This window comes from Muricoccus vinaceus (assembly GCF_042433125.1).
Taxonomy (GTDB): domain Bacteria; phylum Pseudomonadota; class Alphaproteobacteria; order Acetobacterales; family Acetobacteraceae; genus Roseomonas; species Roseomonas vinacea.
This window is the reverse complement of record NZ_JBHLVZ010000081.1, coordinates 1-55,880: the sequence shown is the minus strand read 5'-3', so window position 1 is coordinate 55,880 and position 55,880 is coordinate 1. Positions and strand designations below refer to the sequence as shown.

Sequence of the window (55,880 nt, the reverse complement as noted above, 5' to 3'; positions counted from 1 at the left end):
CGCGCGATCGCGGCCGTAGCGGCGGTAGATGAACTGGATCACCTCCTCGCGGCGCTCGTGCTCGAAGTCGACGTCGATGTCGGGCGGCTCAGCCCGCTCCACCGAAAGGAAGCGTTCAAACAGGAGGTCGTGCTTGGAGGGATCCACCGCGGTGATGCCGAGCACGTAGCAGACGGAGGAGTTAGCGGCGGAGCCGCGGCCCTGACAGAGGATGTCCTGGTCTCGGGCAAAGCGCACCACCTCGTCCACCGTCAGGAAGTAGGGCGCGTAGTCCAGCCGCTCGATTAGCCGCAGCTCGTGCTCAATGCGGCCCTGGATGTCGTCGGGCACGCCGCGCGGGAAACGGCGGGCGCATGCTTCGGCGACGCGGCCCTCCAGCGTCTGTTGCGGCGTGCGGCCGGGCTCCATGATCTCGTCCGGGTACTCGTGGCGCAGCTGGGACAGCGAGAAGCCCCTGCAGGCCTCGAGGACACGGAGGGTGTTGAGCAGGGCGGCCGGGGCGCGGCGGAACAGCCGGGCCATCTCGGCTGGGTCTTTGAAGTGCCGCTCAGCATTGGGCTCGGCATCGCGGCCCAGCCGGTCCACCGGCCGGCCGAGGCGGATCGCCGTTAGCACGTCAGCCAGGCGACGACGGGAGGCGACGTGGTAGCGCACGTCATTGGTCGCCAGCAGATCAACACGGGCGAGGGCGGTCATCTCGGCCAGGGCTTCCAGCCGTTCCTCGTCGATGTCGTCGAAACGGATCGTCGCCGTGCAGAGCAGCGGCAGCGCCAACCGAGAGCGCAGCGCCGTGGCGTCGGCCCGTAGGCGATCGCCAAAGGCGGCGTCCGGGCGCACGGGGGATACGGCCGCCATGCACCAGCCCTCCGCATGTCCGATCATCTCGTCATGAGTGAGGCTGCACTCGCCCTTGGGCGAGCGCATGCGGCCCAGCGAAAGCAGTCGGGTCAGGCGGCCGAAGGACGCCCGGTCGGTCGGCCACACCAAGTACTCGGCACTGTCCTGTAGCTGCAGGCGGCAGCCCACAACGTAGGGGATGCCGGCCTCCTTGGCAGCAACGTGGCCGCGCACAGCACCGGCAAGGCTGTTGGTATCGCAGATGCCCACCCCGGCATGGCCGAGCGCTGCAGCGGCCACCACCAGCTCGCCGGGATGCGAAGCGCCGTCCAGCAAGGTGAAGTTCGAGCGGCAGCCGAGTTCTGCGTAGGCAAGGAACACAGGGCGATCAGCCCATGACGCCGTGCAGGAACCAGCGTGCCGGGGCGTTGGGACGGTCGATCCCGAGTCGGCACACCCACAGCCGGCCGCCCTCCTCGGTCTGCACCCGAAAGTAATCCCGGCGCGGACGGTCGTGCTTGTCGCCCCACCATTCCGGTTCCAGCCGCTCGGGGCCGGCGGCGTGCAACACCCGCAGCACGCGGCCGTCCAGACGCAGCCGGGCAGGGGGGCCCTCCGGCACCTCGGCCACCACGCCGAGTTCCTTCGGTTGACGCAGGAGGCGCACCGGCCGCCGCCGCTCCTCCCAGGCGTCCGGCACCTCGGGATTTGTGTAGGGATCGACCATGGCCACGCTATCCTCGGGCCAATGGCTTCCGGTCGGCGCCACACGCCACATCACGGCGTGCTGGCCGAGACGGTCGATCAGCTTCGACAGCATCCGCTCTTGCTCGCCGGCCAGGGCGTCCCCGCCCAGGCCGCTCAGTTGGCCGGCCTGAAGTGCGTTGGTCTCGGTTGCACGCAGGATCATGCGCTCGAAGCCGAGGTCGGGCTCCAAGGTGCCAAGCCGCTCGGCGAAGAGCCGGCGCAGGTGAGCGGCGTCACGCGAGGGACTGCCGACACCGATGACCACCTCCTGCACCTCGCCGTCCACGCGGAAGGCGAGCAGGCTGAGGCGTCGGGCACCGCTGCCCGACCCACCGAGCGTAGCGCACAGCTCCTCCAGCAGGGCGTCCACGGCACGGTCGATGGCCGGGCGCGTCACGATCGGCTCGAGGAAAGAGCGGATCGCCAGCAGGGCAGGGGGTGGCTGGACCAGCTTCAGTGGCCGCGCCCTCGCGCCTGAGGCGAAATCCAGCGCATCGAGTAGTGGGCGACCGAAGCGGCGTGCCAGGGGCGCCCGCGGCTGGCGCAGCACATCGCCCAGCGTTAGCAGGCCGAGCCTGGCGAGACCGGTTGCGATCTCGCCAGGAAGCCGCAGCGAAGCAAGCGGCAGTGCGCCGATTGCCTCTAGGTCGCCGCCGACGGGAACAACAACGCCGTTGTGCCCGCTCCGGACCATGGCTGCTGCAGCATCGGCGCTGCCCGCCATCCCGACTCGCGCCCGATAGGCGGCCCGGCGGAAACAGCGCTCCACCTCCGCGAGCATGGCCATCTCACCGCCGAACAGGTCGGTGCAGCCGGACACGTCGAGGACCAGCCCATCTGGGGCATCCAGGGCCACAAGCGGTGTGAAACGCAGGGCCCAGTGCCCGAGCCGCTGCAGCAGCTCGGCCTCACTGCCTGGGTCAGCGGGCCGCAACACGAGATTCGGCAGCATGGCCTGAGCGTCGGCCATGGCCTGCCCTGCGTGCAGATGCGGGGCGTCGACGCAAACCAGCGCGCGGCGGTTACCCACAGTCTGCCACGTCGCCACTGCCTCGCTTGCGAGGTCGGGCTCGCGCCGTCGGAGCGCGTCCACCGCCAGCCACGGAAGATGCACGGAAATGAAGCGCCGGGCGTTACCCGAGTCACCCCGCACTGTGTGGACGCCCCGGACGCTTGCGCATCAACACGAAGCCGGCCCGCTCGAGATGCTGAGCCAGGTGCTGCGCCGCCAAGCCCGCGACCATCTCCCCACCGTGCGGCCGTGGCCGCCCGCGCTCGTCGTAGCGCAGCGCGTAGGACAGTGCGTCGGCCACCTCCTCTGGGCGGGCTGGGCTTAGCGAGTTCTCGTTGGATTCGTTCGGAAAATGGTCGGCCATGCCGCCACCCTATCGGGCGAATCGCGAACAAAACAAGAACTGATTCCCAGCTCACGCGACCGCGAACCTGCAGGAGGAGGCTCCATTACTCGGGAATGCCCTACCCACAAGGCTTTGCATGACCGGGTGAATCTTGCGTGGCAGTGAAGAAATCAGCCCAGCAGCCGGCCGAAGCTTCCCTGCGGCACCTGGCTTCTGCGAGTCGCCTTGCCCAGCCGTCCAGCTATGTCGGCGAGGCCATGCAGGGTCTTGTCGAGCCGTAGTTCGCCCTTGAGGTGCTGCTCCACCGTCTTTTGAAGATAGCCGGTCGGACTACGAGGATGCGATCGCAGCTTCCATGGCGGCGCTACGTGGCCTGGGCACTCAGCGGGCCTGGGAGCGCATGATGGTCGAGGTGCCCCATGCGGGCCTGATTGAGCGACTCGTGGACCACGACCTGCTAGCTACAGGCGGCAGTCTCAACGACGTCGATGCCGGGTCCGACACACACCACACAGTCACTTTTAGGGGCCGCCGTTACGTCCGGGACCCCCGCGTGTGGGCGGAGGTCCTGCTGCGCGCCGGAGGGTTCTGCGAACGCTGCGGCGCCGAGGGTTCGTGACCGAGGCCAGGACGTTACCTCGGGGCCCACCACATTCTGGCGTTCTCTCAAGACGGTCAGGACCGGAGGACCAATGTCATGGCACTGTGCGCGGACCTAAGGCTCTGAACATCGCGATGGCGGCCAAAGTGGCCGCCCTGGAAGGGGCGAGGCAGTCGTAATTGCGGAGGCACTTTAGAGCTCGATCCCCTCCTCTGCTTCTTCCCTGCACCCTTGATTGGTCCGAGTCGGTGCCAGGACCGTCCTTTCAGCAGCCCTTTCTCCCGATGCCGTTCCTGCCTCATGACCTGGACGTCCGTTCCAGGACCAGCATGGGGAACCAGCCCGCGTTAGGGTTGTCCCCAGCGGAAGGTCTAAGATTCGTCTAATAATATGAGTCTAAAGGGAAATTCTGCGTTTCGATTCAGTGGCCTAGGTGGGGGTTCTGCTCCCGCTTTTACGCGTAATGCCCCTGCCTCTACGGAAAGTGCCCCTGGGATTCACTTAGGGCCTCCTGTTGTCCCCAGAGCTGGGGATAACTTCTCCGGGTGACGGGAATCACGGGAGCATTTTTTGGGCTCTCAGGTCCATTCTTCGTGTCTATGCTCCTCTTCCACGGGAATCGCGGGAGCATTCCAGCGGCGAGCGGAATCGCAGGGGCATTTTGGGGCAATGAGCGAGAGCGGGCCGAAATTCCTGTCCGAGGTGGAGCGAAAGCGCCTTGCCCGGCTTGAGCGGACGAAGCAGAACGCCAGGGGGCGTCGTGCCCCCGCCGTGATGCCCTCCCGGCTGGCTCGGACGAGTGCATTCGCCGCCCGTGTCCATGGTTTGGACACCGACAGCAACTTCCGTCGGACCTACATCGTCCCCCCGCACAGCGTGGTCGAAGTGGCCGGGCGCGAGCTGGGAACCCGGCATCGGGATGCGCTCGTTGCGCTTTTCCGGCTGCGCGCAAAGCGCGTCGAGGCCCGCACCGAGACTGGGCAGAAGATCGTCGTCTGCCAGACCGAGACGACGTGGCGGGAGCTGCTGGCTGCCAGTGGCCTGACCATCCACGTGACGAACCTCCTGACCGCCCTTCGCGTGCTCCAGGAGCTACAGCGCGTAACGATCAGGGTCTTCCGTGGATCGCATGAAGAATATCTGCGTGCCGAGGCCCGGGGGATGCTCGCCGGAGCCGGTTGGTCGGATGCCCTAATAGGTCGAATCGAGTGGGATGGTGCCCAGCTCGATAGCAAGTTGACGGTGTCGTATGGTGAATGGGTCCGTCGGACACTTGAGGAACGGCATCTCGTCGCAGTAGATGCTGACGTTTACTTCAAATTGAAGTCCGATTACGCGCGATGCTGGTGGCCCTACATTGACAGCCAGCCTGCCCATAGCTGGATCAACGTGGAACTGCTGGCCTCACTGGCCGGGCGTGACTACCGCGCCGAGGAGACAAAGAAACGGGTCAAGTTGCGAGAGGAGGTCCGGCAGGCGCTTGCCGACATGCAGCAGGCAGGCGGGCTGACGTCGTGGGTGGAGGAGGTCGTAGGGTCCGGCCGGGCGAAGACATACAGATACCGATACGTTCGGGCCGGCAGTCCCCAGGCCGAGCTGCCGATCTGAGCCTCGCCATCAGGCAGCGTTGACCGTGTCCACCAGGTTGATCTCGGCTCGGGTCCGCTTCAGGTTCGCCTCGGCCGACCGGACCCGTCCCAGAATCAAGGATGATCGGCCCGGAATCCAGGATGGCAATCAGAGACTATCGCGATCTCGGCCGAGCAACAACCAACAGCATGCACGCGACCCATTACTCGTGATAACGCCTCGGGGGGTAGGTAACGGTCAGACGAGCCAACGGTCGAGGTAGGGGCTAACCAGCTTCCTCGCTCAACCATGGGTTCAGGAGAGTGACACCGGTCGCCAGGAAATCCCGCGTGTTCCGGGTGACGATCGTAAAGCCGTGCACCAGACCGGTTGCCGCGATCAACGCATCGCGTTCGGCTTTGGGATCCGGCACATGTAGCCGCGCGCAGCGTTGCGCCACGCGGTCGTCGATCGGCAGGATCCGTGGCTGGAACGCCGGCAGGACCTGCTCGTCCAGCCAGCGTCGCAGCATTGCTCCCTGGTCGGGATCGCGGTGCTCAACCTGCAGAACGCCGAGTTCAAGCTCAAGCAACGTAATGGCCGAGAGGAACAGGCTCGCGGTCTCCACGCCGTCGGCCCAACGCGATACGGCAGGATGGGCCTTTCCCGACCGGACCTTGCGCAATTCCGAGACGACATTGGTGTCGAGGAGGAACATCAAGCCAGATCGGCAGGCTGCAAGCCGAGGCGGATCGGCGCGGGGTCGAAGTCGATGTCCTCGTCGCCGGGCATCGCCAGCAGGTCGGCGATCCCGGTAGGGGTTCCGCGGAGGCGCTGGTAATCCTCGAAGCTCAGCAGAACATGCGCCGGTCGACCTCGGTCGGTGATGACGACAGGTCCGTGACCCGCGGCTTTCTTGGCCCGCCCGGTGTCCTGGTTGAACTCCCGACTGGTGAGGGTCGTGATGACCATAGCAAACCCCGCGCGAATGTAGAAACGTTTATACTGTGTGGTTCCCCTGCATCCGCGTCAACAACCAAGCTTCGACCAACCCCCTGCGCTTTCGTCGTGAACACGCCTGTCGAGGCCCTTGAAGGTCGGTGAGATTTTCTGGAACCCACGGGAATAAGCGGCCGCGAGCGGTGTCTTACCGGCATCAACTCCGATGCGAGGCACCCTGCCGATGCTCTATCCCCGCCGCCGCTCCCTTGGTCTTCTGGCCATGGGTGCCCTCGTCCTGGGAACGGGCTGCGCCACCCTGCCCAGTCCCGCCCAGGCCGGCCCTGCCGCGGACATGGCCCAGCGCCGCATCGCGGCTATCGCGGCGGGTGACACCGCGGCCGTGATGGGCAGCTACGCCGACAACGCCGTGCTGGAGTGGGTCGGTGGCCCGCTCGATGGTCGCTATGCCGGCCAGGCCGCCATCGGCGGAGTCTGGGGCAAGTTCATCGCGGCGCAGGGGCCCATGCAGACCCGGATCGGTCAGGTGCTCGAGAGTGCCAACCCGCGCGGGCAGACGGTGGTCGCCGACGTGGCTTTCGCTGGCCGCATGACCGTCAAGGTACGTTACGTCATGACCTACCGCGAGGGCCGGCTGGTGAGCGAGACTTGGCAGGTCGATCCGAACCTGCCGGGCTGATCCGGGCCATGTTCGGGCGAGGCAGGGCGGCCGATACGGCCGACACGATCGAGCGCCACATCCCGGCGCTGCGACGCTTCGCCTGGGCCCTGCTGCGGGACGGCACGGCGGCCGATGACCTCGTGCAGGACTGCCTGGAGCGAGCCCTATCCCGTTGGCACCTGCGCCGGGCGGAAGGCGACTTGCGGGCCTGGCTCTTCACCATCCTGCACAACCTGTTCCTCAATGGCCGTCGCGGCGCAGGACGCCGCGGCGAGGTCGTGCCCGTGGAGGGGGATACCGGGGAGGCGTTCGCCGACGAGGCCGCCGGAACCGCAGCGGAGAGCCTGCTCGTCTGGCGCGATGCCCTGGCCGGGCTGGCCGCCCTGCCGGAGGAACAGCGCGTTGTGCTGCTCCTCGTGGGCGTTGAAGACTTCTCCTACGAGGAGACGGCCCGGCTGCTCGGCGTGCCGCTGGGCACGGTGATGTCGCGGCTGAGCCGGGGACGGGCGCGGCTGCATCGGCTGATTGAGGGCGAGGACGCGCCCGCGCGTCCGGCCCTGCGGAGGGTGAAGTGACGCATGATCCGACCCCGATTGGGTCTTTCCCGGTCACCGAGGACGACCTGCAGGCCTGGATCGACGGGCGGCTGCCCTCCGGGCGGCTGCGCGACATCGAGGCCTGGCTAGAAGCCAACCCCGAGGCGGCGGCGCGCTGCCGTGCCATGGCAGCCGAGCGCGAGGCCCTGCGCGCGGCGCTCCGGCCTTCCCACGACGCGCCGATCCCGGCCCGGCTACGGGTGGCGCATATTCAGGCCCGGCAGGACCGCGCGCGGGCCCAGGGCTGGCGCCGAACCGCCGTCGTCCTTGCCTGGGTAGTGCTCGGCGCTGGGCTGGGCTGGGCCGGGCACGGCCTCGTCCCCGCCGGTGCGCCGCGCCCGGTGGTGGCGCAAGCCGGGCCTCGTCCCATGGTGGCCGAGGCGATCGCTGCCCACCTGGTTTTCGTGGCCGACGCGCGGCGTCCGGTGGAGGTGGCGGCGCAGCAGGAGGATCTGCTGCTGCGCTGGCTTTCCAACCGCCTGTCGCGTCCCGTCTCCGCACCCAACCTGGCAGCCCAAGGCTACCGCCTGATGGGCGGCCGACTGCTGCCCGGTGCTGGCGGCGACCCTGCCGCCCAGCTCATGTACGAGGCCGCCGCCGGGGCGAGGCTGACCCTCTACCTGCGCGCTGACCGCGCTGAGGAGGGCGAGACCGCCTTCCGCTTCACCGACGACGCCGCCGGCGGCGTTTCCGGCTTCTGGTGGGTGGATCGCGGCTTCGGTTACGCCGTGCTCGCCCAGGGGATCGACCGCCCGGCGCTGCTGGGATTGGCCGAGGCCGTCCACCGCCAGGTCCTGACCACCCCGGCTGCCCCGAACGGGCGTCCGGCACCGAGCCTCTGATATGAACGGGAACCCCGCCATGACCACTCGCCTCGCGCGTCCACGCGCCCTGCTGCTTGCCGCCGGCTTCCTGCTTGCCGCGGCGCTGCCGGCCCTCGCCGCCGGCTTCGACGGGAGTATCAAGAATAACTCCCTCGCCCTCAGCCCCGACGAGGGAACGGCCGTCGTCTCCTACAGCGACGACCCGGTGGTGATCGTCTACGACATGGCCGCAGGGCGGGTGCGGCAGCGGCTGGAGGGCTTTACCACGCCGCGCAACATCGTCTTCTCGCCCGACGGCGCCCGTTTCTACGTGTCGGACAGCGGAACCGGGCGCGTAAACGTCTTCGAGACCGCCACGCTGCGGCAGGTCGACACCCTTGCGGCCGGTGCCGGCGCCTTCGGCACGACCCTCTCGCGCGACGGCGCGCGCCTCTACGTCAACAATCAGGCTGCCAGCACCGTCTCCGTCTTTGATACGCGCAGCGGGCGGGCGGAGGCGGTGGTGACCGGTCTCGCCCAGCCGCGCCAGGGCGTGCGCCTTTCGCCGGACGGCGGGACGCTCTTCGTCACCAACTTTCTCGGCGACAAGATCACCCTGATCGACACCGCGACGAACCGGATCACAGGCGAGATCACCGGCTTCGACAAGCTGCGCGCCATCTCCGTCACCGCCGACGGCGGCACGATCTACGCTGCCAACAGCGGGCGGAACACCGTGTCCGTGGTGGATGTGGCCGCCCGGCGGATCGCCGCGGAGGTGCCGGTGGGCCGCGACCCTTACGGCGCCGCCCTGACGCCGGACGGGCGCTACGTCTACTCGGGCAACCTCCAGGACAACTCGCTCTCCGTCATCGATACCGGCACCCGGGCGGTGGTGGCAACGGTGACAGGGCTGCAGGAGCCGCGCCAAGCGATTGTCTTCTCGCGCGATGGGGCGCGCGCCTACGTGCTGAACCGTGACCTCGGCATCGCCGTGGTGGACCGCGCTGGCAATCGGGTGGCGCGCACCCTGTCGCCGGGCGGCTGATGCGGACGCACTGCGGGCGGCCCGGCGGCCAACTGGCCGCCCGGGCCGCCTCCACGTCAGACCGGCAGGTCGTGCGCGTGGACGTGGTGGGCGGCGTTCCGCTCCAGAACGTCGAGGGCACGCCGCTCCAGTTCCGGCGATCGGGTACGGACCCAGAGCAGCTGCCCGCCCTCGACTGTCTGCTGCGCCTGGTCCGTCGCGCGGCGGCGGGCCAGCATCACGGCCAACAGGGTGCCCAGCACCGCGCCGACCCCGCCCGTGGCGGCGGCGACACCGGCGGCCGCCAGGGTGGTGGCGCCCGCTGCCGCCGCAACCCCACCCCCGCTCATCGCCGGGATGATCGCGAAGCCGCCGATCAGCGATCCCTCCGCGTTGCCCAGCGCCTCGGTGCAGAAATGGTCCGTGCGCGGCGCCGCGGGATCGTCCGCCAGCTCGACGGACGTCTTGCCCGAGGCGGCTCCAGCCTCGGCCAGCAGGCTCAGCTCGCATCGCGCGAAGCCCGAGGTCAGCAGTTCGTCAACAGCCCGCTCCAGCGCGGGGTAGGTGTCGAACAGACCGACCACCTCGCGGATCGTGCGGGGCTCAGCAGGCGCTTCGATAGTCATGGAATCCTCCGTTCCTCGGCCTGCCTAAGCTCGGGGTCGGGTGCCGCCGTGACCAACACCGTGCCCCGATCAGTTCCATCGCGATGCGTGATGATCCCACGGGTGGAGCGTTGTTCAGCCAAAGCGATCACTCCGATCGCCATCATGACTTGGACCGTCGATCCAGGAATACGCACCTTGGTCACCGGGTTCTCGATGCGAAGGGCAGGGGAGAAGTAAGGATGACAACCAGCAGAAGGCACCTGCTCGGTGGCGCGGCCGCCCTTGCCGCGGCATGGGTCAGCGGTGCCCGAGCGGCCGAGGTGGATCTGAACCTGCCCGGCGGCGGAGGGGTACGGCCCCTGATCACGGACTACCCGCAGAAGGGCGCGATGATCCTGCAGCGGACCCGCCCGCCGCTGCTGGAAACGCCCTTCGAAGTGTTCGACGAGGGCACCTTCACCCCGAACAACCGCTTCTACGTGCGCTGGCACTGGGCGGTGATCCCGACCGAGGTGGACGTGAACGCTTTCCGCCTGGAGGTGAAGGGCCACGTCAACGCGCCGCTCTCCCTGACGTTACGGGAGCTGTACAACCTGCCGCGGGTGGAACTGGCGGCGGTCAACCAGTGCTCGGGCAATTCCCGCGGCCTGTTCCAGCCGCGCGTGCCCGGCGCCCAGTGGGGCAATGGCGCCATGGGCAACGCCAAGTGGGTGGGTGTGCGCCTGCGCGACGTTCTGGACCGTGCCGGCGTCCGGGCGGGCGCCACGGTCGTGCGCTTTGGGGCGCTCGACCAGCCGGTGGTACAGGAGGGTCCGGACTTCATGAAGTCCCTCGCCCTGGACCACGCCCGCGACGGCGAGGTGATGATCGCCTACCTCATGAACGGCGAGCCGATGACGCTCAACCACGGCTTCCCGATCCGCCTCATCGTGCCCGGCTGGTTCTCGACCTACTGGGTCAAGGCGCTCAACAGCATCGAGGTGCTCGACGGACCCGACGAGAACTACTGGATGAAGACCGCCTACCGCATCCCCGACACCCCCGGGGCCAACGTGCGCCCGGGCCAAACCGGCTTCGGGACGGTGCCGATCAACCGCATGGTACCGCGCTCCTTCGTCACCAACCTCCGGGACGGCGCGGGCCTGCCGATGGGGGCGCCCGCGCCGCTGCGCGGCATCGCCTTCGGCGGCTCGACCGGCGTGCGAGCGGTGGACGTGTCCACCGACGGCGGTGCCTCCTGGCAGCCCGCAACCCTCGGCCCAGACGAGGGCAAGTACGGCTTTCGCCGCTGGGAGGCGGGCTTCACGCCCACAGCACGCGGCGAGGCGCGGATCATGGTGCGCTGCACGAACAACGACGGTTTGGCCCAGCCGGCCGAGCCCAACTGGAACGGCGGTGGCTACATGCGCAACGGCATCGAGACCACCTCGGTTCGGATCGGCTGAGGAGCAGGGGCATGTCCTTCCAGAACTTCTGCTACGGCATAGTGGCGGTCGCGGGGATTTCCCTCGCTCTCTTCGGCAAGTCACCGCCGGCGCCGCCCGCTCCCTACCCGCCCACGCCCGAAGCCCTGCGCTTCGCCGCGGCCGAGGCGGCCTATCCCTTCCACAACGCCAGCATCGAGCTGCCGGCGGGGGATCGACAATTCCAGGGGCCGGGATCGGAGGTGGCGAACGCCAACTGCCTATCCTGCCACTCCGCCGGGATGGTGCTGAACCAGCCCCCCCTCAGCCGGGCCGTGTGGGAGGAGGAGGTCCGCAAGATGCGCACCGCCTACCATGCTCCCGTCGCGGAGGCCGACGTGGAACCGATCGCCGAGTACCTCGCGTCGCTGCCGCGACCCTGAACGGCGGGGCACGAGGGGGATGGAGGCGTCGCGGTGCCCATGTTGATCCTGGCCGTCGTTCCGGAGCCCGGCACGGCGCGCGCCTGTCTTGAGCACGCCGCACTCGCCCGGGCTGCGGTCGACGATGCGCGCCTCGTCGTGCTGCACCCCAACGCGGACCCTGAGCGGCTCATCGCGGCGGCCGAGGAAGTGGCCATCCAGGAGCTGCGTGAGGCACGGGAGGGTTCGGCCGTGTCGCGCGCGGCGGCCGTGCGCACCGTTTTTGACGAATGGGTCGCCGCATCGCCCGGGGGCGGGGAGGCGGAGTGGCGCGAGCGACCGGGCGCCATCGGGGAGGTCGTTGCTGCCGCGGCGGCTGGGGCGGCGCTGGTCGTACTGGCGCGCCCGCGCAACCTCGATGGTCAGGATGCCCTGCACGAGGCCGTTTTCCACGCCGGCCCGCCGCTGCTGCTGGTGCCCGACGCTCCTCCTCCGGCCGCCCTAGCGCACCTTGCCCTGGCGTGGGAGCCGGAGGACGCGGCGAGGCGCGCCCTCGCCGCCGCCCTGCCCTGGCTGCGGCGCGCGACCGAGGTGACAGTGCTGGTCGCCGGCGGGGAGAGCAACCGGCCGGATGCGTCGGAGGCGGCGGAGCGGCTCGGTGAGGCCGGCGTCGGGGCAAACGTCCTGCCGTTGGAGGGCGGCGGGCCGGTCGGCGCTGCGCTGCTCGGCGCCTGCGGCCGCATCGGGGCCGACGCGCTGGTGATGGGCAGCTACGACCGTCCCGCTGTATTGGAATGGCTGTTCGGTGGCGCGACGCGGGATGTGCTGCGCGACGCGACCCTGCCGGTTTTCCTGCATCGATGAAGGAAAGCGCGATAGAACGGGTCAGCTGGCCTGGCGCCTGGCAAGGGGCGCTGTCAGCGATGCTGGGGTATCTGGCGGTGTTCCTCGGCGCCGGGATCGGTGGCGCGCTATGCCACGCGGTGAGGCCTAGCTTGCGGGCCGCGAACGCCGTGGCCGATCGGGCGGGCGAGACCCAGACCTTTCAATCAGAGGCAGAGCCGAACCGGCCGCCACCAAGGGAGCCAAGTCCATGATGAACCGACGTGCGCTGGTCCGCGGCACGGGTACCGCCCTGATGGCCGCCGCGGCGGGCATCCCGCCCGCGCGAGCGCAATACGCGCGAGCCACCCCCGACATGATCGTGCATCGCGGCTACCCGCTCAACGCGGAGCCGCGAGGGAGCGCGCTGCGGGCCGCCTTCATCACGCCGGAGCGGGACTTCTACATCCGCTCCCACGGCACGATCCCCGATCTGCGGGCGGAGGACTACAGGCTTCGCCTCGGTGGCCAGGGCCTGCCGACCCAGGAACTGTCCCTGAACGACCTGCGCTCCCGCTTTCCGCAGCGGCGCGTCACGGCGGTGCTGCAGTGCGCCGGAAACCGGCGCGCCGACATGGGCTTGGTCAAGCACGTCTCCGGCGACGCCTGGCAGGCCGGGGCGATCAGCAACGCCGAGTGGGGTGGGGTGAGCCTGGGCGACGTGCTGCGCGCGGCCGGCGCCCGGGAGAGGGCCGACCTGCACGTCGCGTTCGACTCCCATGACGAGATCGAGGAGGAGGGCGAGCGCTTCCGCTACGGGGCGTCCATTCCCCTGGCCAAAGCGATGTCGCCGGAAACCCTGCTCGCCTTCACCATGAACGGCGAGCCGCTGACGGCGCGGCACGGGTTCCCCCTGCGGGTGGTGACGCCGGGCTACGCGGGTGTGCGCAGCCCGAAGTGGCTGGCCGCAATCACCGTGCAGGACAGGCCGTCCGACAACCACATCCAGGCCAACCTCTACATGATGCTCCCGCCGGATATGACCAAGCTGACCGAGGATCTGAGCAGGGGCGTGGTCATCAACGACATGCCGCTCACCTCCGCTATCCTGGAGCCCTCGGCCGGTGCGCGCCTGCCGGCCGGCGACGCACGGGTCCGGGGCTACGCCATCGCGACCGGGCAGCCGATCGCCAGGGTCGAGGTTTCCGCCGATGGCGGGCGGCAGTGGATGCAGGCCACCGTCGAGCAGCACGCGGACGCGCCCTGGAGCTGGACCTTCTGGAACGCGGCCCTGAACCTGCCGCGGGGGGAGCACGAGCTGGTCGTGCGGGCGGTGGACGGTGCCGGCCGGGTCCAGCCCGCCACGGCCGAGGAGATCTGGAACTTCCCGGGCTACCTTTGCACCGCATGGCACCGCATTTCCGTGACCGTGGGCTGAGGTCGGTGATGCCGATGCCAACGAGGTCCGGAGGCTCCATGAACAAGCTGCTGATCGCCGCCATCGCCTTGGCGATGGGGATGGCGCCCCCCGTATCGGCCCAGTCCGTCGGGGAACGGACCGGCCTGAATGCGCTGGTCGGAGTAAGCTCGTCCACCGACGACTTCGTACGCGAGGCCGCGATCGGCGACATGTTTGAGACGGGATCGAGCGAGCTCGCCGCCATCCGCGGCGATGTGCCGATCCGCGCCTTCGCCGCCCGCATGAACGAGGCGCACCAGAAGTCGTCGGCGGAACTCACGCTGCTGGTGCGGCGGCACGCGGGCGGAACGACGATCCCACCAACGATGGATGGCAGCCGGCAGGCGATGCTGGCGCGGTTGCGCGGCCTTACGGGCGACGAGTTCAACCGGCAGTACCGGGAGGATCAGCTAACCGCCCACAGAGATGCGATCTCGCTGTTCCAACGCTATGCCGAGAGCGGCGACAACCCGCAGCTCCGGGCCTGGGCACGGAACCTGTTGCCGGTGCTGCGGGAACATCTCCGGATGGCGGAAGCGCTCGGGCACTGACGGGCCCGCCGGAGGCGCTGGATCTGTTGGTGACGCGCCCATCCATCCGCGGGAGCGATCGGTTCGAACGCGATGCTGCGTTGGAGCCGATCGATCCATTCCGCCATCTTCCGGGCAACACAAGGATCATGTCCGTGAAGATCACGCCGATACCACAGCCCCGGGCGGCTATTGTCCCTGCGGCCAACTCTCCTTTTCCAATACGGGTTTTGCCGGGCGTGGCACTCTGCGTCGCGGTCACCCTCGCCGCCCTGGCCCTGGAGCACGCCGAGGCCGCCCTCTTCGGCCGTGCCTGGCTGGAGGCGCTGGTGCTGGCGATCCTGATCGGCACCGCTGTTCGCACCGCTTGGCCACCCGGGGCGCGTTGGAGGCCGGGCATCGAGTTCTCGGCCAAGACCCTGCTCGAGGTGGCCGTGGTCCTGCTCGGCGCCAGCGTCAGCGCTGCCACCGTGCTCGCGATCGGACCGTGGATGCTGCTCGGCATCGCCGGCGTCGTCGCCGTCGCCATCCTCGCCAGCTACGGCATCGGGCGCCTGCTCGGCCTGCCCGTGCGTATGGCGCTGCTGGTGGCCTGCGGCAACTCCATCTGCGGCAACTCGGCGATCGCGGCCGTGGCGCCCGTGATCGGGGCAGACGGCGACGACGTGGCGGCCTCCATTGCCTTCACCGCCGTGCTCGGCGTGATGGCCGTGCTCGGGCTGCCGCTGCTCGCGCCGCTGCTGGGACTGACGGGCCATCAGTATGGCGTGCTCGCGGGGCTGACCGTCTACGCCGTGCCGCAGGTGTTGGCCGCCACCGCGCCGATCGCAGCAATTGCCGTACAGGTCGGCACCCTGGTCAAGCTGGTGCGCGTGCTGATGCTCGGGCCGGTGGTGCTCACCCTGTCGCTGCTGGCGCCCCGGCTGCGGGAGGAGACGGACGAGCCCGCCCCGCACGTCACGGCGGGCGATCGCCCCAAAGCCGGCCGCCTGCCGCTACATCGGCTGCTGCCCTGGTTCATCCTCGGTTTCCTCGCGATGATCGCGCTGCGCTCGCTCGGTGCCATCCCGGACGCGCTGCTGCCGCCGCTGGCGACCGCTGCCACCGCGCTGACGGTGGTCTCGATGGCCGCCCTCGGTCTGGGCGTGGACGTGCGGGTGGTGGCACGCGCCGGCGGGCCGGTGACGGCCGCGGTGGTGCTGTCGCTGGTCGTGCTCGGCGCGATCAGCCTCGGCCTGATCCGCCTGCTCGGCGTGGCGTGACGGGGCGACCCGGTGCCTCAGCGCGGGTTCGGGGCATGGATCAGGTCGAGCAGCGCCCCAGCGGCTCGGCTGCGGCGCCGCTCCCGGTGCCACACGGCGCGGAACGCCCGCTGCGGCATCGGCAGCGCCACGTGGTGCAGCAGCCCGGCCTCGATCGAGGGGGCCGCGACGGAGGCGGAGATCACCGTGGCGCCCATGCCCGCCTCCACCGCTGCCCGCACTGCCTCGTTCGATGGTAGTTCCAGGGCGACGTCCAGCGCCGCTGGGTCCAGCCCCGCCTCGCGCAGCGACGCCTCGAAGGCGGAACGGGTGCCGGAACCCGGTTCGCGCAGCACCCAATCTCCGGCCCCGGCCTCAGCCAGGGCCGTTACCGTATCGGGCGGTGCCTCCACCCAGGGGTGATCCGGGCCGACCACCAGCAAGAGCTGGTCGGTGGCGACCGTGAGGCCTTCCAGTTCGGGGTCGTCGAGCGCGCCCTCCACGAAGCCGATCTCGGCCGTGCCGCCGCGCACGGCGGCCGCTACCTGGGCCGTGTTGCCGATCGACAGGCGTACGGTGACGCCGGGATAGACCCGCCGGAAGCCGACGAGGTGGCGTGGCAGCCAGTAGCCGGAAACAGTCTGGCTCGCCATGACCGGGAGGGTGCCGCGTACTAAGCCACCCAGTTCGGCCAGGGCGAGCTCCGCCGCCTCGATACGGGCCAGCACGGCACGCGCCTCCGGCAGGAAGGCGTGCCCCTCTTCTGTCAGCTCGATCCCCCGCCCGACCCGGTGGAACAGCGGTACGCCGTGGCGCTGTTCCAGGGCGGCGATCGCAGCGCTGGCGGCCGATTGTGCCAAGTGCAGCGCTTCCGCCGCGCGCGTCACGTGCTGACGCTCAGCGACCGCGACGAAGACGCGCAACTGTTCGGGGGTCACGGGACCGCTTTCCTTGGGGGATGCATCATTCGATCAGGAAGGGGTTGCGCGCGCGGGGATTGCTGCGCCGGGCGGGAAAGGCCGCGGCTAGGTAGTCCACGATCACCACCCACAGGTCCGGCTTCAGCGGCGGTTCTGCTTCTCCACCGTCCAGCCCATCAGCGTGTCCCAACGCTCCCGCGACAGGCCGGAACGGCGGATGGTCGCGGTGGAGTGGCGGGCGGTGCAGCACGCTAAGGTGTCCTCGCGCCCGTGACCGGGCGGGAGCGCGTCCTCGGTTTCGGCCGAGGTCTGCACGGCCGACAGGCGGGCATTTTCAGCTGCCACCAAGGCCGCGCGCGCCTGCTCGGCCTGCTGTGTCTCCGCGCAGGCCAGGGCCATGGGAGCGGGCGGGTAGGGCTCTCGGGGCTCGTGAGGATCCCACCAGCCGGCCTTCTGGCTGACCAGGGGGTGGGAGCAGAACGCCCGCGTGGTCATGTTGCACAGCACATCTCGTGAGCCGCGGGAATGCGGCTCACGAGGAAGGGCGCCTTGGCAAGACGAACGGGCGATAACGGCAAGTCCGCTTACCTGGCACGATGCCGAGAAGCGGACATACAACGAAGGACCCGGCTCACCTGCTCCGCTCCGGAGCCCCATCTTTCATACCGCCTAGATGTTCTTGACCTCGGGAGAGCAGCCCCTTAACTCTGAACCCTAAGGCAATGGACTCTGCCTGACCACTCCGGTCGAACCGCCCCGCCTTATGCGACGGCTGATGATTCCTACTTCACACCACTTGTGAGGGGGAATCCGTCCAGTTGCTGTCCCAAGCTCCATCCAACTCTGCTGCCGTCGTGGCGTCTCGTCCGCGCGGCCTCATCCCCGGATTCCTTGCATGACACCCAGCGCCTTCCTGGGCGAACGGCTGCGCCATTCTGGCTTGGCCGCGAAATGGCTCGCCATCATCCTGCCGGTAGCCGCCACCGTAGGGACACTCTGTGCCGCCTTCCTCTGGGCCCTGGACCGGGTCACAGAAATCCGCTTCGATAACCCGGCCCTCCTCTTTGCGCTGCCGCTAGCCGGGGTCGCCGTCGGCCTCGTCTACCACTGGGTCGGACGGCCCGCGGAAGGCGGCAACAACCTGATCGTCGAGCAGATCCACCAGCCCGGCGGCGGTGTGCCACTGCGCATGGCACCGCTGATCCTGGTCTCCACGATCGTCAGTCACCTCTTCGGCGCCTCCGTCGGCCGTGAGGGTACGGCCGTGCAGGTGGGCGGTAGCATCGCGGGCGGTGTTGCCAAAGCGCTCTTCCTGAAGCCCGACGAGGTCCGCATTCTACTGATGGTGGGCATCGCCGCGGGCTTCGGCGCCGTCTTCGGCACGCCCATCGCGGGCGCGGTCTTCGCCCTCGAGGTGCTGACCGTCGGGCGGGTCGAATACACCGCGCTCGTCCCGGCAGTTCTGGCGGCTATCGTGGCCGACTACACCTGCCATGCCTGGGGCGTGACACATATCGCGTATCACCTCGGCTTTGCCGGGTACGCGGAGGCGGGCGTCACGGCCTTCCACATCGATCCCGTCCTGCTGGCTAAGGTGGCCGTCGCGGGCGTCGCCTTCGGCCTGTGCAGCCTGCTCTTCTCCGAACTGGCGCACCGGGTTGGCGGCTTGGCAAAGCGGCTGTGCCCGGTCGCCTGGCTACGGCCCGCCATCGGCGGTGTGCTGATCATCGCGCTCGTCTACGCGACCGGTAGCCGCGACTACCTCGGCCTTGGCGTCATCTCGCCCGAGCCGGGCGGGGCCTCGATCGTGAACTTCTTCGGCCCAGCCCACTACGACTGGGCCTGGGCGTGGAAGATCGCCTTCACCGTCCTGGCACTGGCCACGGGGTTCAAGGGTGGCGAGGTGACGCCGCTCTTCTTCATCGGAGCGGCGCTGGGCAATGCCTTGTCGGCCCCGCTTAACGCGCCGGTGGACCTGATGGCGGCGCTCGGCTTCGTCGCGCTGTTCGCGGGCGCGGCCAACACGCCGCTGGCCTGCACCCTGATGGGGATCGAGCTCTTCGGTGCCGCCAACACCGCCTACATCGCGACCGCCTGCTTCGTTGCCTACCTCTGCTCCGGCCATTCCGGCATCTACCTGTCGCAGCGGATCGGCGTGCCGAAGACACGCATCCCGCGCCTGCCGCCGAATGCCTCCCTCCGGCACGCCCGTGATCTCCACCCCGTGCTCTGGAAGTGGCGGAGTCCGTCCGCGGGTGCCGCGGCCGACGGTACGAAACTTACGCCTGCCATCTCCAGAACAGCCCAGGACGACACCCCTATGCACACAGCGCACGACCTGACCTCCAAGGAGATCGGGATGATCCGGATCTACATGAAACCCCGCGAGAAGTACCGGCGGCACGCCGGGATCAGGGGAGCGCTATCGTCCAGGCCGCTGTTCCGGGAACTGGTGCTGCGGGCGAAGCAGGCGGGGCTGGTGAACGCCACGGCGCATCACACCCACTTTGGCTTCAGCAACCACGGCGCAGTGCAGGAACCTATGGCCGAGATCAGCAACCCAGAACTCACCATGTGCGTCGAGATGATTGGCCCGCGCGACACCCTGGAGCGATTTTGCCGCGACCATGGTGCCGTGCTCGAGAATAAGGTGATCGTCTACAAGCACCTCGAGCATTGGCAGGTCAGCGGGGGGGCCGGAGGTGCGGTCCGCCTACAAGAGGAGGCCGTCGCGAACCCTGGTGAACTCCTGGCACCGCAGTAACGGCGGACAGGGCAAAGAAGCGGTGACAAACCCAGCCGGCTCGCCTTCCCGTGATCCGTGTTCGGCTTGTTGTCACCCCATCGGCAACCTGGCTCCCCATGGATGGGAATGGAGTTCTCCAGAAGTGCTTGAGGGGGCTGACGCCTCCTACCTCGTGATTGCGCGGCGGGGGGACGCTCGGCTCCCGATGGTCCGGCGCAGGACAGGCTTCTTTCAAACGTCCCTTCCGCGCCCAAGAGGCGAGGGAGACGGCATACTCGTGGAGTGGACCGCCCCGATGCCGGCAGGAGTTCGTCGGTGAGCGCGGTGACCTATCTCTGGATTGCCCTGGGTGGGGCGCTCGGCAGCGTCGAGCGCGCCTGGTTGGGGTTCGCCCTCGCGCGCGTCACCGGGCCGGAGTTCCCCTGGGGCACCATCCTGATCAACATGGTGGGCTCCTTCGTCATCGGTTTCTTCGGCATGCTGACCGCGACCTCGGGTGGGCGCTTCGCCTTGCCTGCTGACATACGCGCCTTCGTCATGGTCGGTGTCTGTGGCGGCTTCACTACCTTCTCTTCCTTCTCGCTCCAGACCCTGGAACTTGCCCGCGACGGGCGGCCAGGGCAGGCACTGGCCAACATCGGCTTCTCTCTCGCCCTCTGCCTCGCCGCGGTCGCTGCTGGGCACTATGCCGCCGCCAGCCTCAACCAGGGCCATGTAGTGGAGGAGGCCATGCTCGCCCGCCCGTCCACCGCAGGTGGTGTGGCGCTCGCGGTGCTAGACCGGCCAGAAGCGGCCCCGCGCGTTCTCTCGGCGGCGGCAGATTTTCTGCGGCTCGGCGGAGGTGGCCGGGTGAATGCGCTGGCGCTCACGCCGGAACCGGGCGCAGATCTGCTGCCGACCGAGGAGGTGATGACGGAGGAGCAGCGGGAGGCAGCGCCCGTGCAGGTGCGCGGCCGAGCCAGGGCGCTGCGGGCCGCCTTCGACCGGTGGGCGGGGCTTTCTCAAGGTCTCGGGGCCGAGTGGACTGAGGTGGAGGGCGATCCGGCTGCCGCCGTAGCAGAGCATGGGTCACATGCGGACATCGTCGTAATTCGGCGGCCTAGCGACCGGGGCGATACCGCCGTCCAGGAGGCCTTGCATGCGGCGCTGTTCAAGGCAGGGTGTCCGGTGCTGGTGCTGCCGCCAGAGGGAAGCAGGAAGGTCGTCACCGAACCGATTGTGGCGATCGCCTGGCGCGACGACGCGCATGACCGGAAGGCGCTCCAGTCCGCCCTGCCCCTGCTGCGGCGGGCCAGCCGGGTGGTGGCGCTGTGCGGCGGCGACAGCAAGGCGCCGCTGCCCCCGCCACCCGCCTTGCTATCGGCGCACAGTATCCGTGCGGAGGTGGCGCGTGTCGCCCCCGGCGGTGATTTGATGGGCGCGGCGCTCCTGATTGAGACGCGGCGGATCGGCGCCAACCTCCTGGTGATGGGCGCCTTCGCGCATAGCGAGTTCCAGGAGCGGCTGCTGGGCGGCGTCACAGCGCAGGTTCTCGCCACGGCCGATCTACCCGTCCTGTTGCAGCACTAGGGGCGCCATGCCCGGCTGACGGTCACCCGAGTTTTTCTAGAGCCCAACACCTCTTCGCAAGCCGGACAAGGCCATCACGGCTCCATCCAGGAGCCCGAAAAGGAAGACCAAATATGAGAGCCTGCATCACGCATGTGGATGCCATGGAGATCCTGGATTCCCGCGGCAACCCCACAGTCCGCGTCCAAATCGCCTTGGAGGACGGCACGACGGCGGACGCCTCGGTGCCGTCAGGCGCCTCTACTGGCGAGCACGAGGCGGTGGAGCTTCGCGACACAGAACCAGCCCGATACGGCGGCAAAGGCGTGCAGCGAGCCGTCGCGAACGTGGTTGAGACCATCGCGCCCGTGCTGATGGGACGAGACCCTGCGCAGCAGGCCGAGATCGACCGGCTGCTCATCGACCTCGACGGCACGCCAGGAAAATCGCGGCTGGGCGCCAACGCGATCCTGGGGGTGTCCATGGCCGTGGCGCGGGCTGCCGCTCAGGCATTCCGGCTGCCACTCTACGCCTATCTCGGTGGTCCGGGCGCTCGCCGCCTGCCGGTGCCGATGATAAACGTCATCAATGGCGGCAAGCATGCCGACAACGCGCTCGACTTCCAGGAGTTCATGCTAGTGCCGCATGGCGCGCCCAGCTTCCGCGAGGCGCTACGCTACGGCGCCGAGACCTACCACGCCCTGAAAGCCGTCCTGAAGCGCCGCGGGCTCTCAACCGCCGTGGGTGACGAGGGCGGCTTCGCACCCGACCTATCGGACAACGAGGCGGCGTGCGCGCTCATCGTCGAAGCAATCGAGGCCGCCGGGCTGAAGCCGGGCGCGCAGGTCGCCATTGCCCTCGACCCGGCCGCCAGCAGCTTCGGCACCGCGAGCGGCGGCTACGACCTCGCCAAATCGGGCGGGGGGCACAAGTCCAGCCAGGAGATGACCGCGCTCTACCAGCACTGGATCACGGCTTACCCCATCGTCTCCCTCGAAGATGGGCTAGGCGAGAACGATTGGGCGGGCTTCGCCACGCAAACAGCCGCGCTGGGCGACCGGGTGCAGATTGTCGGCGACGACCTCTACGTCACCAACACCGCCTTCATAGCGCGCGGCATTACCGAACGGGCGACCAACGCAGTCCTCATCAAGCCGAACCAGATAGGGACCGTTACCGAGACCATGGAGGCGGTTGCGCTCTGCCGTGAGGCAGGCTGGCGCTTCGTCGTCTCGCACCGCTCGGGCGAGACCGAGGACAGCTTCATCGCTGACCTCGCCGTTGCTCTCGGCGGTGGTCAGATCAAGACCGGCGCGCCCTGCCGCGGCGAGCGTGTGGCCAAGTACAACCGCCTCTTGGAGATCGAGCGGGAGCTCGGACCCGACGCCGTCTATGCCAGCCCGTTTGGCGCGAGTCGGACGGCGCCGCCTCGAACCGCCCCTGGTGCGGCACCATCTTCCGGGCAGGTTTGCCCTGGTGACGGAGAGGGGCGGTGACGGAGGCAGCCATGGATGGCGTGGTCCTCGCCCTGCTGGAGCGGCCCGGGACGGCACCCGGCCTCCTCGCCGCTGCTGGGCACCTCGCTGCCCTGATGGGTGGCGCGGGTGTCGAGCCGCTGGTGGTTCGCACGCCGCCGGAGGCCACCATCCTGCCCAGCGAGGAGGTGCTCACGGCCGAGCACGCAGCGCGCATCCGAAGCGCCGAGCAGCAACGGGCGGCCAGCTTGCGGGTGGCTTTCGACCATTGGGCTGCGAGGTCGCGGGCGGAGGACGCCTGGACGAGCTTCGAGGCGGTGGAAGGTGTCGTCGGCGAGGTCCTGCGGGAGCGCGGGCGCCGGGCCGACGCCCTGGTCCTGGAACGGCCTTCGGAGGACGGTGGCCTGCTGGCGCGCCAGGACGTCCACACCGCCCTGATGGACACCGACCGCCCCGTCTTGGTCGTGCCGCCGGGGCACGCGGCCCCCTTCGGCCGCTGCGTGGCCATCGCCTGGCGCGACGACCTGCAGGCGACGCGCGCCGTGCTCTCCGCGCTGCGCCTGCAGGCGCCGGAGCGCATCCTCGTGCTCGCGGGGCAGCGCGAGGGCGCGCGGCGTCCGGTCATACCGGACATCCTCCGCGAGCATGGCGCCGAGGCGGAGCTGCAAGTCCTGCCGGTCCGCCGGGTCGTTTTCGGGGAAGCGCTGCTGGCCCGCGCGCATAAGCACGGCGCCGACCTGCTGGTCATGGGCGCCTACCAGCACAGTCCGCTGCGCGAGTTCGTCCTGGGTGGCGTGACACGCTTCATGCTGGCGCATGCCGACCTGCCGCTCCTGATGCGGCACTGAGAGGGAGGAAACCATGACCGCGGGCATCTTGGTCGTGCTGTACCGACCCGAGGCGGCGCCGCGCCTGCTGGCCGCCGCGGCGCGCCTTGCAGAACTTGTGGGTAGCGCCCGCGTTCGTGGTCTTGCCGTTGAGGATACGCTGAACCTGACCGCGCTCATGAGCGACGCCAGTATAGCCCGGAAGAGCGCAGCGCCGGTAGCGGCGCATGTAACCACTGGGGCGGCCACGGCCTCTTCTGGTCAGCGCAGCACGAGCAAGGCAAGCACTACCACCCCGAGCGCGATCCGATACCAACCGAAGGGCGTAAAGCCGATTTGGCCAACGACGGCCAGCACCCACCGCACCACGAGCAGTGCCACCACGAAGGCCGCGGTGAAGCCTGCCCCGATGAGGCCGATCCCGGACGCGTCCAGTTCCGTAGACGCCTTCCACAAGCTGTAGGCGGTGGCCGCAAGCATCGTCGGAATGGCGAGCAGGAAGCTGAACTCCGCCGCCGTGCGCCGCTCCATCCCGACCAGCAGCGCGATGATGATGGTCGCGGCCGAACGCGAGGTGCCGGGGGCCATCGCCAGCACCTGGCCGAAGCCGACCAGCAGCGCGGCTCCCGGTCCCATGGCGGCCACCGTGTGGATCCACGGCTCGGGCCGTGCACGTTCGATCGCAATGATAGCAGCGCCGCCGAGGATCAGGGCGACGGCCACGACCCAGGGCCCGAACAGCAGTCGGGTTATCGGCCCGTGGAGCGTCCCGCCGATCGCCGCGGCCGGGAGGAAGGCGAGCAGGAGGTTCGCCGCGTAGCGACGCTCCGGCCCCGGCCGCCACATGCGGACGGCGATGTCCGCCAGCATGGCCCGGTAGAGCCAGACGACGGCGAGGATCGCGCCGACCTGAATGGAGATCTCGAAGGCCTTGCCGGACGGGCCCCGGAATCCGACCGCCTCGCCGAGCAGGATGAGGTGGCCCGTGGAGGAGACGGGCAGGAACTCGGTCAGGCCCTCGACAGCGCCCAGGAGCAGGGCGGCGGGCAGCTCGATCAGGTCCATCGACGATACTCTCTGGTGCCGACCGTAGGCGGGCGTTGCCGGTCAGGCTGTGTGTGCCCTGTCCTCATCCGCTTGACCGGCGGAGCCAGTAGGCGGCAACCCAGCACAGGGCCGCCCAACCGGCGCCGAGCGCCCAGCCGGCCGCGACGTCGGTCGGCCAGTGCAGGCCCAGGTACACGCGGCTCAGACCGACGAGCAGCGCCAAGCCCACCGCAAGGGAAGGGATGTAGGTCTTGAGTCGCGGATTCGGCTGCGTCCGCGCGAGCAGGGCGCCGACGGTCAGGTAGACCGCGGCCGCCATCGTGGCGTGTCCGCTCGGAAAACCCGTCGTGAAAACGCGCGCGGCGTGCGGTACGAGGTCGGGGCGCGGGCGGTCGTACCAGTGTTTGGCCAGGGACTCGAGCAGGAGCGCCCCTCCGGCTGATGCCGCGAGTACCGCGGCCTCTGCCCGCCGCCTTGCCGTGGTCAGGAACAGCACCGCCGCCAGCACGAGCAAGGCAAGCACGCCGTTCGAGCCGAGCGCGGTGAAGTCGCGCGCCGTCTCCTCCAGCCAGGGAGGGCCGAGCGGGTCCGATCTGTCGAGAGGATTCCGTAACGCCAGCATCACCCACTCGTCGAGGGCCCGCGTGTCACCCTCCGCGACCTCTCCGGCAATGCCCAGGAAGGCCCAGACCGCCCCGGCGGCGGCACCCAAGAGGATGAGCGGAAGCAACTCCCGCCGCTCCGCCACTTGCTCCTTACCGAGGCGTGGACGGCTTCTTAATCCGGAGTGCGCCGGTCGCCCCGCGCGCGGGGGCGCCACCGGGGTGTCGGTCACGCCTGATGTCGCCCAAACGGGATGACGTGGTCTCCTGAAGCACGGCTCCCGGAAGCAGGACACTCGTTTCGATCCATGGTGGGGGCGAGAAGGTCGGAATGGCCGTCCGATGCGCAATCATCCCAGAACTCCACGCCATCAAGGGCGTCGGGGCCGGCGGGGGGTGCGCAGGCGGGCGCCGTCGATCCGATAGCGACGAGGCCAGCGACCGGACCGTTCAGCGCGCTAGCGAGTGCCCGAAGGCCCTCCGCCAGCCGCGTGCCTGCCTGCTTCCACGTTGGGCGGTGCGGCGGCGGTGCGGACGCACCTTCGTCCCGCTTCACGTCCCAGCTCATCGTCGCGCCGCGCGCAGCACGCTCGCCAGCAGCGCGACGACGCAGCCGACGGCGAGCAGGGCGCCCGCGACCGCCGGCGCTGGGTGAGCAACGAGCACGAGGCCGCCGACCGCAGCGCACCAGAGCACCAGCAGCCCCGCGAGCGCGCCATCGTCCACGAAGAGGCCGACGAGTTCGTCCCAGGCGGTCCGCAGCGCGCTCATGCCACGGCCTCCCGCCGACGCGTTGCCAGCCTGATGCCGAGCAGGGCCGCCGCGAGGAGAACCGCGCCAAGGGCGAGCAGCGCCAGGTCATGGCCCGGCCATTCGATGCCCAGTCCTTCGCCCGTCCAGTAGATTCCAAATGCCGAAATCACAACGCCGACCGCGAACTTGAGCGTGTTTTCCGGCACGCGCGAGAGCGGCTTGTGCACGATGAGTGCGACGACTGTGACGAGAACCGCCGCGGCGAGCGCGCCGGCGGCAGCGGCCGGCAGCAGGCCCGGCCCGCCGGCGGAGACGGCGAGGACGAGGAAGGCGACCTCGACGCCCTCCAGCAGCACGGCCTTGAAGGCGGTTACCGTCGCGATCGGGTCCACGCTCCAGCGTGCGGAGGCCTGCGTCATCCTCAGGTTCGCCGTCTCCGAGCGGAAGGCCTTCTCCTCGTCGTGCAGCGCGATGACGCCCGCGGAGCGGAGGATCGCCTTGCGGAGCCAGCGCATGCCGAACAGCAAAAGCAACAGCCCGACGACGAGCTGAAGAACACGCTCGGGCAGGAGGGAGAGGGCGGGACCGAGGGCGAGCACGAGGACGAGCAGCGCAGCCAGACCGGCGAAGAGTCCCACGAAGGCAGAGCGCCAGCCGCGGACCGTGCCGACGGCGAGGAGGATGGTCGCGGCCTCGACGCACTCGACGAGGGAGGCGAGGAAGGCGGAGCCGACCGTGGGGGCGAGCTGGGCGAGGTTCATCGCACGGCCCTCCGCCCGAAGGCCGCCTGGAAGGGGGCACCGCACGCCACCTCCTCCGGCGTCAGGCCAATATCGTCGAGAAGGCGGGGATCCATCGCTGCAAGGCGCGCGCGGTCCTCCGCCCAGCGCAGCGCCTGACAGAAGGGCGTCTCGCCGCAGGGTCCGCCAGGTCGCCCCCAGTGTCGCCCCGGCTCCTGCCGTTCGACGGTGATACGGTAGCCAGGAAGGACGAGTTCCATGGGAGTTCTCCTTCAGCCGACGTCGAGGCGGGAGCCGCCAGATAGGGCGGCGCGAAAGTCGTTGAGGCGGTCGAGCGCGGCGGGCGCGGCCGGACCCGCGCACGCCGCCAAGCCGAGGACGATTGCCTCGAGCACGACCAGCGTCGCGCCGTGCAGGGCGACGCGGCGGGCGCGCCCGCGCCGGGCGGCGACGACGTGGCGGGCACGGCGGGCGAGTGGCCCCCCCGGTTCGTCGGTGACAAGGACCGTGGGCATCCCGAGCGCGTCGGCCTCGGCGAGCGCGACGGTCGCCTCGTGATAGGGCCGCCCGTAGGCGAGCATAAGCAGCGCGTCGCCCCGGGCGAGGCCGAGCAGTCCATCGGCGAGGCCGATCCCAGTCGCGTCCAGCACGGAGGTGGCTCGCCCTCCACGCGTCAGCATGGTCGCGGCGTAGCGGGCGAGCGGCGCGGAGGGGCCAATGCCGAAGACGTGGACGCGTGCTGCCGGGTGCAGCGCCTCCACCGCAGCGGCAATCGCGGCTCGCGCGGTAGGGGCGGCGAGGGCCTCCAGTGCCTCGCGATGGGCGTCGAGCACCGCGGCGACGGCGCGGCCGGGGTCCTCGCCCGTCTCGGCAAGGGTGCGGCGGAGGTCCCCGGCGACCCCGGGCCGCCCGGCCAAGTGATCGGCCAAGGCCCGCTTGAGGTCGGGCAGTCCCGCGAAGCCGAGGGCCTGGACGACGCGGATCACCGTCGCATCTGAGGTCCGGCAGGCAGCGGCGAGGGCAGCGGCCGAGGCGGCGAGGGCGTCGGCCGGGTGGTCCGCGATCCAACGGGCGACGCGGCGGGCGGCCGGCGGCTGGTCGGGAGCGCCGGCGAGCAGGCGGGCGAGCGGGTCTGGGGTGATGTCGGCGGTTTGGCTCACTGATGCAGCGTTCCGGTCCGGTGCTGCCGCCGATAGTAGTATTCACTACCTTTAGAGCGCAAGTGTAGTGTTCGACTCCTGGCCTACCCTCAGTGCGCCGCGAATACTGGCAGCAGCGCCTGCTTCAGAACGTGCCGTGTTGCGCCGCCGAAGATCCACTCGGCTACTGCCGGACGGCCGTAAGCCCCATGATGAGAGCTTCCGCCCCAGGCGCAGAGCAGGGCGGCACCGGCTCCGTGCTCGTGCTTGACAACAGCCTCCGCAGCAGCTCCCAATCTCGTCGGAAGACGACCACGCTGCTCTTGCCGCTGCCGCAGATCGTCTCCTCTTCCATACCGCAGGGCAGTTCAAAGGAGCTGACCTCGATCACCGCCGCACCATCCGCATGGATGCTCCCTGACGCATGTTCGCGCACCTCTCCCTACCCGTCCTGATGGCTACATTTGCCGTCGCCGCCGGCGTGATCTGGTGGGCAGGCATCAAGCTGTCCGACACGACAGACGTGCTGGCGCACCGCCTTGGCCTCGGCGATGCCTTGGGCGGGATCATTCTGCTCGCGATCGCCACCAACCTGCCGGAGATCGCGATCACCGCCTCCGCAGCCTGGCGCGACGACCTCGGCGTCGCGATCGCCAACATCCTTGGCGGCATTGCCATCCAGACCGTTGTGCTCGTCACCCTCGATGCCTTCGGCACCCGGGGCCATCGGCCGCTGACCTACCAAGCGGCAAGCCTGTCACTGGTGCTGGAGGGAGTGCTGGTGGTGGCCGTGCTGATCGTCGCGGTCATGGGCACGCGGCTGCCGCCCGACCTAATTGCCGCCCGACTGGCACCCGGCGGGGTGCTGATCGCGCTGCTCTGGGTCGCTGGCGTGTGGCTGATCGGCCGTGCCGGCAAGGGCCTGCCCTGGCACGAGGGCGGCACCGCGCCAGACGGTCAGGCGGAGCCGAAGGGGCACGCCCGGGCAAAAAAGGCGGGAGGGGCGGACGAGAAGTCGGTTAGTACCACCCGCGCCGCGATCGTCTTCACCGTCTCGGCGCTCGCCACCCTCGTCTGCGGCGTGGTCCTGGAAGCCAGCGGCAACGCCATCGCGCAGCACATCGGCATGACTGGCGTGCTGTTCGGCGCCACAGTCTTGGCTGCCGCCACCTCGCTGCCCGAGTTCTCGACCGGCCTCGCCTCGATGAAGCTTGGGGATAGCAAGCTGGCCGTCAGCGACATCTTCGGCGGCAACGCCTTCCTGCCCGTGCTATTCCTGCTGGCGACGCTGATCTCTGGCAAGGCGGCGCTGCCACAGGCGCAGGATACGGATGTCTACCTCGCAGGTCTGGGCATCCTGCTGACCTGCGTCTACATCTACGGCCTGATCTTCCGGCCCAAGGCCAAGCCACTTGGCATGGGGGTGGACTCCCTATTGGTCCTCCTCCTCTACGCTCTCGGCGTCGCCGGGCTCTTTGTTATAGCCCAGGCACAGCCGCAGTGAGCGAGGGCACCTCTGAGGGGGTGCCCGCTGCCTCAGTTCCGCGTGGTGGGATCTTCTCTAAAAGGGTAGCCAAGTTTTGAGCATCACTGCCCTTATTGGGCTGACCGGCCACGTCACCTGGTGGCAGGAATGCGTCCGCGCCCTGGTGATCTTCGCCTACGGCCTGGCCCTGGTCCGCATCGCTGGGCGCCGCGTGTTCGGGAAGTGGTCGGCGCTCGACATCATCGTCTCGGTAATCGTCGGCTCGAATTTGAGCCGGGCCCTGACCGGAAGCGCCCCACTGGACGGCACCCTGGCCGCCACCACCCTGCTGATGGCACTACACTGGGTGCTCGCCCATGCCGCCGCGCGCGCGACCTGGTTCTCGGCGCTCGTCGAGGGCAAGCCGGTCCAGCTCGCGCAGGATGGAGAGACGAAGAGGGGCGCTCTGCTCCGCGACTCCATCAGCCAATCCGACCTGGAGGAGGCACTCCGCCAGTCAGGTGTCGAGCACATCGCCGAGACGCGGCTGATCGTGCTCGAGCCGAGCGGCAAGATCACAGTCCTGAAAGGCCAGCACGAGAGATGACTGAGACCATCAAGCAGATCACCCTCTGGCTCGCCACGGGCACCGAGGCGATCGCCGGGGTGCTGATCGCCATCGCTGTGATCGAGGCGGCGATTCGGGCCACAGCGGTGGTGCTGCGTTACTCCAAGACGACCGATCCCAGCCGCTCGCATGAAGCCAAAGAGGAGGTCCGCCTGCGGCTGGGCCGCTGGTTGGCGCTTGCGTTGGAATTCGAGCTGGGAGCCGACATTCTCCGAACGGCAATTGCGCCGACTTGGTCGGAGATTGGCCAGCTCGCTGCCATTGCTGCGGTCCGCACGGCACTCAACTACTTCCTGCAGAAGGAAATCGATAAGGCAGCGGTACGTCGCACTACGCCGCCCAGCCTAGTAGGTAGCTGACCCGGAAAGGTCGGGATGCATCGCCTGATCCTACAAGGCGACGAGGGCACGGGCAGCTTCGCTGAGTGATGGCGCTTCCAGGTCGGGCTTTCGCATGACCGAAGAGAACGGCCGCTCGGCGGAAACGTAGGCCGTGGTCAGACCGGCCGCCTTGGCACCGTTAATGTCCCAAGAATGCACAGCGATTAGTGCCAGCTTCTCTGCCTCAACCTTCGCGACTCTCGCTGCCCGATCATAGACCTCGCGCCTGGGCTTGAAGAGCTTCACCTCCTCCACCGACACGACGTGCTCCACGAGATCGGCCACTCCTGCGCCTTTCAGAAGCGATCGCGTCGCAGAACCCGCTCCGTTGCTCAGGGCCATGACCTTCAACCCGGCCTGCGCGATGGTCTCGAACGCTTCTCGTGCATCAGTGCGTGCTGGCAGATGTTTCATCTGCTCCATCAAGTCAGATTTTCCACTCTTTGACGCGACCAAGTGCTGCTCGGCTAGTACCTGATCGAGCGCAGCTTCGAGCACGTTCGTGAACGGCTCGAAGTCACCTGCGGCCGACAGCGCGAAAGCATCTCGCAGGCCAGTGGCAAACCATCCCTCCAATCCGGCAGGGGGCAGGCCGAGAGCCACGATAGCCGGCCGCAGTGGTTCGAGCGGGAACACTGTTCCGACGATGTCGAACGCGACCACGTCGGGGCGCTGCGGCTTGTTCCATCCGAACATGCGTTCTTCTCCCTCGCTAGATACTGAGGAAGTAAACGCTTCGAGGACGCGATGAGCACGCTGCCGATGATGTTTTCCACAATGTCATGGCTGCCGCGACAGCATACGTTGCACTTGCGATGCGCCCCAGACTTCCATGCCATGCGGTGTGCGCACGCCACGCGCGGTCAGTGCCGTGGCGATTTGCCGCAGCGACGTGGCGCCTGCTCGGCGCGCGGCGGTGATGTAGGGCAGCACGTCCGCTGCCCGCTTAGCTGCATCGCGCTTCCAAGCTGCGGACGCTATGGCGGCCACCTCGCCGTCGCCGGCCCGCAGCCGTGGGTTTCCTAACTTCACACCGCGCGTCTTCGCCGCGGGCAGGGCTGCGCGCGTGCGCGCGCTGATGGCGCGGGCTTCCTCCTCGGCCACCAGCGCCATGATGCCGATGGTGAGCCGGTTGGCGTGCGGCATGTCTACGGCTACGAACTCCACGCCGGCCTTCTCGAGCCCGAGCAGGAAGTGCGCGTCGCGCGCCAGACGGTCGAGCTTGGCGATCAGCAGCACGGCACGGCGCGCCCGACTCTCGGCCATCGCCGCCGCGAGCTGCGGCCGGTCGCCGCGCTTGCCGCTTTCCACCTCCTCGAACGTTGCGCACACGACTCCCCCGGTGCCCGCCGCGTGACGCGCAACGGCTGCTCGCTGGGCGTCGAGCCCCAGACCCGACCAGCCCTGCCGCTCGGTGCTGATCCGGTAGTAGGCGATGAAGCGGACGGGGGAGGGGGCTGGAGGGGTCATCGGGACCCTCAAAATACCCTCTCAGGCCCCTTTGTCGCGATTCCAAATGGACCTGTGATGGACTGGCATTCGTAGGGAGAACAAGTGTTTAGCAACGTCGCATCCCATATTCGAACCCAATGTGACTGCCCCAGGCTAGCTCATCACTTACGATAACCCCTCTTATCGTAAGTCCGGTGTTTGTGAGCCTTGTTCAGGCGCCGCCGGGGCGTCAAACTGCCGCCGAAGGGCCCCGACTGGGGGGGGCGAACGGGAAGGTGGCGGCGTCCGGCGGCGTGACCGTCGATCCCCAAGCCGCCCTGACGCGAAGAAAGAGTGTGGGGAAATCAGGACCATGAGCGCACTGCCTGCCCCCGTACCTCCCAACGACGGCGCTGCCGGCGACGTGGCGGCCCAGTGGGTGGCCGAGCCCACCGAGCAGGGCCTCGCTGCCCTGCTGGCGACCGAGGAGTACCTGAAGCTCTCCTTCGCGCCCGCCACCCAGCGCGCCTACAGCACGGACTGGAAGGACTTCATGGCCTTCTGCGCCGCCATGGGCTTCGTCTCCATGCCGGCCACCCCGAAGACCGTCGGCGCCTACCTCGTGCACCTGTCCAGAACCCGCTCGCCCGCGACCGTCCGGCGACGCCTGGCGGCCATTCGGCTGGCGCACCGCCTAGCCCGGGTCGCGGTACCCACCGACGATCCCGAGGTGCAGACCACCCTGCGCGGCGCGCACCGCCGGCACGGCCGTCCCACCCAGCAGGCCGCCGCCATCCGCCTGACCGATCTTCGTCGGCTGCTGGCAACCTGCGAGGACAGCACGGTGGGGCAGCGCGACCGCGCCCTGCTGCTGCTCGGCTTTGCCGGCGCCCTGCGGCGCTCGGAGATCGTCGCGCTCGACGTCACCGACGTCGTGCACAAGCCCGACGGCCTCCGCCTGCGCATCCGCCGCTCCAAGACCGACCAGGAGGCCGAAGGCGCCGAGGTCGGCATTCCCCGCGGCAAGCATCCCGCCACCTGTCCGATCCGCGCCCTCGAGGCCTGGCTCGCCACGCTGAAGCACCGCACCGGGCCGCTGTTCCGCGCCGTGCACCAGAGCGGCGCCATCGGGCGCGACCGCCTGAACGCGGCCTCGGTGCGCTTCGTGCTGCTGTCCCGGGCCGGCAAGGCGGGGCTGCCGGTGGAGGGGGCGAGCCGCCTCACCGCGCACGGCCTGCGCGCCGGCTTCATCACCGAGGCCTACGACCGCGGCCTGCGCGACCGCGACATCATGGGGCACAGCCGGCACCGCGACGTGAAGACGATGCACGGCTACGTCCGTCTCGCCCGCCTCCTCACCGACAGCCCGGCGGGCCAGGTCGGGCTGTGACGGCCTTCCGCTTTCCCTGGGACGAGGCGCCAGTCCGGCCGTCCCGCCCCCGGGAGGCGAAGCCGAGCGTCCCCAGGCGGCCACGCGGGCGTCCGAAGGAAGCTTCGACCAACCATCCCGGGGCGGATGCGCCGGCGGCCACGCCGAAGGCCCCGGTGCGGCAGGAGACGGCGTCCACGACCGGGGACGTGGCCGTTCATCACACGGAATGGCTGCCGTTCCGGCTGACCGTCCGTGGGCCGGCCGAGGACGTCGCGGCCTTCGCCGCCGCCGCGGCGGGGCCGGGCGTCCCGCCCTGGCAGGTCGACTTCGCGGCGATGGAGGAGGACGTGTTCCATCGCCTAGCCTCCCTCTATCCCCGCACCGGGCGGCTGTCGCTGGAGGGCTGCCGGGTCTTCGCGGCCCAGCTGCGCGAGCGCACCGAGGATCGGCACCGGCAGGTCCTGGTGGCGGCCGAGGAGAGCCGGGCCCGGCCGCTGGACCTGCACGCGCTGCTTCCTGTGCCAGCGGCCGTCCTGGCCCTCGGCCCGGACCATCCCGACGCCCGGCATTGGCTTCGAACCCACTGGGGCACCGAGGAGCTGCGCCGGGTGGAAAGGCTCTCCGGTTCAGCAGGGCGGCGACCGAAGGGGCAGGCGGAGGTGGGGTTCGGGTTCTTCGCGGCCGATGCAGGGCCTGCCTCGGCGGTGCGTCGGCTGGCCAGGGCTTGGCCCGGCCTGCAGCTGGACCTACGGCCGGCCGTCGGCACCTCAGGATGAAGGCGGCCGGGTGGGATGGCCCCACCTCCGCCCCGGTGATCCAGCTCGACGGCTACGAGGGGCCGATCGACTTTCTGCTGGACCTGGCGCGCTCTCAGAAGGTGGACCTCGGCCGCCTGTCGATCGTAGCCCTGGTAGATCAGTATGTCGCCGCGGTGGAGGCGCCGGGGGCGAGGGCGACGCTGGCGGAGCGGGGCGACTGGCTGATCGCCGCCAGTTGGCTCGTGCTGCTCAAGTCGAAGCTTCTGGTCCAGGCCGAGGACGAGCCAGAGGTGCCGGAAGCGGAGCGCCTGCGCGAGGGCCTGGTCCGCGCCGAGCAGCGCCGGCAGGCGCGGGCGCTGGCGGGGTGGCTGGAGCGGCGGCCGCAGCTGGGACAGGAGGTCTTTGCCCGCGGGGCTCCGGAGGCGACGCCCTCTTCGAGCCCTGGAGAGAACGGCGACCTGCTGGATCTGCTGTTGGCGTGCTTCGACCTGATGGACATGCCGCCACGGGCGACGCGGGAGGTGGCACCGTCCTATGCGCCACCCGCGCTGGACGTCTGGACCTTGGCCGAGGCGCTGGAACGGCTTCGGGCGCGACTATCGGAGCAGCCGCAGGGGGGTGACCTCGGGTCATTTCTTCCCGACGCCGGCAGAGAAGCCGTGTCGGTCCTGCGCCGGAGGTCGGGGGTCGCCGGCACCTTCCTAGCGGCGCTGGAGTTGACCAAGCAAGGCGTCTCCGCCCTTGAGCAGGACGCGGCCTTCGCCTCCATCCGTCTAAGGGCGTCCGGGCAAGGGGTCGAGCGTGCGGCCTGACAGGTGCGGCAATGAGGCTCGCCCTCGTCCCCACTCCTCGTTCGCGTCGCCTGCCACCATGAGGGCGGCTCATCAGAGGAGCGTCGCATGTCCCCGTTCTCCGTTATGGAAGCCGTCCCGGTGGTCGGGCCGGCTTCTGGCCGTCTTTGGTCCAGTCGGACTGCCCCTACCGGTCGGCTTGGCCCTGCTGGCGCTCGTGCTGGTGCGTCAATCACGCAGGCTGTTCGTCCAGCGCGATGGCAATGCGGCCACGGCATTGTAGCAACGTTGCCCGGTCGGCCTCCACCGCCGCAGCCTGCCCATTCAGTGTGGCGGCCTGCTGTGCCAATGCGCTTTCCGCTGGACCGAAGACTGCCTCCACGATCCCGCCGCACTGCTGCTCCAGTGCCCAAGCCATCCGGGCCGCCGCGCCTCTAACGGCTTGGTCCAGGTCGAGCCGGCGTTCCTTCGCCCGCTCGAACTCCCGTTGCCCGTCGCGGTGTGCGGCATAGGCGCCATGGAGGCCGGTCACCGTCTGGATCGCCGGGCCGATGAAAGGTACGACCCGGCCGAAGAAGGCCGGCCCCAGCCCCTTGAACACCGCCGGGAATGCCTGCTTGGCGGCCATGAGGCCACCTACCAGCATGTCGCGGTCGAGCTTGCCCAGCGCCGGGGCCAGCAGCCGCGTCACGTCGGCGAAGCCGAAGCCGCTGCTTCCCCCGGCTGCTTCCGGCGCGGCCATGCCTGGCAGCGGGATGGACGCCCCGGGTGATGCAGCGGCAGGGTCGGTAAACACGGCCTCCACTTCCTCGAACACGCGTCGAGTCCTCGGCAGCTCGCGCTCCAACACCGCCGAGACAGAGTTGACGGCCTTGCTGGCGGCGGTTTCGGCGGCGGCTTGGTCGCCCTTGTCAACAGCCTGCCGAAGCTCCGTCAGGAAGCCGGACGTTACCACCTTGACCGACTGCCCAAGCACCGCGGATAGCCGCTCCCGTTCCGCCGCGATCCGCTCCGCCGCCGCGCGGGATAACCCCGTCCCGTCCTGCGCCGGCATCCCGGCCAGGGCGAGATCGACCTGTCGCCCGATCCGGCGGCAGAGGGTGCGCACCACCTGCGCCTTGCCCGTCGCCGCGCACAGTCCGTCTATGTCATCCTCCAGGTCCAGCAGCCCGCTGTTTGCGAGCAGCGCCTGCTTGCCTTCCAGCCGGCCGCGCAGAGCGGATGCCGCGTTCACCAAGCGGATGGGCGCGCGCCGGTCGATGTCGGTGATCCCCGCAGCATCGGCGGCACGGCGCAGCTTGTCCGCCAGCCGGTCGCGCAGCCCGAGGAAGGCCGTGTCGTCGGGGCGAAAGCCGCTCTTGTTATTGATGATGAGCCGAAGCGGCGTACCACTGCCCGCCAGCATCACAATCTCGTCCAAAGTGCGCTGTTCTTCCAATGTGCCGTCGGTCGCGACGACGAACAGCACGATGTCGACGGTTTCCATATGCGCGCGCGTAACCCGCTCGTGCTCGACCGGCGCGTCGATCCCCGGCGTGTCGTCCAGCATGAAGCCGCGCCAGGAATAGCTGGCGATCTGGTCCGTTTCGGGGTGGTCGGACACCCGCGCGACCTCCTTGCCGACCAGGGCGTTGACCAGCGTGCTCTTGCCCGCGTTGTATGTGCCGAACACCATGACGCGCGGCGTGGCGGCGCCCTTGCGGTCGGCCATCAGCTCGTCCGTTTGCTCAACGTCGAGTGGCGGCAGATGGCGCACCAGCGGCGCCCTTGCCACTGCCCAGATGTCGAACGCGAGCCGGAACGGGTCAGCCATGAGAACGCACCTTCGTTGCGAGGATGTGGGAGAACTCGTCCAGCTTCGCAGTCAGCCTATCAGCGTCGCGCGCGACGGGTGCGACCGTGGCTGCATGCAGATTTTCGAAGAACGCGGCAACGCCGGCCGAGCCGGCCTTCTGCAACGCCTCCGTGGCGCTGGCCTCGACCTCGGCCCGGTTATCGCCCGACTGCATCGTCTCGTGCCAGTCGCTGCCCGTCGCCCGGCCTGCGGCGTTGCCGCCGATGCCGCCGAGGAGGGCGCCTAGTGCGCCGCCGACCATGAAGCCGACCGTGGTACCGATCCCGGGAAGGATCGCAGTTCCCAAGAGCGCGCCCCCTTCAGCTCCAACCCAAGCACCCGCAGCGCCGCCGCCCGCACTGCCCACCGCACCCCTAACGCCGCGGTTGGACCGGGGAATCCGCACAGTCTCGATCTTCATTGAGGCGAAGGCAGCCGTCCGCGCGAAGTCATTGGCGGGCAGGATGGCGCCGGTCTGGGCTAGTAGCGGTAGCACCGTCGTGCCGGTCTCCTCCGCCACGATATGGCGTAGCGCAGTTGTGCAGGCCTGCTCGAACCCGTCCTGATCCTGGTTGTCGGCGTATCGGGCGATCTTCTCGGCCACCATCGGGCCGATCCGGCGAAGCACTGCGGCGGTCGCCCTCTCTGCCCCTCGGTCAAGTTCTTTCGTGACGTCGGCGAGGCGCCGGTCCAGCCGAACGAGCCCGTTCCGGATCGCCTGTACCGAAAAGGCCTCCGGCCCCGTGTCGTCGCCCAGCAGCAGCCCGACGAAGTGATTGAGGTTGCGTGACGGCGCTTCCTGCTTGTGGCGCACGCCCTCCGAGTGGGCGATCTTCGTCAGTGCGCGGAAGAAGTCAGCAACGCCGCTCCGCTCCAGCGCGGCTGGGTCATTGCCGTGCGTCTCCGCGTGCCGCACCGACAGGCTGACGACGTCGAGCGGGATGGATGCGCCGCCCTCCGCCACGGCGTGGCGAACGTAGTCGATCTGCCCTTGCCGGGCCGCACTGTCCTTCATCACCCAGCGCTGGACGATCGTGCCGTCCGGCTCCTCGTCCTCCTCCGGCCGGTCGCACTGCGTGATGACAACGAGGACGCGCTTGCGAGCCCGCAGCAGGCCGCGGATTTCGGCCACGTCCCCGGTCCGGCCTGGGTTGCCGGTGTGCATGGGGTAGATCACGAGGTCCGCCACATCGGCGTAGTCGGCGGCGAGCAGGCCGTTCTCCCAGGTCGTCGAATGCAGGCCCGGGGAGTCGATCCAGGTCAGGCCCGGCAGGTGGAAGCCCTGGGTCGCACTTGTCGTTTCCCGCACGCCGACCCTGAACCAGTCCACCGGCTGGGCTGAATTGGCTTGATCCTGCTGATCTCCCGCCGTTGCGGCGGTGAAGAAGCGCGCCCGGCTGGATGCCCGCGCGGCGGCATCCGGGTTGCTGTTGCCATAGACCATGTAGTTCCCGAGCGAACTCTTACCCGCCTTGACCTTTCCCAGCACGAAGACGACCAAGCTGTCGGTGAAGCCGCTGCGGAACGCCATGGTGCGGTCGTGCTTGGCCACGCGGTCGAGCCAGCCTTGCAGCAGTTGGGCCAGTTCAGCGTTGAATCCGATCATATGGCGGGCCAGTGGGTGCTCGGCACGTAGTACAGAGGCGCCGATGCCGCCTTGCAACGTCGCCTTCATGTCTGACATCGCCGACTTCAGCACTGCCTCGCGCACCGCGATGTCCTCGGATGCGGTGGCAAGCTCGGCTTGCAGCTCCGTCATGACGGCATAGAAACCGGTGCGCAAATCTTGTGCGCCTTGAAATGCAGCTTGTTGCCCGGACAAATCGTCCCCCACATACTTCGCGCTACTTGGCGAGGGACCGCCCTTTGAACGGTTCGGTCACGTCCGCAATAGCATACACGGCCACATGGAATTGGCACATGTATCCGCCTGGGCTTCTGTTGGATCTGGGCTTCGACAAAGCGACCGAGGTCAGGCTGGCCGGCATCTCGGCGACCCAGGCATCACGGGGTCAGTACATAGGAAGGACACGAAAATACGCTAACGATCACGGGGCCCAGAAGAGGCTTGGCTAACCTCCTGCGCTAAAAGCCCCTGCCGCACTGCTGACAGACGACATTCGACATCTGATCGGCGACCGTCAGATGGTACGTCATCTGCAGCCCGTTCTTGTAGATCGTGGTGCCACAGCCGAAGCAGCGCGTGTGCATGGTGCCTGCTCCGCACCTCGCACAGCCGAAGTACCATTTCCGGTTGGCGCGGCCGGTCCTGCCGGGGGTGACGTCCTCGACATCGTGCGTCGTGCCGCAGTTGATGCAGAAGCTCGACGTCGCGGTGCAGACCTCCACGTTACCCCTTGATCCATGAATTGTCTTCGCTTCCGGCTCGGGGAACACGTCCTGCAGTTCCATCGCGATGAGGCGGCGCAGGTTCGTTACCGACCTTCCACCCTGGGCGAGGTCAGCGGCAAGCTGGATGCTGCCATGGGCATGTCGAGTTGGGTACCGATGTCCATAGTCGCAGTCGCGGCCCCAGCCGAGCGGCGAGGAGCGATCCCGCATCGCGCCCCGCGCAGGCTGCAGGATGAAGACGCGACATCCGTCCTGGTCGTACCTCTTCGTCTCTACCAACAGCTTCAGCGTCTCGGCCAACTCGTCGTGCTGCCACCGGGTCCGGAACTTGGCGTCCATGACCAGTCCCGACGCACCATTTTTCGAATCCTGGAAGACTGACTTCCTCGAATTGTCTGGGGGACCCTTCTGGAAGCGGAGCCGGAAGTCCGGACGCCTGCCGTTGTCGAGCATCGGCTCGATTTCGAGGCGGGCAGTCATGTTCGGATCGGCACGACGGAACTCGACGGAGAAGCCCTTGTCACCATGCCCTGCGGCGCGACAGGCCGATGCGATCACGTGCTCGACCCACTCGCCCTGCGGCGCGAAGTCGAAGTCCTCCATTAGCACGTCCATGATCTTGATCAGGCACCAGCGTTCATAGACGGCGCTGGCATGGAGCATGTTGATGCTGCCCAGCCGATCCAGCGCATCGCCCCCAATGCCGGTATGGCGCTCGAGTTCCGACACCCTGTGGAACGCTCCCAGAGCTGCGGCATAGATCGGGTTGTGTGCGAAGCGCATACCCATCGGGAACATGGTGGTCGAGCCGACTCCGGCCCTCTCCCATTCCGCCACCTGTATGCCCATGTCACGTTCGAAGACGTGAAGGTTGTCGTGAACAGCCTCGCTCAGTCTAGCGCGCTGCTCAAAGTGTGCGGCTCGGGATTGGGCCGTCCGCGCCTCGAGTTCGATCTCCTTACGCTCCGCGGCGTTGAGCCGCCGGCGCCAACCGTTCTGCTCCAGCTTGGCTCGCGCTGCGATCCTTCGCTGCAGGACGGGTGAGTGAACCTGGATCTGAGCGATGTGAGTAAAGACGGCTCGGCGGAAGCCTATCCCATACTTCGACTTGAAAGCCGTTACTGCAGCATCTCCGATCACCCTCAGGGCAAGATGCTGATCGATCCGTCGTCCCGCCATGACAAGGTCGTGAAGCTGTTCGGGCAGTCGGGCTACGCTGTGGTCGATACCGTTCCCAGCGTCGGCGGCGCTGTCACGGGACGGGTTCAGGTAAAACATCTCCCGCGGACCATGACCACCTTCCCTGAACTCGTCCCCGATTTGGAAGTTGAACTCTCGTCCGCTGCCATTCAGCACCGAAGGATCGGCTGACCATTTCTCGATGGCGTCCATCGTCTGAGCTATCTCAGCGATCTGGTTACCGAAGACCTCCTGGTCGACCTCGACCACGTCCAAGGCTTTTAGCCTTTCAGCCCTAACCTTTTCCCTCTGCGCCCTCGCAGCATAATAGCCATGATGGCGACCCGACGCGCGCGCGATCGAGCGGGCGAGGCGGCGACAATGCTCGACCATGCCGCGGACGTACCTGTTCTCCGGCACGTCGGCGCTCTCGACCGCGACGCGTCCCGGATATGCCCTTCCTCCCGGGCGCCGCATCGCGGCCCTGAATGTGTCGGCGCTAGGTCTCAGCTTCGTCGTCGGCACGAGGGCGGTCGCCTCCCGCACCTCGCGCGCGGGATGCTCAAGCACCCGTCTGGCTGCTTGAGCGAAGTCGGCGAGAGCCTTCACCAGCACGTGGCTGAAGTCGGAGCCCGCCTGAGCCGCGGCACCCGCCGGCTGTCCGATGGCAAGCCACACCAGATCGTCGCGGAAGTCGTCGAGGTAGTCCTGGGCATGCGCCCGGTCGAGCTCCAGAGCGACCGCGTCGACGACGAGCCCGCGCCCGGGGCCGATCTCGATCTTGAAGGTCCCGAACGAACGGTGCATCTCGGCGAGGTGCCGCCCGGCCTTCCTGCTCCATCCCGTTGCAGGGATCCACCACTCGCGACCCTGGACGTCGGGGATCTTGAGCCACGGCGTGCGCTCGTCCTGCGCTCCCACTGTGACCGGCTCCACGTCGGCGAGCGGCCCCGAGAGATGGAGGCCGAGCCACGGGGCGAAGTCCCGGAAGATCGACACCTCGGCGTGCAGAACGCCGTCGGACGCCTTCTCGATCTCGATGGGATGCGTCGATACCACCACCTTGCGCGGCGTGTTCTCCGACTCCCACTGGATCTCGAGATAGTGCGCCAGCACATCCATCGGCCGGTCAGCGCAGCCAGTAGTTGACGATGCCGTTATTGCCTTCGGCCAAGCGGATCATCCGGTCGAGCTCGGCGACGCTGCCCGTGTCCGTGTCGGCGTCGGTGCCCTCGAAGCGCTTCTCCAGTTCGTCGCGTAGCTCGACGAGGATATCGCGCCGCGCACGTCCGCTTCCGGCAGGCCGGGCGGAGTCGAAAGCCATCTTGGGCAGGACCTTGTGCCGGATCACGCCGTCCAGCGCCCGGTGCCGGCTGAGGCCTGCCGCGTAAGCGGCGGCTATGTATCCCTGCGCCTGGCGGATCGCGCGCAAACCGAACTCCACGCCTAGCGGATCGAGGTACCGGCGCGAGATGTCGGACAGGAAGCGCACGTCCTCGTCCCGACGGTCGAAGGCGGGATAGTCCTGCCGCAGGCCGATCTCGTCGGGTCGGATCAGGACCGACGGCAGGTCGGAGGGGAGGGTTTCGGCGGCCGCGTCGATCTCGGCCTCGATCGCATCCCAGTCGGCAAGCATCGGATTGCCGAACCGGAGCACGTGCACGCGGTCGAGCACCTTGGGGGACAGCTGATGCGTCGTCTCGTCCATGTTGACCGCGCCGAAGATCCAGACGTTCGCCGGCAGGGTCAGGAACGTGGGCATGCGCATCTGCGCCGCGAGCGAGCGTCGCAGGCGGGCATGATGCCTCAGCACCGACTCCTTATCGGCAAGCCCGCTCAGGCGGTGGATCTCGGCGTTGGCCCGGTCGTCACTCAAGATGTCCTCAAGCGTCGCCGTGTCACCAAGCCCGGCGCGCTGGCGCGCCTCCGCCTCGACGTGGAGGAACAGTCCCTGCTCGACAACGACGTGACGCTCTTCGTCCGCGGTATAGAGCTGGATCGTCGGCAGATCGGCGCGCTGCTCAAGCAGGCTGAGGAAGTCGGCGAAATAGTGCTCGACCCGCGCGAGGTTCATCTCGTCCAGACAGATGAAGTGGGGAATTTCGGGCTGTCGTGCGGCGGCCTGGAGTGCGACCAGGAATGGGGTCGCCTGATAGCTGCGCTCCATCGGATTGTAGTATCCGAGTAGATCCTCGGGGCCGGTCCAGTTCGGCTTGACAGGCACGACGGTGCAGACGCCGCCGATCGCATTGGCCGCGGCGCGGACCAAGCTGGTCTTGCCCGATCCCGAATCCCCAGCGAGCACGACGAGGTCGCGCGTGCGCAGCAGCGCCAGGAAGTCGCGGAGCAGCCCCTGAGTGTAGAGCAGGCCGTTCTTCTGCATCTGGACCTGCAGCACCGGTGCTAGACGAGAAAAGTCACCGTCCAATGCTTTGGAGAAACCGACGCCCGAGCGATCGTCCCGACCGCCTTCGTTTTCCGGCATCACCGCATCGATGTCGCCGGCGTCCACCAGTCCGAGGGCGATCAGCCTGTCCCGCTTCTCGCTCAGCAGTTCCTGCAGCCGACGGTGTCGAAGTTGCATGAGCTGCGTCTCTTCCTTGATTTGTCGTTGTTGCTGTTCGAAATGTTCGCGTTCCGCTGCTAGCCGCTGATAGAGATCGGCGGCTTCCTTGCGTGCTTCGTCACCACGCCGCCGATGCCCTGCCAGTTCCTCGTTCAGGCCGACGAACATGGCATGTGCGTCTTCCTCGGCTTGGCGGCGGGTCGCTGTTAGCTCAGTCAGCCGCCGCTCGTTATCGGCATGGCGGTGTGCGAGTTCCTGATCCTCCTTGAGGACCGAGTTGCGGACATGGTCCTCAATCTCTCTGCGGGCCGACGCGGAGATGCGCTTCGTCGACTGGGCGCCGTAAATCTGGACCTGCCACTCGTCGGGCAGCCCGCTCAGCAGCCTGAGCGTGCCGGATCGTACATCCACCCGCCAGGGGTTCTGGTGCTTCCTTCGCTCGCTAGCGGATGACAGTTCGACCTCGGCGATGGCCCACTGCTCGCCCATCGCCATCGCTTGGTTGCTCGCGATCTCGCGGGACGGGCCTGGCGGCACGAAGGCAAGCGTCGATTTCTGATTGCTAACTAAGGACGCGTGCAGTTTGGGGTAGACGAGTCCGACGCCTGTTTCTGGATGCTCGAAGTCCCTAAGGAATACGACGTCGCCGAATTCACCTTGCATCAGCGTCAGGCGGCCAACGATGCGGATGGGACGTCCGGGGGGCATGTCCCACGCCACGCGCAGATCGTCGAGCAGTTCCTCAGGCTTGCTCGCCATTGCTGTGGCGAGCGCCTGCTCGTCGGCCGGCGATAGCTCCCTGCTCCGCTGCTGTGTAGCGCTGCGCCGATCCGCACCTGACGACGAGCCCTGCCGCCCATGGGCGGACGATAGCGGTCTCGCTCGGCTGATCTGGCGTTCATCTGTCATCTCGTGATCGTTCTAGGATGGACCCCGAAGTTGGCCAATGGGACGATTGATCCTGACAGGAGACACATAATTGCGGACATACCGGCCGACACCAGCGCCCGACTACTGGGTAGCCAAGTCGCCATGGCCGGTCCGTTCCGAGATGCGGTCGGTAGCCTGAGCGACAGCTTCAGCTATCTCGGCGTTGCCTTCGTTGACATCATCGTTCTCTGCTAAACCGCTCCCACCATTAGCTACCGCTGGTACCGCTACAATCCTCCGGATGCCTCCAGACTTGGCTGATCCAACATGCGTCCGCTTAGTGTGCAGTTTTGCGCAAACGGCTAGGTACTCCCCACTTGGCAATAGGAAACATACTGGCCTCACTTCCCCCTTGCGCCAACTAAATTAGTTGGCTAACTTAAGCCAACTAAATTAGCTGGAGTTGGCGTCTCGACCATGGAAGCGATGCCCGAACAGATCCGCGCAGGCCGCGCACTCCTGGATTGGACGCAGGCCCAGGCAGCCGAGGCTGCATGCGTGTCGCTCAGCACAGTGAAGGACTTCGAGGCTGGCCGACGGGCTCCGACGCGCGCCAGTCTGGATGCCATGCAGGCCGCCCTTGAGGCTGCAGGAGTAGAGTTCACGGGTGGTGACACTCCGGGCGTGAGGCTCCGCGGAGGGGTGCAGTTATTCTGGAATCCAGACTCCATTGGCGTCAGCGAGGGTAATCGGGCGGCAGCCTTGCAAAGGAAGTGGTTTCGAACGTCTGACGAGGCGGTTGCATGGGCCAAAGAGAGATGGCCTACCTTGAGCGGATGCGCCCCAAACGTCGTGGACATCCGACGCAACATCTTGCTGTCGTCCGAAGACATCGCGCTGGAGGTCGAAGCAGTATGAGCCGCGAGCGCCGCTGGATAGTGTTGGGTACGGATGGCCGTCACGTGACCCTAGGACGTCACAGTGACCCGTCGGGAGAGGAGGTAGCAACCGCAGAACGCGCATTGGCGGCCCAGGGCGCGTCGGGATGGCTCGCAGTCATGGAGGGCGATTACTGGGCCCGTATGGGGAAGCCGTCGATCATGATGGTCAGACCGCTGGCTGGGCCCGCTATCGCCTTCAACGCCGCGGCAGCTGCCTTCGAGGAGGCTAGACTCCGGGCTGTGCAGCCAGCCTAACGACGTCGGCGAGCCTCGCTTGGTGTTGGGGCTCGTCTGACCTGCAGCTTTAGAAAGGGCCCAACGCTCATGTGAGATCGGCGAAATCGTGGCGGGCTTGGAGATGGCAACCTCATGCACCTCGCCGAAAGTGCTGAGCCTTTCAACAAAGCAAAACGGGCTCCAACGCTCGCCACGTTCATCAGGCGCTTTGTGCTCTCACTTCCTCCTGCGGCATCGGCATGGTGATGGACCGGAGTTGCTCCCAGCACTCGGGCCTCTTCGCCCGCTCCGAAACCATCCGGCCTGCTGCCGATTCATGCAGCGCCTTGTCCACATGCCGTGCCCACTCAGCGACCAACGCTATCAATTGAGGTGGGAGAACTTGATCCGCCCAGATACGGTCGAGATCCATCTTGTCCTTCAGGCGCTGCCCCATCAACGCGACGGTATAGGCGATGACATTGGCCTGGAAAGCCGGCAGCAGTGGGCGAACCACCTTCTGCACGGCCCTGAAAATGATGACCTGTGCGATAATTCGCTTCATGTCGGCCGCGTTCACCAGTGGCCATCGTCTCGCACCCTCCTCCTCGTCGAGCAGCGCACTGAACCTCTCGAAGTTCTTCTGCAGGCCCTGACTGGCGATGTCCGGATAGCCTGCCCATGCCATCAGGCACTTGGCGAGCTCTGTCTTGTTGACCTTGTACGTTGGCGGGAACTCCACCTTCAGCTTCTTAAGCCGAGGCGGAGTGTCACCCTTGCGGGACAGCATTACGTTGTAGCTACCCGCTGCACGCTCGTAGAACCATCTGGTCACACCGTCCGGGCAGTAGGTTGCCTGCGTCAGTCGTTCGAGGTCTCGATGGAAGGGGCGGTTCGCTGACAGGTCCGAAACCTTCACCGCACTCTGGCTGTTGGCAAACCTGGAGACGTTCGCGACAAGAACCTCCCTAGCACTATCACCCTGCTCGTCCTCGCTACCGACGATGATGATCTTCGCTGGAACCCGAACACGACGAAGGTCGACGTCCGGCGTCTTCTTCTTCGTGAAATAGATGGATGCCGTGGTCTGGCCACCGTTGACGATCTGCACCCCTCGAAGCCATGCGATGCCTGGTCCACCCTCCGGCGTCACCTCGTAGCCCGCGGCATCCGCTATCACGACAATGCCGTTATTGAAGGCGACGAAATGCTCCGGTGCCGACCTCAGGGTATCACGGATACCGCGGTTCACCTTGTTCGTGGCGCTCAGGAAGGAGCGCACATTGGCTTCGAGCAAGCGGGCACCGAATTTCTCGTATGTCAGTCGTAGCGCCTCACCCGGAATGGCAGCCAAGGCAGTGCTGTAGACGGTGTCCTCACCCGGGAGAAGGACGCAAGGCAGAGGCGAACCGGACAAGGTCTTGAAATCCAGGATCATCTCGTCCCGTGGCTTTCCCTCCGAAAGATGCCGGTACAGCCGCTCAACATCCATGACCTCAAGGCGGACGGTCTTCCCATTAACCTCCCTGCTCTTGAAGCTCTTTGACTTGGCAACACGATCCGTCAGAACGTGCACCGTAATGTGGTCGAGCTTCGGGAAGATCATCTCGATAATCTGCGCCAGCTCATGGGCGTCATTGGCTGCGTCTATGCGCGAGGCCAGACGGCCTTCTGCGCATTTCGTCAGGAACGCGAGGCAGCGAGTGGCAGCCTGGGTTGTCTCGTTGTCAGGGATCGGTAGCGGCTTCTCACTGCCGGAGTAGAGGCTCACGAAAAGATCGAGCTGCTCGTCGTCCCTGCTAACTGCATAGCCGCTCAGCCTCAGTTTTGTCCGATCAACCATTGCATCGTAGTGGCAGGTGACAGGATCCGACGTCATGCCGATCTCGGCCATGTGGTCCATGACATGCTCAGCGAAGACCATCTCGCTGTAGGGCGGTGCGTCACCGCTCTCCATCCGCTCGCGGATGTCGGCCTGGAGCTGACCAAGGAATTCGTCAAGCGTCATGGCCAACTTGCATCCTGCAGAACATCGGAGAGGGTGACGGCGGTGAGACCGGAAACATCGAGATCAATGACATAGGAAGCCGAGATGACGCCTCGCGGCACCGCTCTAACAGTCAAGGCCGGAAAGCCATCAGCGACCTTGAAGAGGCGCACGTCATCGAGCTTCAGACGACGCGTGTAGTGCGATGCCATCGCCTCGATGAATCCATAATGAAGTAGTCTGTGGGAAAAGGCAGATAACGCCTCGAGAGATCCAGACAGCACTGCGCGTGTCGCAGCCACCTGCTCCGGCAGCGACAGGCCCACGGGATCATCCCTCAGGCGGACCGCCGCGAGGTGCAGGGGCGACCTTACTGCTTGGTCGAGCTGGTCCAATGACGAGATGGTCGCCCTGAAGCCGGTGACCGCGACCGAGGACTTGACCTCGATCGCTCCAATCTTGAGTACGAAGTCGTGCAGACCTCGCATGGGACCTTCCCAGGCGGTCACGGCCGCCATGGGATCCTGGAGATCTACGGCCAGCTTGGTCAGGACGTGCAGCTCTCCATGCAGGCCGATCTCGTCCTCCTTGCTCAGGACGCCACTACGGTCCTTCAGCATGAAATCCTGCCAAGCCCGTATTCTTGCGACCACGCAGGCCATGACGACCTGTGCACCTCGCGTGCCCTCTTCCGAGCGGATCACGGACAGGAGATCCTGGGCCATCGCCCCGAAGAGGTCGAGCGGCGCCCCTGGCTGCCGTGCAAGGGCAATCAGTATGAGGCGTGGCAGTGCGGGCTCGCGCACGATCTCGACGTGGAAGCCCCGTCCTGCAGGCATTTCGGACGGCGAGGGTGGCCTGACGTCCTGGAAGCCCAGTAGCAGCCCCTCACGATCATCCGGCATGTGCCGCGCCGCCATGATCCGGCAGGACCCAATGGTGGCGAGATAGGTGCTGCGCCATCCTGCCTCGCCATCGAGACCGGCCAGTGCCCGCCAAGCTTCAGCCAGCCGAAGCGGGTCACTCGGAAGAGCCATAGTCCTGCTCCCAGAGCACGTTGTTTGCCACGTAGGCCACCTTCACGCCCGAGCGGCTGCCAGGAAAGCTCATGCCGAGCCCGACCACGCCTTCCACATCCTCGGAAAGGCCTGCCTGCGTCAGCAGCGGGTCGAGCACGTAGAGGAGCATCAGCCCCTTGTCCGGCCGGGCCGTGACGCCGGCTGCACCGAAACCTCTGATGCGCCTGATCGCGACACCGCTTGGTGTATCAGGCTCCTGGCCTTGCGAGCGCGCCGGATCCGCACGCCACATCTCCCGAGTCAGCGCAAGGGAAGCGGTCCATGCATCCGCCTCAAGATCGATCGCCTCGTCGCGCGGCGCCAGGAGCCGGCCGATCGAAAAGCGGTCCTGGGTCGAGGTGCGCTCCTTGCGTTCCGGCATCTTGACCACCACGCCAGATTCCAGATCGATGGTGCGGCGACTGCCGCCGCCGAGTATCGCAACGGTCCACGACGTCAGTTCACCGGTGCGCGCCATTGAGTCGATGAACTCGGCAAGGTGGGCGGCACTCGTCTTGTGGGCCTCGGGATGGGTCCTGTAGTTGGCAAGGAAGGTGACGATCCGCTGCGCGGGCACGGCATCCCAGAGCGCACCTTCCCATTCTTGCCGGGTGTCCGGTCTCGTGCGCCGGATCGGCGACATCTCGGTCGGACTTCCCATCACCTCCACAAGCGATCGGAGCGCCTTGAGGTTGGAGCCGAGGATCGCCGGGTCGCGATGGAAGGCGACCGTCTCCACAACCTGTCCACTGAAGGACAGCATCATTGTCTTGGCCGCACGCATCTTGAGCCGTGATGTCACCATCAGCACCGAGTGCGATTGGACCTTGAGGCCGTAGTCCTTCGGAGTGCCGCCGCTGGCCTGCATCATGTCGAACTCCTCCCGGAGTTCCTCTGACGCGTCGGCGATATGGCGGAACCATTCGATGAGCTCGGGTGTCGTGTAGAGCCGACAAAGGTCGAGGTATCCAGGCCGGTAGCCGAACCAGCGCCCCATCTGCATCAACGTATCGTACATCCGCGAGGCACGCAGGAAGTAGCTCGTGCAGAGACCTTCCAGGGTGAGGCCGCGGGCCAGCTTGTCACCTCCGATGGCAATGACCTTCAGGCCTCGACCAGCATTGTCGGCGTAGTCCAGGGCATCCTTCGCCGTGCCGTTGATCATCCGGACGTCCACGTCGGCGACCACATCCGGGAGGACGGCAGCTATTGCTTCCCATGCCAAGGGGCCGATCGATGGATCGTCGCCACGTTCGGCAATCATCGCCGTGACGGGCACGAAGTCCTTGTTCCAGAGCGCGTGGAAATCCGCGAACAGCTTCTCGCTGCCGATCCCCCGCCGAAGGCGCTGGGAGATGCCCCGAACAATCTCCGTGACCTGCCGATGAACCTCGGCCTGGACGGCAGTGAAGCGAGTGACGTGAATGAGCATCGAGCTGTGACGTTGGCCCTGCCCGCGGACCTTTCTGGCGGCGCAGGCGAGCAGGAAGGACAGGATGGCCTCGTGCAGCGATCCAGGCAATTCGTCGGCACTCGGCCGGTGGTGGCTCTTGTGGCCTTGCGGCATCCAGCCGGAGCCTTCTGCTTGGCCCTGATAATCGGAGACTTCATGGGCGAGGGGGAGGCCTCCCTCGCGGCCCGTGGCTCCACGAAGGCCGAAGATCTTCGCCGGACCGACGTAGTTCGACGGGGCCGCGAGATTAACGATGAACGAACTCGGGAAGAGGTCCGGACCCTCCTCACGCGTGTGGCCGCGATCGTGGATGAAGATGTTGGCGAACGGCGTTGCCGTGTAGCCGACATAGGCCGCCCGGGTGAAGGAGTGGAGCAGGCGCCGGACAAGGCGATTGATGACGGTCGGCGAGTGTTCCTCGTCCGGACGTCCCTGCTCGTCGAACACCTGCTCACCAGTATCCACCGACGCATGGTCCGCTTCATCATCCAGCAGCAGCAGCGGCAGCTTCGTGACGAGTCTCCGCCCGGTCTCTTGGTCCCGACTGTCGGCGGCATGATTCTGGACCCAGGACAGGAGACGGGTCAGGACGGTCTTGTTCTTCTTCACGACGAAGAGCCACGGCCGCTGCTCGGGACTGATGCCGAGGTTGCCGGCCAGCCGTGTCGAGAAGTCACCCTTGTCCGTGCGGTTGGTCACGTAATTGGGACGGATGGATGGATCGCCGTCGATCTCTCCGACACCAATCGTCGTTGTATCGCCAGGCGATGGTGCCGTCGCATAACCGAGGAAGCCTTCGTCCAGCCGCATCTGCGTCTGGGACCTGAGATTGTTGTGCAGTCCGGCAAGGACGATGATGATCTTGTAGCCGGCGTCCGCCGCCTTGCAGATCAGGCCGGTGTAGTTGGCGGTCTTCCCCGACTGCACATGCCCCACCACCAAGCCTCGACGATCCCAGTCGCCTGATCTCTGCGGATCCTCCAGCAAACCGAGAATGCCGTCGGTGGATCGGTCGAGAGCATCAAGCGCTTCCGAAGGAAGATCTCTTTCGAGCCACTCGCGATAGCGCCGCCACAGGCGCCATTCGTGCTTCCTCTCTGCATCAAGCCAAGCGACATGTCCGGCCTCATCCTTCAGGGCTCCGTCACGCCCGATCCACATGCTGAAGCGGCGGACGAGTTCCTCCGTTATGGCAGCCCGGTCGAGCCCCTCTCCCCAAGCCGGCTTCATTCGCAGCACCACATCGATCTGCTCGCCAATCAGCGTCGGGCCGATACGGCTTCTGTCAGGTTCGTCGAGCAGAAGCTCCTGTACGAACTTCACCACCTTCTGGGCATGGCTTTCCGGTACTGCGTCCATGGCGGTTCAGGTCTCGATCGGAGGGAGGTCGGGAAGAGCGGCAACAACATCGGGGTACGCGTCGAAGGGCTCTGCCAGAAGGAGACGCTGTCTGGCCTCGGAAGACGTCAGTCCACGCCGACGGACGAGGTTCCGGTACATGACATCCAGCACTTGGTGGAGCTCGGCTGGCGGACCAGCTGTGAAGCCGGTACGGGGCGTCTCCTTAGCCTCCGCGGTGTCCAGCCAGATGCGCTGAACCGGCACCGTCTCCTCCACGACACGGAGCATGGCGCGCACAAGAGGAACAAGCTCACCGGCCTGCTGGAGGACCGCCGCCACGACGGGATGATGCTCATCGATCCGGTACCGGACGCCGTCGGAATTGTGTATCGCCGCCCAGGCCTGGACAACCGGCTGTCCACTCACCCGACCGGTGAGAATCTTACCGCGCCACGCGAAGACGCGACGTGCGCGGTTTCGCGTATCCTCGGCGAGGGTGGTCAGCTTCGATCGAACTTCGACCGGAAGTCGTGCAGTCGACTTCCGGATGTCGATCTTCCATGCAGCATCAGAGGCATTCCCGATCTCCACGCGGATGCGTGCGAGCCGATGAGCCTCCTCCTTCGTCCACGACCGCCCGCGTCCGAGCCCCAACCAGGATCCTCCCAGAAGAAGGCGTCCCTGTCTGTAGACATAGAATCCCTGCTGTGCAGTCCATCCGTCAGGACCGGCAGCATCTTCGTAGGAGCATGCATCCAGCCGATCCTTGTGGGGCAGGACATGGGCCTGGACAGTTACAGAACCGGAAGAGCTGGGGAAGCGTTCCTCGGGAGATGACCAAGTATCGCGATGGTCCGTCATGAAGGGATCCCACGGCTTCACGCGGCTCCCGTTCAGCGTGATGCGAAGACGTGGCCGAGGCCCCTCCATGTAGAGGTGGAAGACCATGGACAGATGGCGCTCGACCCGGTCGATGAGGTCGAGCAGGTCCTGCTCGCGGAAGCCGGGAGTCAGCAGGCGGTCGAGGACTTCCCAGGCGACAAGCGTGCCGTGGCCGGTGGAAGCCAGAAGCGTCAGCAGGTCCTCGGAACCGGGCGCCGGGCCTTCGAGCAGCTCCCAGTCCCGTCCTCCCGCCGCCGCAATTTCATCAAGGTCCCATCGCAGGCACGCCGTTGTCCCATGCTTGCGGGACACGACGGTCAGTCGCCGGCACTGCGAGAAGGACGCGGTCTTCAGCCCGAGGCCGAACCGCCCCAGGTCGCCCGGCAGCCGCGGCTCGAGCGGGCTTCGATCACCGAGACGCATGGCCTTCTCGAGCTGGTCAGCCGTCATTCCGCTGCCATTGTCGACTATGATCACGCGTGATGCGGCGCCCGCCCACGTGAAGGACACGTCCACCTGCGAAGCGCCCGCAGCTACGCTGTTGTCTACTAGGTCCGCCAACGCCGTCGAAGTTGAGTAGCCCAAGCCTCGCAAGGCCTCGATCATCGCCGTAGCCCGCGGTGGAGCGGCGATCCTTCTCTGGCCTAGCTGCCCTGTCATGGGACCATGCTCTCGAAGTGGCGCGAGGGAAGGTGCCGGGGCAGCCGATCGAGTGCCTTCGCCTCGATCTGCCGAATCCGTTCGCGGGTCACCCGGTACGACTGCCCTACCTCCTCCAGCGTGAGAGGATGGCCATCAGTGATGCCGAAGCGCAGGTCCAGGATGCGTGCTGCTCGCTGGTCAAGCTTCTGCAATGCCTCAAGCAAGGCAAGTCTCAAATCGTTTTGAAGAACGGTCGCAAGAGGTGTCTCAGTATCAATAAGTTCCGGAACGCAGGCTTCCCTGGTCAAACCCAGCTCCTGATCCGCCACGGCGGACAGACCTGCAGCCTCCTCCAAGGGCATGATCTCACGCTCAGCAGCGAGAGCCCGCTCCACTGCCCGCACATCCAATTCCGTCACCTGCGCGAGATCGAGAACCGATGGCTCGAAGCCGTGTTTAACCCTGAAAGCATCGGCGTGCCGCCTTGTCTTGGCCATACGCTCCAGCAGGTGGACGGGGACGCGGACTGTTCGGCCAGTGTCCTGCGTACAACGGCTCATCGACTGTCGGATCCACCACGTTGCGTAGGTACCGAAGCGCAGTCCGCGCTCGACATCATACTTGTCGATCGCCCTGAGTAGGGCGATCTGGCCCTCCTGAACGAGATCGAGGAAAGGCACCGCAGGGCGTGCGTATCGTCGCGCGTGCCAGACGATACGACGCAGGTTCGCCTTGACGATCATCTCTCTCAGAACAAGGTATCGTTCCAGTGCCGATTCTATCGTGGTCTCGGATCCGGATGCCTGGAGGCTCGCGGTGACACGGCGCAGCAGGTGGAGCCCCTGCGGCGTGTTCTCCCCAATGCAGTTCGGCTCTTTGCGGCGTCGGGGTGCAGATCGTCTTCCTTTAGGAAGAGCGCCTTCGGCCAGCTCTAGTAGGCGGCGGGTTGTCAGCGCCATCGCCGACAAGCTCCGCACGATATCGCCCGCATCCACATCTCTCTGGGCAGCTTCCCTCAGGCGAGCCGCCAGCTCCTTAGCCGCAGAACTGTCCTCCTCCCTGAATTGATTCGAGGAATCGTCAACGTCCTCCTCGACTGCAGTCCAGTCGACGTCCGAAACTTCCCTTGGCACGAGAAGGCCGGCATCCAGCCGGTCGGCCCAGGACTGCAGGGTAGCCGGGGTAGAGGCGCAAGGAGCTGCCAGCTTCAGCATATCCCGACGAGCCGACGCCAATTCCCGGAACAGGCGCACCTCCTCGGAGGCGGAGGGGATGCGTGCGCGCGACGCCTCCTCCAGTAGCAGGCTCTCCGCGTCAGGAAGGGCTCCAGCCATGCCATCGAGGAGTTCGAGTGTGTCGGCAATGTCCGATCTGTGAAGGAAGGAACTGCCCGCTGCCGGGTCATCATCAGCATCCCGCGATAGATCAAGCGCGTGTTCCCGCTCGACCAGCACGCCAAGGTCACTGAGCGCGGCACGGAGAGCGACGGTTGCAGCCTCTTCCTTTCCGCGTGTTGCGGCGTGCACCGTTAGATCATCAAGCGCTTCCTCCGGCACCCATCCATGGCGGAACGCCGCCTCCAGCAGATGCACGACCGCACGGTGCCCATCGAACCCTTCTGCGAACAGGGCCAGCCACGTCGGCGCAACCCCAGGCAGGTCCAGGTCTGTGTCGGCCCAGTCCTGATCAGGGATGGACGCGGTGTGACTGGTCAGCTGAGCATCAAGTGCGGCCGCCGCCCTCTCAACACCGATCGCTGAAATGAGTAGCAGAGGCTCGAGCTCGGGTTCCCACTGCCGATCCGCAGCGGAAGGTCCGGCTGCCGCACTTGATGGCTCGGCCAGGAATGGAGGCGCGGCTACCGTGGCTTGGCTTGCTACGATCTCCACTTCGGGCGTCTCTTCGGCTGGCGGGGCGGCGGTTTGCGCTCCATCATCCACGATCCACTCGTCGGCGATCTCCGCCGTGTGGTTCTCCTCGATAGTCTCTATCGGATCAGTACTTGCAGCCTCGGTATCCAGCGCCGGCAGCGTAGCAGCAGGCACATTATCCGCTTCCGGACTGCTGCCTGAGCAAGGGCGGTCGCCTTCCGAAAGGACCCGAGGGCTGTCTGGCAGTTCAGGATTTGCAGTGCATTCCTGGGATGGTTCACAGCGCCGAATTTCCGACGGCGGAGCTTGTTCAAATATGCTCGCCGCACTGGCGCTCTGGTACCTTGAGATCAGTGCAACAACAGGGGAGTGCCCGGCGGACTGTGCAGCTGTGAGCGCGTCTTGGTCGGCGTCATCTCGAGTGGCAGTATCGGCGCCAGCCTCAAGCAACAGTCGGCAAACTTCGGCATGTCCACGCATTGCCGCCAGGATCAGAGGGCTTCGGCCCTTTCCGTCCCGGCCGTTCAAAGGTGCGCCACGCTTCAGATGGAATGCTACTGCTGCGGGCACACCCGACGCTAGCGTCAGGCGGAAGAGGGTGCTGAGAGAGGCTTCTTTGCTCAACCGGATCGTTCTGGACGGATTTATCCCCTACGCCTTGTCATTATCGCACCTATAATCGTTCAACAAAAGTGGGGAGACGGCATATTCTGGTATGAAGCCGAGCCAAGAACCACCCCCCCCCCTGCAAGACTCCATACCCAAACCTATCATCCTGAAATGACTGTCAGAAGACATCGAGGGGACATCATGTCCCCGGAGAAGCGATCGGCTGTGATGGCCCGCATTCGGGGCAAGGACACCGGTCCCGAGCTTGCCATGGCAGCCGCTCTGAGGCCGACCCGCTTCCAATACGAGTCGCATGCAAGGGATCTGCCGGGACGCCCAGATTTCGTCTTCCGACGCCATGGGGTGGTGGTTTTCGTGGACGGAGACTTCTGGCACGGCTGGCGGTTCCGAGACTGGAGGGACAAGCTTTCCGAGAAGTGGGAGGCCAAGATCGAGGCTAACCGCCAGAGGGACCTTCGAAATTTCCGGCGTCTCCGGGCTGAGGGCTGGCGCGTACTCCGCATTTGGGAGCACGAAGTAAAGGCCGATGCTAATGCCTGCGCCGCCCGGGTGGTCCAGGCTTTACGGAGCGGGCGAAAACAACCCCTGGATGCATCGAAGCGCCTGGTGCTAGCCGCGCAACCTGGTACAACGACTTTATGAAGCCACGAGTACTGGACCTTTTCGCGGGCGGAGGCGGCAGCAGCTGGGGTGCCTTCAAAGCGGGCGCCGAGATTGTCTGCGGTGTGGACGCCTGGGACCTCGCTACCAAGGCGTATCGCAGGAACTTTCCTGGAGCTCGCGCCGAGAACTTGCGCCTGGAGGAGGATACCCGCCCCGCGGTGCTGGGCGATCTGGGCAGGATCGACTTGCTGTTGGCATCGCCGGAATGCACCAACCATACCTGTGCTAGAGGGAGCCGACCTAAGGACGAGGCCAGCCGAGCCACGGCACGATACGTCATCAACTTCGCCCAGGACCTGAAGCCCCGCTGGGTAGTGGTCGAGAACGTCGTCCACATGCGGAACTGGTCAGGCTATCAGCCACTTTTGAATAGCCTGCACGAGCTTGGTTACCAGAGCCGCACTGTGGTGCTTGATGCTGCGGCTTTCGGTGTTCCGCAGAATCGACGGCGGATGTTCATCCTGGCTGATCGGGAAAGGCAGCCGGACGCTGTGCTTCCCTCGGCATGGACCAGGACGAGAACTGTCGAGGAGGTACTGGATCCTCCTGGGACTTGGGAAAGCACACCGCTGAGGCGTGAAGGCAGGGCTCAGGCCACACTGGAACGGGCTGAGAGGGCGATGGCCGCTCTCCCGGCTGGCACTCCCTTCCTCATCGTCTACTACGGATCTGATTCTAGCGGCGGTTGGCAGCCTCTGAACCGCCCTTTACGGACTGTCACCACCATTGATCGCTTTGGCTTGGTGACATGGCAAAGGCGCACGCCGATGCTGCGCATGCTCCAGGTCCCAGAATTGATGCGAGCGATGGGGCTTAGGGGCGGTTACAGCCTAGAGAACATTGGACACCGCCGCGACCGCATCCGTCTGCTCGGGAATGGAGTGGCGCCGCCAGTGATGAAGGCTGTCGTGAAATCCCTTTTGAAAAATGGCGACAGCGAGATGGCCAGCACAGAGAATCAGCAACGAGAGTTGTTGCATGAGTTGGTCTGATAGCCTTTCGCTGGTCTTCAGCGTCATCGTACAAATCGGTTCTACAGTATATTTCATCCTTTATGCTTCCAATCGGCATTGTCACGTTGGCCAGCTCTGGCTGGAACGAACTCGTCAGGCGAAGCTGGCGGCATGCC

The 55,880-nt window shown here is 67.0% G+C and carries 50 protein-coding genes, 2 pseudogenes and 1 riboswitch (1 of these 53 running past the window's edge); of the genes and pseudogenes, 27 read left to right on the top strand and 25 right to left on the bottom strand.

All coding sequences use genetic code 11. The features are described from left to right. The 3 genes from ACFFIC_RS22090 to ACFFIC_RS22080 all read right to left on the bottom strand — a co-directional run. Window positions 1-1,218 carry the beginning of an error-prone DNA polymerase gene (locus tag ACFFIC_RS22090; protein ID WP_377054379.1) on the bottom strand. It extends 2,073 nt beyond the left edge of the window, so 1,218 of the gene's 3,291 nt are visible here — the first part of the coding sequence; it begins with the start codon at window positions 1,216-1,218; its stop codon lies beyond the left edge, outside the window. 7 nt (window positions 1,219-1,225) lie between these two features. Further along, window positions 1,226-2,614: a Y-family DNA polymerase gene (locus ACFFIC_RS22085; RefSeq protein ID WP_377054387.1), complete on the bottom strand. Its 1,389-nt coding sequence runs from the start codon at window positions 2,612-2,614 to the stop codon at window positions 1,226-1,228. Window positions 2,615-2,726: 112 nt separating this feature from the next. Next, window positions 2,727-2,960, bottom strand: a complete 234-nt coding sequence (locus ACFFIC_RS22080) for a hypothetical protein (RefSeq protein WP_377054377.1) — start codon at window positions 2,958-2,960, stop codon at window positions 2,727-2,729. 1,252 nt (window positions 2,961-4,212) lie between these two features. Here ACFFIC_RS22080 and ACFFIC_RS22075 point away from each other — a divergent pair. Continuing rightward, complete coding sequence (locus ACFFIC_RS22075; RefSeq protein WP_073138426.1) at window positions 4,213-5,151, top strand: hypothetical protein; 939 nt, start codon at window positions 4,213-4,215, stop codon at window positions 5,149-5,151. 247 nt (window positions 5,152-5,398) lie between these two features. Here the strand turns inward: ACFFIC_RS22075 and ACFFIC_RS22070 are convergent, their stop codons facing one another. Together ACFFIC_RS22070 and ACFFIC_RS22065 are read right to left on the bottom strand one after the other, a co-directional pair. After that, window positions 5,399-5,830, bottom strand: coding sequence for a type II toxin-antitoxin system VapC family toxin (locus tag ACFFIC_RS22070; protein ID WP_377054375.1), 432 nt, complete (start codon window positions 5,828-5,830; stop codon window positions 5,399-5,401). Continuing rightward, a complete protein-coding gene (locus ACFFIC_RS22065) occupies window positions 5,830-6,084 on the bottom strand; it encodes a type II toxin-antitoxin system Phd/YefM family antitoxin (RefSeq protein ID WP_377054373.1) in 255 nt (84 codons plus the stop codon). Before ACFFIC_RS22065 ends, ACFFIC_RS22070 begins: the two co-directional genes overlap by 1 nt. Before the next feature lie 211 nt (window positions 6,085-6,295). On the opposite strand from ACFFIC_RS22065, the gene ACFFIC_RS22060 reads away from it, so the two are divergent. Genes ACFFIC_RS22060 through ACFFIC_RS22045 form a run of 4 tightly spaced genes read left to right on the top strand, consistent with a single transcriptional unit; the run spans window position 6,296 to window position 9,180 of the window. Beyond that, on the top strand, window positions 6,296-6,751 hold the full coding sequence (locus ACFFIC_RS22060; RefSeq protein ID WP_377054371.1) for a nuclear transport factor 2 family protein: 456 nt from the start codon (window positions 6,296-6,298) through the stop codon (window positions 6,749-6,751). An 8-nt stretch (window positions 6,752-6,759) separates the two neighbouring features. Next, window positions 6,760-7,308, top strand: a complete 549-nt coding sequence (locus tag ACFFIC_RS22055; RefSeq protein WP_377054369.1) for a sigma-70 family RNA polymerase sigma factor — start codon at window positions 6,760-6,762, stop codon at window positions 7,306-7,308. Next, a complete protein-coding gene (locus ACFFIC_RS22050) occupies window positions 7,305-8,171 on the top strand; it encodes an anti-sigma factor family protein (RefSeq protein ID WP_377054367.1) in 867 nt (288 codons plus the stop codon). The genes ACFFIC_RS22055 and ACFFIC_RS22050 overlap by 4 nt, the downstream gene beginning before the upstream one ends. Before the next feature lie 19 nt (window positions 8,172-8,190). After that, window positions 8,191-9,180, top strand: a complete 990-nt coding sequence (locus tag ACFFIC_RS22045; RefSeq protein WP_377054365.1) for a beta-propeller fold lactonase family protein — start codon at window positions 8,191-8,193, stop codon at window positions 9,178-9,180. A 56-nt stretch (window positions 9,181-9,236) separates the two neighbouring features. Here the strand turns inward: ACFFIC_RS22045 and ACFFIC_RS22040 are convergent, their stop codons facing one another. Continuing rightward, window positions 9,237-9,785 (bottom strand): hypothetical protein, encoded by a 549-nt coding sequence (locus tag ACFFIC_RS22040; RefSeq protein WP_377054363.1) that lies wholly within the window; start codon window positions 9,783-9,785, stop codon window positions 9,237-9,239. A gap of 221 nt (window positions 9,786-10,006) precedes the next feature. On the opposite strand from ACFFIC_RS22040, the gene ACFFIC_RS22035 reads away from it, so the two are divergent. From ACFFIC_RS22035 to ACFFIC_RS22010, 6 genes are all read left to right on the top strand, one after another. Continuing rightward, a complete protein-coding gene (locus tag ACFFIC_RS22035; protein ID WP_377054361.1) occupies window positions 10,007-11,212 on the top strand; it encodes a molybdopterin-dependent oxidoreductase in 1,206 nt (401 codons plus the stop codon). An 11-nt stretch (window positions 11,213-11,223) separates the two neighbouring features. Continuing rightward, window positions 11,224-11,613, top strand: a complete 390-nt coding sequence (locus ACFFIC_RS22030; RefSeq protein ID WP_377054359.1) for a c-type cytochrome — start codon at window positions 11,224-11,226, stop codon at window positions 11,611-11,613. Between the two features lie 39 nt (window positions 11,614-11,652). Further along, window positions 11,653-12,456: a universal stress protein gene (locus tag ACFFIC_RS22025; RefSeq protein ID WP_377054385.1), complete on the top strand. Its 804-nt coding sequence runs from the start codon at window positions 11,653-11,655 to the stop codon at window positions 12,454-12,456. A 229-nt stretch (window positions 12,457-12,685) separates the two neighbouring features. Next, window positions 12,686-13,852, top strand: coding sequence for a molybdopterin-dependent oxidoreductase (locus tag ACFFIC_RS22020; RefSeq protein ID WP_377054357.1), 1,167 nt, complete (start codon window positions 12,686-12,688; stop codon window positions 13,850-13,852). A 38-nt stretch (window positions 13,853-13,890) separates the two neighbouring features. After that, the gene (locus ACFFIC_RS22015; RefSeq protein WP_377054355.1) at window positions 13,891-14,424 is read left to right on the top strand and encodes a DUF4142 domain-containing protein; all 534 of its coding nucleotides are present in this window, start codon (window positions 13,891-13,893) and stop codon (window positions 14,422-14,424) included. 218 nt (window positions 14,425-14,642) lie between these two features. Further along, window positions 14,643-15,665, top strand: coding sequence for a YeiH family protein (locus tag ACFFIC_RS22010; protein WP_308219911.1), 1,023 nt, complete (start codon window positions 14,643-14,645; stop codon window positions 15,663-15,665). A 17-nt stretch (window positions 15,666-15,682) separates the two neighbouring features. On the opposite strand, the gene ACFFIC_RS22005 is transcribed toward ACFFIC_RS22010, so the two are convergent. Together ACFFIC_RS22005 and ACFFIC_RS22000 are read right to left on the bottom strand one after the other, a co-directional pair. Continuing rightward, window positions 15,683-16,582, bottom strand: a complete 900-nt coding sequence (locus tag ACFFIC_RS22005; protein WP_377054351.1) for a LysR family transcriptional regulator — start codon at window positions 16,580-16,582, stop codon at window positions 15,683-15,685. 123 nt (window positions 16,583-16,705) lie between these two features. Further along, window positions 16,706-17,059, bottom strand: coding sequence for a hypothetical protein (locus tag ACFFIC_RS22000; protein ID WP_377054349.1), 354 nt, complete (start codon window positions 17,057-17,059; stop codon window positions 16,706-16,708). Between the two features lie 214 nt (window positions 17,060-17,273). Continuing rightward, window positions 17,274-17,356: riboswitch (Fluoride riboswitch) on the top strand. Window positions 17,357-17,459: 103 nt separating this feature from the next. Between ACFFIC_RS22000 and ACFFIC_RS21995 the strand changes: the two are divergent. The 6 genes and pseudogenes from ACFFIC_RS21995 to ACFFIC_RS21970 form a co-directional block, all read left to right on the top strand. Then, window positions 17,460-18,776: pseudogene (locus ACFFIC_RS21995) on the top strand (voltage-gated chloride channel family protein); the annotation flags it as partial. 108 nt (window positions 18,777-18,884) lie between these two features. Next, entirely contained in the window at window positions 18,885-19,328 is a 444-nt protein-coding gene (locus tag ACFFIC_RS21990; protein WP_377054383.1) for a DUF190 domain-containing protein, read from the top strand. Between the two features lie 297 nt (window positions 19,329-19,625). Beyond that, window positions 19,626-20,027 (top strand): annotated as a pseudogene (gene crcB, locus ACFFIC_RS21985) (fluoride efflux transporter CrcB); the annotation flags it as partial. Window positions 20,028-20,039: 12 nt separating this feature from the next. Next, window positions 20,040-20,879: a universal stress protein gene (locus tag ACFFIC_RS21980; RefSeq protein ID WP_377054381.1), complete on the top strand. Its 840-nt coding sequence runs from the start codon at window positions 20,040-20,042 to the stop codon at window positions 20,877-20,879. Window positions 20,880-20,992: 113 nt separating this feature from the next. Continuing rightward, window positions 20,993-22,354 carry a phosphopyruvate hydratase gene (gene eno, locus ACFFIC_RS21975; RefSeq protein ID WP_377054347.1) on the top strand — a complete coding sequence of 454 codons (1,362 nt, stop codon included), beginning with the start codon at window positions 20,993-20,995 and terminating at the stop codon, window positions 22,352-22,354. Continuing rightward, window positions 22,351-23,181: a universal stress protein gene (locus ACFFIC_RS21970; RefSeq protein WP_377054345.1), complete on the top strand. Its 831-nt coding sequence runs from the start codon at window positions 22,351-22,353 to the stop codon at window positions 23,179-23,181. Before eno ends, ACFFIC_RS21970 begins: the two co-directional genes overlap by 4 nt. A 240-nt stretch (window positions 23,182-23,421) precedes the next feature. On the opposite strand, the gene ACFFIC_RS21965 is transcribed toward ACFFIC_RS21970, so the two are convergent. The 6 genes from ACFFIC_RS21965 to ACFFIC_RS21940 all read right to left on the bottom strand — a co-directional run bounded on the left by ACFFIC_RS21965 (window position 23,422) and on the right by ACFFIC_RS21940 (window position 27,462). Then, window positions 23,422-24,225, bottom strand: a complete 804-nt coding sequence (locus tag ACFFIC_RS21965) for an undecaprenyl-diphosphate phosphatase (protein ID WP_377054343.1) — start codon at window positions 24,223-24,225, stop codon at window positions 23,422-23,424. 64 nt (window positions 24,226-24,289) lie between these two features. Continuing rightward, entirely contained in the window at window positions 24,290-24,937 is a 648-nt protein-coding gene (locus ACFFIC_RS21960) for a phosphatase PAP2 family protein (RefSeq protein ID WP_377054341.1), read from the bottom strand. Between the two features lie 436 nt (window positions 24,938-25,373). After that, a complete protein-coding gene (locus ACFFIC_RS21955; RefSeq protein WP_377054339.1) occupies window positions 25,374-25,580 on the bottom strand; it encodes a hypothetical protein in 207 nt (68 codons plus the stop codon). Continuing rightward, window positions 25,577-26,323 (bottom strand): hypothetical protein, encoded by a 747-nt coding sequence (locus ACFFIC_RS21950; protein ID WP_377054337.1) that lies wholly within the window; start codon window positions 26,321-26,323, stop codon window positions 25,577-25,579. The genes ACFFIC_RS21955 and ACFFIC_RS21950 overlap by 4 nt, the downstream gene beginning before the upstream one ends. Beyond that, the gene (locus tag ACFFIC_RS21945; RefSeq protein WP_377054335.1) at window positions 26,320-26,562 is read right to left on the bottom strand and encodes a DUF1127 domain-containing protein; all 243 of its coding nucleotides are present in this window, start codon (window positions 26,560-26,562) and stop codon (window positions 26,320-26,322) included. Before ACFFIC_RS21945 ends, ACFFIC_RS21950 begins: the two co-directional genes overlap by 4 nt. A gap of 12 nt (window positions 26,563-26,574) precedes the next feature. Beyond that, a complete protein-coding gene (locus ACFFIC_RS21940; protein ID WP_377054333.1) occupies window positions 26,575-27,462 on the bottom strand; it encodes a MurR/RpiR family transcriptional regulator in 888 nt (295 codons plus the stop codon). A 403-nt stretch (window positions 27,463-27,865) separates the two neighbouring features. Here ACFFIC_RS21940 and ACFFIC_RS21935 point away from each other — a divergent pair, with 403 nt between their 5' ends. The 3 genes from ACFFIC_RS21935 (at window position 27,866) to ACFFIC_RS21925 (ending at window position 29,893) form a co-directional block, all read left to right on the top strand. Further along, window positions 27,866-28,945, top strand: coding sequence for a sodium:calcium antiporter (locus ACFFIC_RS21935; protein ID WP_377054331.1), 1,080 nt, complete (start codon window positions 27,866-27,868; stop codon window positions 28,943-28,945). Window positions 28,946-29,021: 76 nt separating this feature from the next. Beyond that, window positions 29,022-29,513: a DUF421 domain-containing protein gene (locus ACFFIC_RS21930; RefSeq protein WP_377054329.1), complete on the top strand. Its 492-nt coding sequence runs from the start codon at window positions 29,022-29,024 to the stop codon at window positions 29,511-29,513. Beyond that, window positions 29,510-29,893: a DUF1622 domain-containing protein gene (locus ACFFIC_RS21925; protein ID WP_377054327.1), complete on the top strand. Its 384-nt coding sequence runs from the start codon at window positions 29,510-29,512 to the stop codon at window positions 29,891-29,893. Before ACFFIC_RS21930 ends, ACFFIC_RS21925 begins: the two co-directional genes overlap by 4 nt. 30 nt (window positions 29,894-29,923) lie before the next feature. Here ACFFIC_RS21925 and ACFFIC_RS21920 read toward each other — a convergent pair whose 3' ends face one another. Continuing rightward, window positions 29,924-30,610 carry a haloacid dehalogenase type II gene (locus tag ACFFIC_RS21920; RefSeq protein WP_377054325.1) on the bottom strand — a complete coding sequence of 229 codons (687 nt, stop codon included), beginning with the start codon at window positions 30,608-30,610 and terminating at the stop codon, window positions 29,924-29,926. Between the two features lie 84 nt (window positions 30,611-30,694). Next, a complete protein-coding gene (locus tag ACFFIC_RS21915) occupies window positions 30,695-31,384 on the bottom strand; it encodes a recombinase family protein (protein ID WP_377054323.1) in 690 nt (229 codons plus the stop codon). Window positions 31,385-31,718: 334 nt separating this feature from the next. On the opposite strand from ACFFIC_RS21915, the gene ACFFIC_RS21910 reads away from it, so the two are divergent. The 3 genes from ACFFIC_RS21910 (at window position 31,719) to ACFFIC_RS21900 (ending at window position 34,287) form a co-directional block, all read left to right on the top strand. Next, window positions 31,719-32,735 carry a site-specific integrase gene (locus ACFFIC_RS21910; protein WP_377054321.1) on the top strand — a complete coding sequence of 339 codons (1,017 nt, stop codon included), beginning with the start codon at window positions 31,719-31,721 and terminating at the stop codon, window positions 32,733-32,735. A gap of 155 nt (window positions 32,736-32,890) precedes the next feature. Next, window positions 32,891-33,493: a hypothetical protein gene (locus tag ACFFIC_RS21905; protein ID WP_377054319.1), complete on the top strand. Its 603-nt coding sequence runs from the start codon at window positions 32,891-32,893 to the stop codon at window positions 33,491-33,493. Next, window positions 33,490-34,287, top strand: a complete 798-nt coding sequence (locus tag ACFFIC_RS21900) for a segregation and condensation protein A (protein WP_377054317.1) — start codon at window positions 33,490-33,492, stop codon at window positions 34,285-34,287. Before ACFFIC_RS21905 ends, ACFFIC_RS21900 begins: the two co-directional genes overlap by 4 nt. 211 nt (window positions 34,288-34,498) lie before the next feature. Here ACFFIC_RS21900 and ACFFIC_RS21895 read toward each other — a convergent pair whose 3' ends face one another. Then, window positions 34,499-36,079, bottom strand: coding sequence for a GTPase (locus tag ACFFIC_RS21895; RefSeq protein ID WP_377054315.1), 1,581 nt, complete (start codon window positions 36,077-36,079; stop codon window positions 34,499-34,501). Beyond that, window positions 36,072-37,934, bottom strand: coding sequence for a GTPase family protein (locus tag ACFFIC_RS21890; RefSeq protein ID WP_377054389.1), 1,863 nt, complete (start codon window positions 37,932-37,934; stop codon window positions 36,072-36,074). Before ACFFIC_RS21890 ends, ACFFIC_RS21895 begins: the two co-directional genes overlap by 8 nt. On the opposite strand from ACFFIC_RS21890, the gene ACFFIC_RS21885 reads away from it, so the two are divergent. Further along, the gene (locus ACFFIC_RS21885) at window positions 37,901-38,176 is read left to right on the top strand and encodes a hypothetical protein (RefSeq protein ID WP_377054313.1); all 276 of its coding nucleotides are present in this window, start codon (window positions 37,901-37,903) and stop codon (window positions 38,174-38,176) included. The two genes, ACFFIC_RS21890 and ACFFIC_RS21885, sit on opposite strands and share 34 nt — an antisense overlap. 9 nt (window positions 38,177-38,185) lie before the next feature. Here the strand turns inward: ACFFIC_RS21885 and ACFFIC_RS21880 are convergent, their stop codons facing one another. Further along, complete coding sequence (locus ACFFIC_RS21880; RefSeq protein ID WP_377054311.1) at window positions 38,186-40,753, bottom strand: hypothetical protein; 2,568 nt, start codon at window positions 40,751-40,753, stop codon at window positions 38,186-38,188. A 7-nt stretch (window positions 40,754-40,760) separates the two neighbouring features. After that, a complete protein-coding gene (locus tag ACFFIC_RS21875; protein ID WP_377054309.1) occupies window positions 40,761-43,106 on the bottom strand; it encodes an McrB family protein in 2,346 nt (781 codons plus the stop codon). Between the two features lie 438 nt (window positions 43,107-43,544). On the opposite strand from ACFFIC_RS21875, the gene ACFFIC_RS21870 reads away from it, so the two are divergent. Further along, complete coding sequence (locus ACFFIC_RS21870; RefSeq protein WP_377054307.1) at window positions 43,545-43,985, top strand: helix-turn-helix domain-containing protein; 441 nt, start codon at window positions 43,545-43,547, stop codon at window positions 43,983-43,985. Between the two features lie 459 nt (window positions 43,986-44,444). Here ACFFIC_RS21870 and ACFFIC_RS21865 read toward each other — a convergent pair whose 3' ends face one another. Genes ACFFIC_RS21865 through ACFFIC_RS21845 form a run of 5 tightly spaced genes read right to left on the bottom strand, consistent with a single transcriptional unit; the run spans window position 44,445 to window position 54,082 of the window. After that, a complete protein-coding gene (locus ACFFIC_RS21865) occupies window positions 44,445-46,232 on the bottom strand; it encodes an AIPR family protein (RefSeq protein WP_377054305.1) in 1,788 nt (595 codons plus the stop codon). Next, the gene (locus ACFFIC_RS21860; RefSeq protein WP_377054303.1) at window positions 46,229-47,248 is read right to left on the bottom strand and encodes a PD-(D/E)XK motif protein; all 1,020 of its coding nucleotides are present in this window, start codon (window positions 47,246-47,248) and stop codon (window positions 46,229-46,231) included. Before ACFFIC_RS21860 ends, ACFFIC_RS21865 begins: the two co-directional genes overlap by 4 nt. Next, on the bottom strand, window positions 47,232-50,081 hold the full coding sequence (locus ACFFIC_RS21855) for a Z1 domain-containing protein (RefSeq protein ID WP_377054301.1): 2,850 nt from the start codon (window positions 50,079-50,081) through the stop codon (window positions 47,232-47,234). Before ACFFIC_RS21855 ends, ACFFIC_RS21860 begins: the two co-directional genes overlap by 17 nt. A 6-nt stretch (window positions 50,082-50,087) precedes the next feature. Then, window positions 50,088-51,551, bottom strand: a complete 1,464-nt coding sequence (locus ACFFIC_RS21850) for an ATP-binding protein (RefSeq protein ID WP_377054299.1) — start codon at window positions 51,549-51,551, stop codon at window positions 50,088-50,090. Window positions 51,552-51,601: 50 nt separating this feature from the next. Beyond that, the gene (locus ACFFIC_RS21845) at window positions 51,602-54,082 is read right to left on the bottom strand and encodes a sigma-70 family RNA polymerase sigma factor (protein ID WP_377054297.1); all 2,481 of its coding nucleotides are present in this window, start codon (window positions 54,080-54,082) and stop codon (window positions 51,602-51,604) included. Window positions 54,083-54,238: 156 nt separating this feature from the next. Here ACFFIC_RS21845 and ACFFIC_RS21840 point away from each other — a divergent pair, with 156 nt between their 5' ends. Together ACFFIC_RS21840 and ACFFIC_RS21835 are read left to right on the top strand one after the other, a co-directional pair. Beyond that, the gene (locus tag ACFFIC_RS21840) at window positions 54,239-54,730 is read left to right on the top strand and encodes a very short patch repair endonuclease (protein WP_377054295.1); all 492 of its coding nucleotides are present in this window, start codon (window positions 54,239-54,241) and stop codon (window positions 54,728-54,730) included. After that, window positions 54,727-55,743, top strand: coding sequence for a DNA cytosine methyltransferase (locus ACFFIC_RS21835; RefSeq protein ID WP_377054293.1), 1,017 nt, complete (start codon window positions 54,727-54,729; stop codon window positions 55,741-55,743). Before ACFFIC_RS21840 ends, ACFFIC_RS21835 begins: the two co-directional genes overlap by 4 nt. The last annotated feature ends 137 nt before the right edge of the window (window positions 55,744-55,880 follow it).

Excerpts from the sequence above, each read along its gene's own strand:
- ACFFIC_RS22060 (WP_377054371.1), top strand. The coding sequence starts at position 6,296 with ATGCTCTATCCCCGCCGCCGCTCCCTTGGTCTTCTGGCCATGGGTGCC.
- ACFFIC_RS21885 (WP_377054313.1), top strand. The coding sequence starts at position 37,901 with ATGCAGCTTGTTGCCCGGACAAATCGTCCCCCACATACTTCGCGCTAC.
- ACFFIC_RS21980 (WP_377054381.1), top strand. The coding sequence starts at position 20,040 with ATGCTCGCCCGCCCGTCCACCGCAGGTGGTGTGGCGCTCGCGGTGCTA.
- ACFFIC_RS21835 (WP_377054293.1), top strand. The coding sequence starts at position 54,727 with ATGAAGCCACGAGTACTGGACCTTTTCGCGGGCGGAGGCGGCAGCAGC.
- ACFFIC_RS21840 (WP_377054295.1), top strand. The coding sequence starts at position 54,239 with ATGACTGTCAGAAGACATCGAGGGGACATCATGTCCCCGGAGAAGCGA.
- ACFFIC_RS21880 (WP_377054311.1), bottom strand. The coding sequence starts at position 40,753 with ATGGATGTGCTGGCGCACTATCTCGAGATCCAGTGGGAGTCGGAGAAC.
- ACFFIC_RS22055 (WP_377054369.1), top strand. The coding sequence starts at position 6,760 with ATGTTCGGGCGAGGCAGGGCGGCCGATACGGCCGACACGATCGAGCGC.
- ACFFIC_RS21865 (WP_377054305.1), bottom strand. The coding sequence starts at position 46,232 with ATGACGCTTGACGAATTCCTTGGTCAGCTCCAGGCCGACATCCGCGAG.
- eno (WP_377054347.1), top strand. The coding sequence starts at position 20,993 with ATGAGAGCCTGCATCACGCATGTGGATGCCATGGAGATCCTGGATTCC.
- ACFFIC_RS21920 (WP_377054325.1), bottom strand. The coding sequence starts at position 30,610 with ATGTTCGGATGGAACAAGCCGCAGCGCCCCGACGTGGTCGCGTTCGAC.
- ACFFIC_RS21875 (WP_377054309.1), bottom strand. The coding sequence starts at position 43,106 with ATGACAGATGAACGCCAGATCAGCCGAGCGAGACCGCTATCGTCCGCC.
- ACFFIC_RS22000 (WP_377054349.1), bottom strand. The coding sequence starts at position 17,059 with ATGACCACGCGGGCGTTCTGCTCCCACCCCCTGGTCAGCCAGAAGGCC.
- ACFFIC_RS21955 (WP_377054339.1), bottom strand. The coding sequence starts at position 25,580 with ATGAGCGCGCTGCGGACCGCCTGGGACGAACTCGTCGGCCTCTTCGTG.
- ACFFIC_RS21945 (WP_377054335.1), bottom strand. The coding sequence starts at position 26,562 with ATGGAACTCGTCCTTCCTGGCTACCGTATCACCGTCGAACGGCAGGAG.
- ACFFIC_RS22080 (WP_377054377.1), bottom strand. The coding sequence starts at position 2,960 with ATGGCCGACCATTTTCCGAACGAATCCAACGAGAACTCGCTAAGCCCA.
- ACFFIC_RS22075 (WP_073138426.1), top strand. The coding sequence starts at position 4,213 with ATGAGCGAGAGCGGGCCGAAATTCCTGTCCGAGGTGGAGCGAAAGCGC.
- ACFFIC_RS22015 (WP_377054355.1), top strand. The coding sequence starts at position 13,891 with ATGAACAAGCTGCTGATCGCCGCCATCGCCTTGGCGATGGGGATGGCG.
- ACFFIC_RS21935 (WP_377054331.1), top strand. The coding sequence starts at position 27,866 with ATGTTCGCGCACCTCTCCCTACCCGTCCTGATGGCTACATTTGCCGTC.
- ACFFIC_RS22065 (WP_377054373.1), bottom strand. The coding sequence starts at position 6,084 with ATGGTCATCACGACCCTCACCAGTCGGGAGTTCAACCAGGACACCGGG.
- ACFFIC_RS22020 (WP_377054357.1), top strand. The coding sequence starts at position 12,686 with ATGATGAACCGACGTGCGCTGGTCCGCGGCACGGGTACCGCCCTGATG.
- ACFFIC_RS21860 (WP_377054303.1), bottom strand. The coding sequence starts at position 47,248 with ATGGCTCTTCCGAGTGACCCGCTTCGGCTGGCTGAAGCTTGGCGGGCA.
- ACFFIC_RS21850 (WP_377054299.1), bottom strand. The coding sequence starts at position 51,551 with ATGATCGAGGCCTTGCGAGGCTTGGGCTACTCAACTTCGACGGCGTTG.
- ACFFIC_RS21855 (WP_377054301.1), bottom strand. The coding sequence starts at position 50,081 with ATGGACGCAGTACCGGAAAGCCATGCCCAGAAGGTGGTGAAGTTCGTA.
- ACFFIC_RS21870 (WP_377054307.1), top strand. The coding sequence starts at position 43,545 with ATGGAAGCGATGCCCGAACAGATCCGCGCAGGCCGCGCACTCCTGGAT.
- ACFFIC_RS21895 (WP_377054315.1), bottom strand. The coding sequence starts at position 36,079 with ATGGCTGACCCGTTCCGGCTCGCGTTCGACATCTGGGCAGTGGCAAGG.
- ACFFIC_RS21915 (WP_377054323.1), bottom strand. The coding sequence starts at position 31,384 with ATGACCCCTCCAGCCCCCTCCCCCGTCCGCTTCATCGCCTACTACCGG.
- ACFFIC_RS21965 (WP_377054343.1), bottom strand. The coding sequence starts at position 24,225 with ATGGACCTGATCGAGCTGCCCGCCGCCCTGCTCCTGGGCGCTGTCGAG.
- ACFFIC_RS22045 (WP_377054365.1), top strand. The coding sequence starts at position 8,191 with ATGACCACTCGCCTCGCGCGTCCACGCGCCCTGCTGCTTGCCGCCGGC.
- ACFFIC_RS22030 (WP_377054359.1), top strand. The coding sequence starts at position 11,224 with ATGTCCTTCCAGAACTTCTGCTACGGCATAGTGGCGGTCGCGGGGATT.
- ACFFIC_RS21900 (WP_377054317.1), top strand. The coding sequence starts at position 33,490 with ATGAAGGCGGCCGGGTGGGATGGCCCCACCTCCGCCCCGGTGATCCAG.
- ACFFIC_RS21990 (WP_377054383.1), top strand. The coding sequence starts at position 18,885 with ATGCACACAGCGCACGACCTGACCTCCAAGGAGATCGGGATGATCCGG.
- ACFFIC_RS22035 (WP_377054361.1), top strand. The coding sequence starts at position 10,007 with ATGACAACCAGCAGAAGGCACCTGCTCGGTGGCGCGGCCGCCCTTGCC.
- ACFFIC_RS22025 (WP_377054385.1), top strand. The coding sequence starts at position 11,653 with ATGTTGATCCTGGCCGTCGTTCCGGAGCCCGGCACGGCGCGCGCCTGT.
- ACFFIC_RS22040 (WP_377054363.1), bottom strand. The coding sequence starts at position 9,785 with ATGACTATCGAAGCGCCTGCTGAGCCCCGCACGATCCGCGAGGTGGTC.
- ACFFIC_RS21910 (WP_377054321.1), top strand. The coding sequence starts at position 31,719 with ATGAGCGCACTGCCTGCCCCCGTACCTCCCAACGACGGCGCTGCCGGC.
- ACFFIC_RS21950 (WP_377054337.1), bottom strand. The coding sequence starts at position 26,323 with ATGAACCTCGCCCAGCTCGCCCCCACGGTCGGCTCCGCCTTCCTCGCC.
- ACFFIC_RS21925 (WP_377054327.1), top strand. The coding sequence starts at position 29,510 with ATGACTGAGACCATCAAGCAGATCACCCTCTGGCTCGCCACGGGCACC.
- ACFFIC_RS22070 (WP_377054375.1), bottom strand. The coding sequence starts at position 5,830 with ATGTTCCTCCTCGACACCAATGTCGTCTCGGAATTGCGCAAGGTCCGG.